Raw genomic sequence first — 55217 nt, 5'->3', positions numbered from 1 at the left:
ACGTGGTGCCGTCAGGCGTTACCACGGATGTCAGCCGGTCCTCCGCATCCCAGCTGTGACGCCAACTGTCTGGTGTGTGAGACAGTTGCTTTTTCTGCCGCAGGACGACACGCCCCGCGATGTCGTGCTCGTATCGGACAGATCCGGCACGGGTGAGGCGGGTCCCCTCATAGACGCGGCGGCCACCGGCATCTGCGCCGGGGTGCGAACCAGGCCACGTGGCCTCAGTTTGGTTGCCGATGCTGTCGTAGGCATACCGCTCAACCCATCCGGGCGAGTCCACGGCGACGACCCGGGAGGCGTCGTCGGTAGTGAAGGAACGGGTCCCTGCGATCGCGTCCGTGATCGAGGTGAGGATCCCATCGGCTCGGTAGGCGTAACCGCGCCGCTGCAGAGTATCCCCGCCGTGGCCCGTCACCTGCTGCACCCTACGGCGGCCGTGCTCGTCGAATGCATGGTCGATACCGACACCCGTGCTGAACATGTACGAGCAGGCCTGCCCGGTGGCATCCCGTCCGATGACGACGGTGTGACCGGAGGTATGTACCTCCGCGGTTCTGCCAGCCGCGTCGTAGAACCAGCGGGTGACCTCACCGCTCGGGGTGGTCCTGCTCGTGCGCCTGCCGGTTATGTCGTACTCGTACTTGATCGTGCGGCCGTCGGTCGTTTCGGCCACCAGACGCCCCAGCCGATCGCGCAGCCTGATCATCTCGCTATCGGCGTCCGCGACACGGGCCAGTCTGCCAAAGACGTCGTACTCGTATGTCCTGGTGTTGCCGGCTACCCCTTCACGGATGATCCTGCCCAAGCTGTCGTAGCAGTAGGTGATCCGGTCGCCGCAAGCCGTCGTACGGGCCGTCAGACGGCCCGCCCCGTCGTACTCATAAGCGGTCGTACGCGCGTCGAAGTCCGTCTCGGCGATCAGGCGGCCAGCTGGATCATATGTGTATGACCAGGTCATTCCGTCGGGGTTGATGACCTGTGTCAGCCTCAGTTCTGAGTCGTGAGTGAAGTTGTATCGAGCTCCTCCCGGGAATGTCCGGGCAGTGAGGAGGTCGAAGTCGCCGAATTCTGAGGTTGTAGTGGTGCCTGCAGAGTCCGTGTGAGTAAGGCAGTTTCCCTCGCCGTCATATGTCCACGATTCGGTACTTCCGTCGGGAGCCGTTCGATGGCGGAGCCGACCTTCGACTGTCCAGGCAAGCTTGGTGGAACGGCCCAAAGGGTCCGTCACCGCCCTGGGGCGGCCAAACGCATCGCGCTCCCAGCGGGTGACCGCGCCAACGGCGTCGATCACCTCCACGGGGAGACCGGCCTCGTCGTAGCGAATTCTAGTGGCATGCCCCAAGGCGTCCGCAGTTTTGGTGAGATTCCCGCGCTCGTCGTACTCGAAGGTCATGCGGGCACCCGATGCCCCGGTGACGGAGATTCGGTTGCCGCGTGCGTCATACGCTTGGCGAATCACGGATCCGTTCGCTTCGACGATACGGACAGGTAGGCCGAGGTCGTTGTACTCGGCTGTCGACGCGCGACCGTCCGGACCTACCACAGACGTCACTCGGCCGGCTTCGTCGTACGAGAACCGGGTCACCTGGCCGAGCGGATCGGTGTACGAAAGAACGCGGTTGAAGCGGTCGCGCTCGGTGAGGGACGTCACCCCTGTCTCGTCTGTAGTGGCAACCACCTGTACCCGTTCGTTGAAAAGGTACTGGCGGACGTGCCCCATCTCGTTCGTCGCGCGAGTTACGCCCGCTTCGTACGAGTACCGCATATTGAGGTGCCCGTTCGTCCCTGACTGCGCGACACATCGGTCGCGATCGTCGTAGGTGTAGTCGAAGTGGCGGCCGTTGGTGTCAGTCCAGGAGACGATGCGCCCCCGATCGTCATAGCCGAAGCGGAGCGGCTTGCCGCACGAGTTGGTGACCTCGGTCAGGTGGCCGTCTGTGTACCCGAAGTCCAGGATCTCGGTACCGTCCGGGAGAGAGAACGACGTGATCCGGCTGTCGGCGGTCTCGATTCGCACCCGATACCCGCCACTGTGACTGATGCCCTTCGGGTGGCCTTCCGCGTCGTACTCGTAGGCGATCCAGTTGCCATTGCGGTCACCGAGCTGGAGCAGTAGACCGTCGCAACTGTAGTGCCAGACCCGCCCCGACTGCGGGTCGGTGACGCTGTAATCCCCTTCAGGAGTGCAGGCCAATGGCCAACGCCGACCATGGGAGGGCATGACGGGAACGCCCGGGGCAGGGTGTGGGTAGGTGAGCAGGTCGGTGTCCTCGGCCACCAGCACAACGCCCTCGGCATCGATCTCCAACCGCTGGTCGAGTGTGCTGGACCAGGAGGGGCCGAACCAGCGGCCGGCCCTGTAGGAGGACTCGAAGGTCCGAGTGAGAACCAGTGGCAGAGCACCAGGCAGAACAAGGTCGGTTTGTGGAAGCACCGTTCGGCCGGTCGCCACGTCGACGGGGTCATCCACGCATTCCTTGTCGCTGGGCTTGCGCGAAGTGCTATGCGGTCCATCCGTCTCAGCCTGGACGCGACCAGGTCCCTTGACATCGTCGGCGTGCTTCGTGACCGATGCTGTCTTCTTCGCGGCGCCAAAGCCCTTGGTGCCGACGAGTTCCGGGATGAGTTTGCCGATGCCCTCGCTGGGGTCCTTCATGAACTCGTCGAGCATCTGCTTGCCCGCGCCCATGGGGTCGTTGACCGCCACGGCCAGGCCGGCGACCGTCGAGTTGAGGTTGGTCCGGTACTCGGCGGGGTGGGTCAGGTTGTACGGGTCGATCGGGTTGACCGCGCGGACGAAGTTGGCGAGGCCCGCCGTGCCCTTGATGACACCCCCCGCCAGGTGGGTCTCGGCGAGCTCCAGGTAGTCCATGCCGTCTTCGAGCTGCTCGGTGTACGAGGGCTTGGGCGGGGCGGCGTCACGGGCCGCGCGGACCGCCGTACGGGCCGTCTCCGCAGTCTCGTTGCGCTGCGTGCGCGCGGTCTGAAGCTTGTCGTCGGCCGCCTTGAACAGCGGATCGGCAGGGTCGGTGAAGTCGTCGGCCGGCCGCGGCGGCAGCGTGTCCTTCTCCGCCTTCACCGCCGCCTTGTAGTCGATGATCGACTTGTTGTAGGCGGTGCGCGCGTCCAGCGAGGCCTTCTTGGCCTTGTTGTATTCCTCCAGGGCCTCCTTGGCCTGGCCCTGCGCCCACTCCACGGTCTCCGCGAAGCGGCCCATCGCGTCCGCGGCCTTTCCGAAGGCCTCGGCCGCCTTGAACCAGCGCGGCGGCTCCTTGGCTATCGCCTCCCGGAACGCGTCCGCCGACGCGCCCTTCAGCCCATCGCCCTCCAGCCCCTTCAGACCGTTGCCGACCATGGTGAAGGAGGACTTGAAGTCGTTCAGGTGCGAGACCTGCGCGCGGATCTTCGACACACTGCCGTAGACCAGCTTGTTCGGGTCCTCGGTCTGCCCGAGCTCCAGCTCCGAGACGTCCGCGCCGAGCTGATTGGCAGCGGAGCGGCTCTTGTCGCGGACCCAGTCGCCCGCCTCGTCCAGGCCCACCTTCTCGGCAGCGCCGGCGACCTTGTTACCGCCCCACTCGATCAGGTCACCGGCGTCCTCGGCCCGGTCCTCGGCCCAGTCCTCCACCGAGTCCGGTACGAAGTCCTTCCAGCCCATCAGTTACCGCCCCCGCCGGCCTGGTCCAGCAGATCCTTGATCGAGCCGAGATACCCGCTGGAGGTCAGCTTGTCGCCCGTCTCCGACCAGGTCTTCTTGATGTCCTCGTCGCTCTTCTCGAAGGACTCATCGCTGTAGTCCGGCTTGTAGACGTCCGCCCGCCAGATGTCGTCCCAGCTCTTCTGCTCGATCTCGTCCTCGCTCGCATGCGGATTCCCGTACGCGGCGTTCGCGACGACCTTGAACGCGCCCTGGAGGTACTGCTCTTCCTCCCACACCGTTCCCGCCGCGATCCCGAGGTTGCCGGCGAGGGCGCTGGCGTTCTGCACGAGACTGCGCACGCCCCACTCCCAGCGCTCGCAGAAGTCCTCGAAGTCGGTGGCCAGACCCATATGTCCGGCTTCCATCCCCGTCATCGACAGATCACTGAAACCGGCCCCCTGGGAGGCCCCGGCCGCATCCCCCGACTCCCGCAACTCGGCAATCGCCTTGCGCAGACCGTCCTGGATGTTCTTGACCGCTGTCGGCGAGACCTCGAGGTCCCCGTCGCCCGCCATCAGACGGCTTCCACACGGTCGGCATCGGCATCCACGGCGTATGCGTCCGGGACGATGCCCACGACGGGCGGGAACAGCATCGAGGCGTCCTCGTCCGCGACATCGACCGCCACACCGGTCGGGCCGTCGACCGTGGGAATCACCGCGTCGACGAGACGGGCACCCAGGATCGACAGGTACTCCCACTCGCGGGCCCCGGCACCGACACCGCGCGTCTCCGCGAAACGCGCCAGCGCCTCCTCGTCCGTGAACGCGTAAATCCAGCGGACCCCGCCCTGCCACCCCGACATCAGACCACCGTCATCACCCTCCGACAGTGGCACCAGCAGCGCCGTGCGGCGCAATTCGCCGAGCAAACGACCGGAGTGCCCCGAACCGCTCCGCTGGCGGTTATTTGCTCGGTGAGTCCCATCGCTTGCCCCTATTCCCGAGGGCAGTCGGCACCCCCGATTCACATACGCTACCTAGGCGGACAGTAGTCGCCGAGCACCGCCCCCTCCGTACAGTGCGCGGTTGTTCGTGCCGGGCGCGCGTGGTGTCGACGGCCGCCGTGGCCGCGGTGGTGGAGACGGTCGGGCACACGGTCGCGGCGCGGGGGATGGGCTTGCTGGTTCGAGGATCCGGGGGTGGGCCGGGCCGCGGCGGCGAACTGGCGCCGCCGGGCACGTCGACTTCCCGGCGCCGGTGGGCGGTACGGCGACGAGCCCGGAGTTCGACCGGGCGGCGGTCGTCGCCTGGCTCCTCGCCCACGACAAGATCGCCGTGCCCACGGAGGCACCGTCCGCCGCCCTGGTCGTCGCCGGAGCAGAGGCTGGTACGCGTCGGTTCCGGCTGGAGGAGCCGCACCTGCTCCTGGCCGACGATGCCGAGGACGAGGACCGCCTGTCTGGCTGGTCCACCGACGAGGACGCCGACACCCTCGCGGCCCCGCCTGCGCCTCACGCAGGCCTGACCGGCAGGCCTGCGCGGCACCGCCGCGTCAGGGCCGGCGGGCGGGCTGGTGCGCCACGGCGTCGCCCATGCCGGGCCGGGCGAGGGGTGCGTGTGCGATATGGCTGCGGTGGCGTGGTTCCGGTCTCCTGGTGCGCCGAGCACGGCGACGCCGTCGGCCCGATGTTGGAGTGGCACACCGGCGGCGGGATCCGCTGCACCGACTTCTCCCGCCGCGCAGCCACACAGCCGTCCGCGGTCGGGCAGACTGCCACCACGACGGACGACGAGAAGACCGCCCCGCACACGACGGCGGCCAATCCAGAGGCCGGGTCCTAAGCGGTCCAGCGGGGGCCGGAACACCGTACGGAGAGCAGCCGCAGGCTCCCGCCGCCCGGATATGTATAGAAACCTTGACACCATGTTGCGCTTGCTTGACACTGCAGGTGTCGGGTTTTCTTTACATGGGGAGTGGTCGTGGCAGTCGAGGAAAAACGTGCGTGGATCATGATCGTGGTGACGGTCGTGTCCTACGGGGCGTACCTGGCCGTGGTTTTGGGGCGGTCCGGGGAGACCCCGCTCGCCCAGGTGCCGTACGCGGCCGCGCTGCTGTGGACGGTCGGGGCGGCGATCGTCGCGTCGATCGCCCTGCACATCACCGTGGCGCTGCTCGCGCCCGAGGAGGACAACACCAAGGACCAGCGCGACCGGGAGATCCACCGCTTCGGTGAGTACACCGGACAGTCCTTCGTCGTGATCGGCGGCGTGGCCGGGCTCGTCCTGGCCATGGCCGAGGCGGACCAGTTCTGGATCGCCAACGCCATCTACCTGGCGTTCGTCCTGTCGGCGCTCCTCGGATCCACGGCGAAGATCGCCGCCTACCGGCTGGGCTTCCAGCCGTGGTGAGGCCCACGAAGGTCACCAACACCATCCGTGCCCTGCGCTTCGCCAACAACGAGATGACGCAGGCCGAGCTCGCCCGCCGCATCGGCGTGACCCGGCAGACCGTCATCGCCATCGAGCAGGGCCGCTACTCGCCCTCCCTGGAGAAGGCCTTCCAGATCGCCCGCGTGTTCGGCGTACCGCTCGACGCGGTGTTCCAGTACTCCCAGACCGAGGCAGAGGAAGACGACTCGTGAAGGCCATCGTCCAGGACACTTACGGACCGCCCGCGGTCCTGCGGCTCGAAGAGACGGACCGGCCGGTGCCGGGCCGAGGCGAAGTGCTCGTACGGGTCCACGCGGCCGGCGTCGACCAGGGCGTCTGGCACCTGATGGCGGGCATGCCGTACGCACTGCGCGCCATGGGCTTCGGCCTGCGGGCACCCAAGGTGCGCGTCCGCGGCATGGACCTCGCGGGGCGGGTGGAGGCGGTCGGCGCGGACGTGACCCGCTTCCGGCCGGGCGACGAGGTGTACGGCAGCTGCGACGGTTCGTTCGCCGAGTACGCCTGCGCCAAGGAGGACGCGCTCGCGCCGAAACCGCGCAACGTCGGCTTCGAACAGGCCGCCGCCGTGCCCGTCTCCGCGTGCACCGCGCTCAAGGCCCTGCGCGACGTCGGACGGGTCGAAGCCGGGCAGTCCGTCCTCGTCCTCGGCGCGTCGGGCGGAGTGGGCACGTACGCCGTGCAGTTGGCCAAGGCCTTCGGCGCCCGCGTCACCGGAGTCTGCAGTGCCGCCAAGGCGGACCTGGTCCGCTCCATCGGCGCCGACGAGGTCGTCGACTACACGGAGCACGACCCCGTCGACGGCAGCCACCGCTACGACCTCGTCCTCGACATCGCCGGCAACCGCCCCGTCTCGCGGCTCCGCCGCGCCCTCACCCCGCGCGGGACCCTCGTCATCGTCGGCGGAGAAGGAGGCGGCCGGTGGATCGGAGGCAACGAGCGGCAGCTGGGAGCGCTCCTGCTGTCCCCGTTCGTCGGGCACCGCCTGCGCACCGTCGCCGCCATGGAGCACCACCACAGTGACCTGCAGGTCCTCACGGAGCTCATCGAGGCCGGCTCGGTGACCCCCGTCGTCGACCGGACCTACCCGCTGGCCGAAGTGCCCGATGCCATCCGCTACCTGAGGGAGGGCCACGTCCGGGGAAAGATCGTGATCCGGCTATGAGGCGCCGAGCGTGATGCGGGCGGCGACCGGCAGGTGGTCGCTGCCGGTCGCGGGCAGGGTCCGGACGTCGACAGCCGTCGCCGAACGGGTCAGGATCTGGTCGATCCGGGACACCGGCAGGGCCGCGGGCCAGCTGAAGGCGAGCCCCCGCCTGGGCGCTCGCAGCCGCGAGGTGAGCGGGGCGAGACCGCGGTCGTCCACCGTGCCGTTGAGGTCGCCCAGCAGGATCACCGTGTCCAGCCGCTCGGCGGCGACGGCCGCGCCCAGCAGACCCGCGCTCTCGTCCCGCAGGCCGGAGCTGAAACCGCTCGGCCGGATGCGCACCGAGGGCAGGTGGGCGACGTACACGGCGATCTCGCCGCGAGGCGTGCGCACACCGGCCCGCAGGCCACGGCTCCAGCCCTCCCCGATCCCGGCCGGCTTGACGTCCAGGCGCCGGACGTCCGTCAGCGGATACCTCGACCAGAGGCCGACCGTCCCCTCGGCCGCGTGGTGGGGGAACTCCTCGGCCAGGGCCGCCTCGTAGGCCGGCAGGGCGGCGGGCGTCAGCTCCTCCAGGGCGACGAGGTCCGGCGCGGCCCGGACCAGGGCGGCCGCGGTGCCCGAGGGATCGGGGTTCTCGTCGCTGACGTTGTGCTGGACCGCCGTGATGTGGTGGGGGCCTCCATCGGAGGGGAGCAGCAGCCCGCCGAAGAGGACCGCCCACGCGGCGGCGGGCAGCAGCAGGGCCAGCAGCGCGGTGGCCGAGCGGCGCACCAGGGCCGCTACCAGCAGGACCACAACCGCCAGGCCGAGCCAGGGCAGGAAGGCCTCCAGCAGACTGCCGAGGCGGCCGACCCCGTTGGGCACCGCCCGGTGGAAGGTCAGGAGGCAGGCGGTCAGTACGGCGAGTGACGCCGGTACCCGCCCGCGCGTCCAGGCGGAGCGGCCCCGCGCGTCCCTGATCCGGCGCCACCGGTCGCCGCGACGCCACCGGCCACCGCGGCGCGGCCGGTCGCCTTCGCGCACACCGCTGTCGGCCCGCTCCACCAATGCCGCCCCGCCCATCCGCCCCGGACCCGTTTCCCGTCCCGCAGCCATGAGCACGACGTTGCCCGGTACGACGCACGATCCACCGGACGGGTTCCCTCCCGCCGGCGGATCGCGCGTGGAAGAGTGATCGCGGCACGTGACGAGGGGAGAGCCGCATGAGGACTGCAAGGATCGCGATCGTGACGAGCGGCGCCGGTGCCGACGAGGACCCGGACCTCCCGCTGGTCCTGGCGGCCCTGCGCGTCGCAGGCATGTCCGCGCAAGCCGTGGCCTGGGACGCGGACTCGAAGGAGTGGGACGGCTTCGACCTGGCGGTCATCCGGTCGACCTGGGACTACGTGGGACGGCTCGAGGAGTTCCTGGCGTGGGCCGATGCGACGGCCCGGGTCACCCGGCTGTGGAACCCGGCGCCGCTGGTGCGCTGGAACAGCGACAAGCGCTATCTGTGGGAACTCGCCGAGCGCGGGGTCCCGGTGGTGCCGACCCGCTTCATCGAACCGGGCGGGCACTGCGGCGAGCAGGACTTCGACGGGCCTCACGGAGTGGTGGTCAAGCCCACGGTCTCCTCGGGCGCGCGCGACACCGCACGGTACGAGCCCGGCCGGCGGGCGGACGCCGTGCGCCACGCCCGGATGCTGTTGGACCAGGGCCGTACCGCGATGGTCCAGCCGTACCTGCGCCTCGTGGAGGAGGGGGAACGCGCCCTGGTCTTCTTCTCCGGCACCTTCAGCCACGCGATCCGCAAGCAGCCGGTGCTGACCGAGGCCGGGGTGACGGACAACTTCCGGGTGCCGCACCCCGGGGCGGCCCCGTACCGGCCCTCGGAGGCGGAGATCAGGACGGCGCGGGCGGCCCTGGCCGCGGTTCCCGCGCCGGGCGGCCTGCTGTTCGCCCGAGTGGACCTGGCGTTGGACGAGGCCAGGGAACCGGTGGTCATGGAGCTGGAACTCATCGAGCCGAATCTGTTCCTACGGATCAACCCACAGGGGCTGGAACGTTTCGTCGAAGCCGTGGCGGCCGAGCTCCGGCACACCACGGCCTAGGTTCGACGGCTCTGCTATCCGAGCCGCCCGCGGCGCACCCGGCGGCGGCGCAGGAAGAGACCGACGGCCGCCCCCGCCAGGGCGGTCGCCGCCACACCCGCCGTCGTCCACCAGACGGCGTACCCCTCGGTGTCGGCGGCCGGCACCTGCGCCGTGGACGCGGCCGGGGCGGCGGCCGAGGGCGAACCGGCCGACGGGGCGGCGGCCGAGGGCTGTGCGGCGGTCGGCGTGCCCGGAGCCGGGGCGGAGGCGGTCGGCGCGCCGGTGCCCGGAGCCGGGTCCACCACGGGTACGGCGACTTCGAGGTCGCCGTGTCCGAGGGCCGGGAACCCCACGTCGACGCTGACCTTCCACGAACCCGGCGGCAGTGTCTCGGCCGTGGTCCAGCCGGCAGGCGCCGCGGCGGGATCGCGGACCAGGCGCCAGGGCCCCACGGTGCGGGACCCGTCGACGCTGACCGCGTTCACGGTGGCGGCGACCGCCTCGTCGACGGCGTCCCCGTCGTTCTCCCAGGTGATGTCGGCGGTGACGTGGCCCGTCCGCTGCCCGGTCACCACCACCTTCACGGTGTCTCCGTGGGCGTGGGCCGCAACAGGGGTCAGCATCATGAGGCCGAGTGCGGTCAGGACGGCCGAGAAAGCGATTCGTATGCGCATCGTCGGGGTGCTCCGGTCGAGATGAGGGGGACCGGCGGACGGCCGCGCGGGGCGGCCGTCCGCCGGGGCGGGTTCACGACGTCACGACGCCGGGGCCGCGGGGGCCCGGGGCGCCGTGGCATCGAGTCGCGGCAGTGCTCAGCCGGCCTTCTGGACGGTCCAGGCCTGCGCCGCGCGGCCGTCCGCACGCTGGAGGTCGAGCAGCCAGTTCCCGTAGTAGGGGCGGTTGCTGACGGTGAGGGCGAAGCCGCCGCTCGGGTCGGTGACGGTGACCGCGCCACCGCGGGAGGTCAGCTTCCAGGCCTGCGCGCCGTTACCCTTGTCGCAGGGCTGCTGCGCGACCCACATGCCCGCGGCGGGCGATCCGCCCGGCTGCAGGCACTTGCCGGAGACCGCGGACCGCATGCGGACCTGGCCGTTGCCGGCGTCGTCGAAGAACCACTGCTGCTGGGCGTACCCGTTGGCGCGGCCGCCGACGAGCACCGTGCCGTCGGCGGTGCGGCCGCCCCACACCTCGGCGGCCATGCCGGTGCTGCCGTTGCCGAGCGTGTACTTGCTGCCCGGGGTGGTCGCCCCGCCGCCCGCTCCCGGTGTCTTGAAGGACGCGGCCTTGCCGGGTCCGCTGTCACGTCCGGAGCTGTCGCGGACGGAGACGGTGACCGTGTACGACGTGTTGGGCTGGAGGTTGTAGATGCGCAGCGCCTGCGACTGGACCCAGGTCAGGTGCTTGCCGTTCAGCATCACCTGGTACCAGGAGGCACCCTCGACCTTGGGCCAGCTCACCACGACGGAGTCGGACTGGACCTGGGCCGCCGTCACGGCCGGGCCGCCGCCGGGCTTCTTCGTCGGCGTGGGCGTCGGCTTCTTCGTCGGCGTCGGCGTCGGGTTCGGACCCGGGTCGGTACCGTTACCGCCCTTCGTGCGCATCAGGAACTGGTTGTCGGCGATGTTCCAGTGCGTGGCCAGGTAGCTTCCGGCCTTGGGGCTGGTGTGGAAGTAGTCGTCGTGGTTGCAGTCCAGGATGTTCTCGGCTGCCTGGTTGGTGCAGATGTTGCGCATCTGCGGGTAGTACGGGGTGTCCGAGTAGCACATGACGTCGTACTCGTCGGTGCAGTGGGCGCCGCGGCTGGTGTTCGGGGCGCTGTTGTTGACCGCGCCCAGGTTGTGCCCGAGTTCGTGGGCGGCGGTGTGGCCGCCCCAGCAGCCGGAGTCCGTACGCCCGTAGGACGGGCCGAAGTTGCTCTGGTTGGCCTGGCCGGGCCGCTCGTCGCCCGCGAAGGTGCCGATGCCGCAGTAGACCTGCGTGTCCGCGAAGATCATGTACTTGCGGTCGCGGCGGTCGAGGCCCTTGCCGGCGAGCGCGTTGTTGGTCGCGCTGAACTCGGCCAGGGCCGAGGCCGGGAGCTCGATGTTGAGCACCGTGGGGGTGCAGTCCGCGGCCGTGACGTAGCGGATGTGGCGTACGCCGCCGGTCTCCTGGGCGCTCGCCGAGTAGATGAGGTCGGCGTCGGCCGCCCACTTGCGGAACGAGGCGACGTACTCGGAGTAGCGGTCCTTGCCGGGGGCGTGGACGTACACGACCTGTACGCGGTTGCCGGTGCTGCCGTCGCCCTCGCACTGGACCGTCTGGCCCGCGGGGCCCGCGGCGACGGCCTGGCTGCTGCCGGCGGCAGCCGGTTCGGGCGCGGTCGCCTTGGTCGCCGCGGCGTCGGCGGCGGGCGCGTCCTGAGGACGCCCGCCACCTTCCTTGGTGGCCGGGTCTTCGGCGGCGGGGCGGGACGGGTCTGCCGCCGGGGCCGACTCCTTGACCGCCGGCGGGATCTCCTTCGTGATGTCGACGCCCTTGGGCGGGGCGTCGGGGCCGTGGGTGCACAGGCCGGTGTCGGTGCGGTAGACGCCGACGCACCGGTCGCCCTTCGGCGCGGCCTGGAGGCCGTCGTAGACCATGCCGCGCGCGTTCTCGTTGGAGGGCGCGGCGGCGATCGGCTCGGGCTCCTGGTCCCGGGCAGGGGCGGCGGCCGGTGCGGCGGCCTCCGCGGCCTGTACGGGCGCCGCCGCCTGGGCACCGTCGCCGATTCCGGAGTACGCGATGCCTGCGGCGATCACCGCCGCCGTTGCCGTGGCGGCGGTGATGAGTATCAACCTCCGCGGTTTGCGGCGGTGGTCGGCGGCGGCGCGACGTCTGCGTCGTCCTGTCATGGGCACCTCAAATCGTTGTCGGATGACTGGGTTCGCGGAAGCCTGTCAGACGAATGCCGCGGAGAATTCGGACAAACTGGAGTCCGCTTCGAGAAATCATTCCGTTACCTGTCGGCTTGATTTGACGAACAGTCAATTCGCAGTAAAGCAAGGGGAGTTACGCGCGTTGCGCGATAATGGTCCAGGCCATTCGGGGCGGGTTGTTATCAAATCGAGATAGCATGTGGAGGCTTGTTGACTGGAATTCAGTCAGGAATTCACCTAATTACTACCTGCCGAATTCCCTTCGTCACGACCCGTGAGGAGCCGTCAGCCTGCGCGCCCCGCCCCGCCGTCGGGCCCGGCGCGGAGGGCGGCCCGAGGAACCGGGGGAGCGGAGGAGGCCGGTTCCGGCCGATCGCCGGGAGGTTCAGGCGCCGGTGAGCGCGGAGGTCAGGCGGCGGGCTTCGGTGACCAGCCGGGACGACCCGGTACGGGCCGCCGCTGCCGCCACCTCTGCCGGCACGAGGCCCGTGGCCGCGCAGCGCTCCACGCACTCGGCGGCGACGGCCAGCATCTCGCCCGCACCCCGTACCGAAGGCAGGAGGGCCGGAAGTACCTCGGCGAGGACGGCCCACACCGTGGCGTACGCGCCTGCTGCCGCCGCCGAACGGGCCGCATCCGCAAGCCGGTTGGGCTTGACCGTGCCCAGGGTCACCATCGAGGCCAGCTCGCGCCCCAGCAGCGGGGCGTCCAGCTCGCCCCGCCCCGCCAGTACCAGCAGGGCCTCCACCGCCGGGCGGCGGCTCTCCGGGTACCGTCCGCCCATCCCCGCCGCCATGGCGGCGTGCAGCCCGGGCCCCGCCGGCCCGCCCAGCAGGGCGAGGTGCGGCAGCATCCAGGCGCCGCCGTGATCGCCGGCCGTCGCGGCCAGCGTCACGCCCGGCAGCAGCCACGCGGCCTGGGTGTCCCGGTCCTCGGGCAGGACCGACGCCCGCACGGCATGGCCGGCGTCCCAGTGGTAGCACTGGGTGAAGCCCTCGTGGGGGCGGCGCAGCCACTGAAACGCATCCGGGAACTCCCACCGCAGGGCCGGCCGTTCGCCGCTCACGAAGGCGACTTGCGGCACGGCCGCGCCGGTCCGCGCCCAGGCCCGGTGCGCCCCCGGATCGGGCATGGCGATCCGGCGGCGCGCCGTGCCCGGTTCACCGTCCGGGCCGAGCCAGGCGGCGAGCCGATCGCCCTCCGCGGTCCCGAGCCGGGCCGCGGCCGCGGCGGCCGCAGGGACCGCCGGATCGTCCCGCCGCACGCGCAGCAGGGCCTGCCCGAAGTCGGCGGCTCCGGGACGGATGCCCAACCGCCGGTACTCCACGAGTCGTTCCACGAGCTCGGCCGCCTCCAGCGCGCCCGTGTCCCAGGTGGGGGTGGCCAGCAGGAAGGGCTGGGGTTCGCCGGACCGCAGTGCGTACCCGATCTCGCGCACCCGCGCCGCGATCACCATCTCCAGCCCGCCCTGCGCGCACTCCTCGTGCCCGCGCTGCCGGCGTACGCACTCGGGCTTGAGGCTGTACCCCGCCACCCGCCACAGCAGCGCGGCCACCACCACGTCCACCGCGGTGAGCCGGTGCGCCTCGGTCTCCTCTTCGGGGTAGCGGTGCCCCAGTGCCGTGGACAGGGCGTTCGCGAGCGCGTGGCGGTCATGGTGCGCCTGCCGTACCAGACCGTCGAGGACGCGTTCGAACACCGCCACGGTATGGGCGGGGGAGTCGAGATGGGCAGCCGTCAGCTCGACGGTCTCGGCGAGCCCCGAGGGCGCGGCATCGAGCCGCTGCGCAGGCGGAACGGGCGGGAGGGTGTCCTGAGTGGCGGTCCAGATCATGCCCCGACGCTAGGGGCGGCCACTGACATCGCCTCCGCGGGACGAAGCGGTTCCTGGGACGAGACGGTCTCCTCCCAGCACGATCGCACCTGTTCCTGCACGTCCGGAACGGATGCCGGGTCGCAGGACATGACGACCACGAGCCTGCTCAGGTCGATGCCCTCGGGCCGCTGCACGGAGGACCAGCGCCGTCCTGCCCGCAGAAGGGTCCGCAAGAGCTGCCGCCGTCCGGCGGGGTCGCCCGACAGGGCCTCGTCCGCGGCTTCGACGATCAGTACGTACTGGTCCGCGGGCAGCCAGGTCAGATCGCGCAGACAGTCGAAGAGGGCGTTCCAGTTCCACCCGAAGCAGTCGGGCAGCCTCAGCCCGTCGTAGAACTGCATGAAGACGGCGTCCGTGTCGCGCATCTGCCGACCGTCGAGGCGCGCCACGTACGTCCTGCCGGTCAGCAACAGATCCACGGGCAGGGCGCCTTGCTCGGGAACCACGTGTACCCAGGGCACGGTGTGCACCGCCATCCTCCCTCCAGTGAGCCGGCGCGTCCCCCACCGTCAGAGCCGCTGAACAGAGCCTCGGTCTCCCAACGGTCCGGGCCGGGGCCGGGTCCGAGAATCCTTGGGTCAGTTGTCTTTGCCGATGGTGTTGCGGGCCGCGAGGCGGAAGTCCTTGACTGCTCGGTAGAGAGTTCGCTCTCGTTCGGCGGCAAGGGCGATGTCTTCGGTCTTGCGGGTCGTGTCTCCCGCGTGGGCGTCCTCGGCCATGCGTCGCATGACGCGCGAGAGATCGCTGGAGGCGAGGGTGACGCGTTCCGCGACCTCCGCGAGGGGTGCCGGCCCTTCGAGGACGACGACCTCGACGGCGCGATGGACCTCGCGTGCCAGGGTGATGAAGCGGCCTGTCTTCTCGTCGGTGTCGGGGAGGTCGGGTTGGTCCGAACGCAGTGCGTCGAGGACGGCGTCCATGGCGACGTCGCGGTCATGGAGGGCGCTGAGGTAACGGGCGTATGCGTCGCGGCGATGCTGGCGGCTCCATTGCGCGTGCTGGGACCGCGCCTGAGCACGGCCGTTGACGATCGCGGCCCCGAGGGTGGTGGCGGAACCGACGGCGGCGCCCAGCAGTGCGGCGAGTCCTGAGTCCATGCGCCCCAGTCTGCCGCTCTTGTCGTTCACCCGGTTCGCCGGGGCCGAACTGCGAGGACGCTGGTCACAGCGACCCGCGTTCGATCCGCCGGCAGACGACAGGCCGACCGCGACGGTGATCGTCAGTGGCTCCGCGCCAGCACGTCCTTCTCGCTCACCTGCTGCATCCCCCTGTGCCGATCGGTCGGTTGGGAGACGGACGATAACCGACCCGGGCAACGAGCCGCGGCCGTCCACTGGTGGGAGCGGCCGCCGCGAACGCCGGATTCCCCGGCCGGGAGGGACGGGGAATCGGGGCCGGGGAATCCGGCTGGGGAATCGGGGCCGGAGCGTTCAGAGGCCGAAGTCGGTGAAGAACCGGTATCCGGTGGGGTCGCCGGGCATCTGCCAGTGGAAGCCCTGGAGGAGGAAGCAGGCGATCAGGTTGCTGGCGGCGAAGACGACGAGCACGGCGGGGGTGACGGCGCCGGCCCGGCGCAGGGCGGGGGAGGTGAGTCCGGCGTCCAGGGGTTCGCCGGAGGGGGTCAGGAAGAGAGCGGCCGCGGCGGCCACGGCGGCCAGGAAGGTGATCAGGGCCCAGGTGTAGAGGTGCAGGCCGAACAGGGCGCCGGCGTAGCCGGGGTCCGGGGGCACGATGTGCATCAGGACCTGGGCGGCGGAGACGGTACTGCCGGTCACGGCGGCCAGGATGGCCCAGCCCCAGCCGGAGGTCCACTCGCCGGTGGTCACGGCCCCCTTGCGCGAGCGGGCGATGATCCAGGCCGGGCCGAGTGCGCTGAGCAGCCCCGAAGACGCACCCAACGGACGAGGGCCCCTCCACCGTTCGGGGGAGGGGGATGCCCCCCGGGCATGACGTGCGCGGCGGACGGTGCCGGTCACCCTGAAGGCATGATCCTCGACGGGTACACCGACAGAGCGCGCCGGATGCTGTTCACGCCCGCGCGGCCCGCGCCCGCGGGCCGCTTCGTACGGCTGGCCGCGGGCCTCGCCGTCGCGTACATGCTGATGTACACGGGGCTGAAGCTGTACATGGCGGCGCGCGGGGAGATCGGGATGCCCGGCAGCCCCGCGCCCGAGGCCGTGCAAGCACGCTTCGCGCACCCCGCGTCGGCGCAGGCGGGCAACGCGCTGCTCGGCGTCGTGGCAGCGGCGGTGGTCGCGGCGACCGTCACCCGCTGGGGACGGTGGATCCCGCGATGGGCGGTGCTCGGCGCCCTTGCCCTCGGCCTGCTGCTGCAGTCGCTCGGGATGGCGCTCACCCTGCGGCGCCAGGGACTCGACGTGCTGTCCGGCGGATGGGCCGCGGCGGCCGACGGTCTCGGGGGAGCGGCGCAACTGACCGCCTGGTGCGTGGTGATCGTGTCCTACCACCGGCGCACGCGTGCGGAGTCCGTACGGTGACGGCCGCCGACCGGACCGGCGCGCGGGCGGCCCGAACGGCCTTCTGGTGCTCCTTCGCGTACGGGGCGATGAAGCTCGACTGGGCCCTCGGGGGCGCGGTCCTCGCACGCCAGACCCCGCTACCGCCCGCGGCCCGGGCCCAGTTGCTCGAGCGCGCCGGGAACACGGTGACCGAACACAGGCTGTCGGTGGCGCTGGCCGTGGTGGGCATGGCCGCGGCCCTCCACCTGCGCGGCCGCTTCGGACCGCACGGCGGAGTCCGGCGCGCGGTGCTGCTCGCCGGGGCCTGGGCCGGATGCGCGTTCATGGTGGCGCGCGCCGTCGGACTCCTGGGCTACGGGTTCACCGGTGACCTGTGGCTGCTGGCCGGCCGGGGCTCCGTACCCCCTGCGCACCTGGACCTCGCGCGCACCCTGGCCTGCTGGGACCTGCTGCTGTGGTCGCCGTACTGGCTGCTCTTCGGGCTGTCCTGGGGGCTCGCGGCCCGGCAGTACGCGCGCCGCCCCGCTCCTACGCCGCGGACGCCTTCCTGAGGTGCCGGTAGAGACGGTTGCGGTCGGTGTAGAGCGCACGGCTGCCGTCCTGCACCAGGGCCCCGTTGATCTCCATGGCCGGGGTGCTCTCGGCGGGTGAGTCGCCGAGAGTCTCGTCGGAGGCCTCGACGAACTCACGGTACTTCGTCTCCTGCACGGCCGCGTCGAACTCCGGGCCGCGCAGTCCCTCGACCAGGACGGCCAGCGCCAGCAGCCGGTCCCTCGTGAAACCCCCGGACTTCCGTGCGGGGGTCTGGTGGCTGTAGAGCACGTGGTGGTACTCGGCGAACTTGTTCTGGTCCACGGCGGCGCGCAGCGCGTTCGCGGCGAACTTCGACCCGGGGCCGAGGAAGGACCCCAGGGTGAACTGCAGTTGCAGCGCGTCATTGCGGGCCGCCCGCTTCAGGTACGGGCCGGTGCCCTCCGTCTCGAACTCGGCGCAGGCCGGGCAGCTCAGGTCCTCGTACACCCGGACCGCCAGGGGAGCGCCCGGGTCGCCGAGGACGATCGTGGTGCCGTCGGCGGCCACCGACTCCCTGGCCGCGGGCAGGTTCGCGCTCGCCGGCACGTCGAGCGGATCGTCGTTCGCGCCCCGCTTGCGGCAGGCGCCGACGGACGCCGACGCCGTGATGGCGGCGGCCGCGACCAGGAAGCCGCGTCTCGTTCCGACCTGCATGAATGTCCCCTCCCCGGGTTCGAACAGGGAGACAGTACGCGGGCCCGCGGGCTCGGACCGCACCGGGCTCACGTCGACTCCGGCACGGCGGGGGCGATTCAATGGGTCCGCGCCGAACCGACCCGCCTCGCACCCCCGTCGAGGGCGTCGGACGGACAGTTCTTCCCCGCACCGACGTGCAACCGAGCAGGACGACGTCCACCCCGCGGAACGAGTGGAAGTGATCCGGAATGACAGCGATCGACACCATCCGGCTGCTGGGCGCCCTCGCCGTGATCTGCGCAGCCGCACACGGATGCGGCCTTCTCTTCGGCGCCCTGCGCCAGCCGCCGGTCATCGGGGAGGTCGTCGGAGGCATCCTGCTCGGCCCCTCCCTCCTCGGGCTCGTCGCCCCCGCGGCCAGAGCCGCGCTGTCCCCGCCTCCGGGACGGTGACCAGCGCCCCGGACGCCATCTACCAGCTCGGCCAGCTGCTCCGTCCTGGTCCTCGTCTCCCTCGTGACCTGCCAGATCGCGGGCTTCCGGCTGGCGAGGGCGGTGGAATGCTCCGGGAGCCGGCCGGCCCGACCCCTACCGGGCCCCCGCGGCAGCGGGAGAAGCCGGCGCGCTCAGGAACTCGCGCAGGTCGATGACCTCGTAGCCGTCGGCCCGGGCCGCGTCGATGATCAGCGGGAGGGCGTCGGCGTCGAGGACGACGCCGTCGCCGGTGCTGCCGACGTGCATCTGGATGATCGCTCCGGGAGAGAGGGCGTCGACGGCCCGCTCGACCGCCTCGTCCACGGTCATGCCGCCCTTCGGGCCGAGGTAGCCGTTGGTGTCGGCGGTGAACTCGATCGCCGCGTAGCCCAGGTCGTTGACGTCGGCGACGGACTGGCGGGTGGTGGAGCTGTAGGGGAAACGGAAGAACGGCAGCGGCTCGGTCCCCGACGCCGTCCGGATCGCCGCGTCCGCGCGCCGCACCTCCTCGGCGCGTTCCGCCGTACTGATCTCGCCGAAGTAGGGGTGACTGTACGAGTGGTTGCCGAGGCCGTGCGCGGCGCCCATGGCGCGGACCGCGGCGGGGTGGGCGTCGGCGAACTCCCCCGTCGGAAAGAAGGTGGCGGGCAGCTTCCGCCGCCGCAGTTCGGCCAGCACGGTGTCGAGCCCGGCCTCGTCCCAGGCGGCGTTGAAGGTGAGCGCGATGACCTTGCGCGAGGTGGGCAGCCGGCGGATCTCACTGCCGAGGAGCGAGGCCGGCGGGCGCGGACCGGCGGGCGGAGCACCGGCGGCCGGACGGTCCGCGGCCGGTGCGCCCGCCGGCGGTCCGCCCGTGGCCCGCGCGGTGGGCTGCGCCGCCGCGGCGGCGCAGCAGGGTACGAGCCCTGCGGCCAGCAGCGCTGACAGCGCGGCGCGTCGTCCGACGTCCACCACCATCACTCCCTCCGGCACGGGGCCGCCGTCACGGGGCCTCCCACGACTATGCGACGGCGCCGACGCGAGCACCCGCAGCCCGTGCCGGGCACCCGGGTGATCTCCACCGCGGCTACGGCACGGCGCGGCGGGGTCTAGGCCGGGCGTCGGCGCAGGTGCGTCGTGAGGTGGTGCTGCAGGGGCTGACCCACCGCCGCCATGTCGTGAACGACCGTCATCTCCCCGGCGTCGACGGTGTAGCGGCGCCGCGTGCCGGTGACCTCCTTGGCCAGGGGGGTCAGCGACACGTCCTTGGTCTCGATCTCGATCTCCGTACCGGACACCCGTCCGACGTACGTCTCGACGATGCCGGTCGGGTGCGCGAGCACGACCTCCAGGGAGGCGTCGGGCGTCACGCGCCACCAGCCCGCCTCGCGTCCCGCCGGCCGGACCGGGGCCCCGGTGTCGTCGATCAGCCACGCGCGTGCCTCGTAGCGCAGGAAAGGGCGGCCGTCGTGGCTGAAGGTGATCTCCTGCCCGTAGCGGAAGTCCTTCTCCAGTGTCGGGTATTCGCCCTGGCCCCGGCCGTGCCAGCGTCCCAGGAGGGGCAGCACGGGCCGCAGCAGCGGGTGCGGCTCGGGGCCCTCGCCCAGGACGTGGCTGTCGGGATAGGGATTTTCCTGCACCGGCTCGAACATGTTCACCTTGTCTGTCTGCGTGGACCCGAGGAGTCCACGCAGACTAGCGCGACCGCACCGGCCCGCCCCGTCCCCGCAGAACGGGAGCGGGCCGGGACGGCGCGGCTCGCAACGGCGCGGCGCGCGCCGCGCCGTCAGCGGGCCGGCAGGGCCGCCGCGACCGAGGCCGGTACCGGCGCGAGACCGGCCGGCCGGGTGGTGAAGGTGCCCCGGCCCTGGGTGCGGCCGCGCAACCGCGACGCGTAGCCGAAGAGCTCGGCCAGCGGCACGGACGCCGTGATCACCGCGGTCCCGGACTGCGCCGTGGACCCCGAGACCCGGCCGCGGCGGGCCGCCAGGTCACCCAGCACACCTCCCACCCCGTCCTCGGGCACGGTCACCGTCACCTCGACGACCGGCTCCAGCAGTTCCACCGTGCTCAGGCGCAGCGCCTCGCGCAGCGCGAACCGGCCCGCCGCCCGGAACGCCATCTCCGAGGAGTCCTTGGAGTGGGTCGCCCCGTCGGTGAGCGTGACCCGCAGCCCCGTCACCGGATGGCCGCCGAGCGGGCCCTCGGCGAGGGCGTCCCGGCAGCCGGCCTCGACGGCGCGCGCGTACTCCTGCGGCACGCGACCGCCGACGACCGCCGACCGGAACGCGAAGACCGCCTCCTCCAAAGGCTCGACATCGAGGACGACGTGCGCGAACTGGCCCGCGCCACCGTCCTGTTTGACGTGCCGGTAGACCAGGCCCGTCACCCCGCGCACGACGGTCTCCCGGTAGGAGACCTGCGGCCGGCCGACGACGACCTCCACCCCGTGGCCGCTGCGGATCTTCTCCACCGCGACCTCCAGGTGCAGTTCACCCATTCCCGACAGCACGGTCTGCCCGGTCTCCGCGTCGGACCGCACCACCAGCGAAGGGTCCTCCTCGGCGAGCCGCGCCAGGGCCGCCGAGAGCCGCCCGGTGTCGATGCTGCGACGGGCCTCGACCGCGACCGACACCACCGGCGCGGCCACCGAGGGCGGTTCGAGGACCAGCGGAGCCCCCGGCGCGCACAGCGTCGTGCCCGCCCGGGCGGCCTTCAGCCCGATCACGGCGACGATGTCACCGGCGACCGCCTCCTCCCGTTCCTCGTGCCGGTCCGCCTGGACCCGCAGGATCCGACCGACCCGCTCCGTACGGCCCGTGGCCGCGTCCAGTACGGTCGCGCCCTTGCGCAGGGTGCCCGCGTACACCCGCAGATAGGTGAGCCGACCGGTCGCGGTCGCCGTCACCTTGAAGGCGAGGGCCGTGAAGGGCCCCGCCGGATCGGGCGCGCGCTCCTGCTCCGCGCCGTCCGCCATTCCCCGTACGGGCGGCATGTCGGCGGGCGAGGGCAGGTACGCCAGGACCGCGTCCAGCAGCGGTTCGACACCGCGGTTGCGGTACGCCGAGCCGCACAGAACGACCACGCCGTCCCCGCGCAGGGTCAGCTCCCGCAGGGCGCGGGCCAGCGTCCGCCCGGTCAGCGCCGAGGTGGCACAGAACTCCTCCAGCGCGTCGGCGTGCAGCTCCGCCACCGTTTCCTCCAGGAGCCGGCGCCGCCGGTCCGCCTCCTCGCGAAGCGGCTCGGGGACCGGTCCCGTCTCGTACGTGTCGGAGCCGGCGTGCCAGTGCAGCGCGCGCATCCCGAGCAGGTCGACGACGCCGGTGAACGCGTCCTCCCGGCCGATGGGCAGCTGCACCACGAGGGCTACGGCGCCCAGCCGTTGGCGGATCGACGCGACCGCCGTGTCGAGGTCGGCACCGGCCCGGTCGAGCTTGTTGACGAACGCGATCCGCGGCACACCGTGCCGGTCGGCCTGCCGCCACACCGACTCGCTCTGCGGCTCGACTCCGGCGACGGCGTCGAACACCGCGACCGCCCCGTCCAGCACCCGCAGGGAACGCTCGACCTCGTCGGAGAAGTCGACGTGCCCCGGGGTGTCGATCAGGTTGATCCGATGTCCGTCCCAGGTGCAGCTCACGGCCGCGGCGAAGATGGTGATGCCGCGGTCGCGCTCCTGGGGGTCGTAGTCGGTGACGGTCGTTCCGGCATGGACCTCGCCCCGCTTGTGGGTGGCACCGGTCGCGAACAGGATGCGCTCGGTGATCGTGGTCTTGCCGGCGTCGACGTGGGCGAGGATGCCCAGATTGCGGACGGCGGAGGGGGAAGTGGTGCTGAGGGGTCGCCCGTTGGCGCGCATGGCCCGAGGCCTTTCGAGTGAAGAGGTGAAGAGGGCGGCGCGAATCCCCTGACGACAACCCCGTCACCCGCGCCCGGCGGCCGCGGACGGCCGTCCCGCCCGTGGCCCGGAGCGGGTCCGGTCAGGCGGTGGCGTACGGAAGGCGGGAGAGAGGACCTAAAGGTGCGTCACGGGCATACGGTGACGGCCGCGCAGCCGGCACCGAGCGTCACGAGACACCGGGATCACGTCGTACCGGGACGGGGGAGCGAAGACGGCGGTGCGGTAGGTGCACATGGCGCTGCTCCCCTTCTCTTCGGACTCGGCATGGGCGCGCAGTGCCGTTTCGGCAGCGCGTACGGCGAGTCTAGGGAGCGGACCGGGGCAGGGCACCGCATTTTTCCGACAAGAATGTGTACTGTGAGTGACGAGTCACCACGGAAAGTGACGATCTGTCTCATCCTCGGGAGTCATCATGTCCATGTTGCTGATCAAAGGGTCGTTCCGGGTGGACGGCGGTGCCGAGCCGGACGGCGACACCCTCCCGTTCGTCCCGGACGACGTGGCGGACTGGAAGCTCGTGGGCGGCCGAGCCAGGGTCGTGCCCAAGGCGGACGGCCGCGCCGCGGTGCGCCTGGAGGGCGTGGACGCGTTGGAGACGCACTACAAGAAGCCGGGCTACGGTCCGGAACGGCACCAGCCGAGGAAGTTCGGGCACCAGGCGGCCGACGCACTGCTGAAGCACCTCGGATTCACCGGCATCGACCGTCACGCGAACGAAACCGTGACCACCGTTCCCGTCCAGGTGCCCGGTTTCATCCTCACCAGTGGCGCCGACGTCTACGGCCGCTGCATCGCGCTGGCCTTCGACGGCAGCGTCCGCCCGCCCGTGTACAGCGGCTACGAGGTCTCGGTCGACGAAGGCCTGCTGAAGAGGAGCGCCAACTACCGCCTGGTCGAGGACGGTCTGGCCTATCCGATGTTCTATCCGGGCCTGCCCGGATACCTGCGCGACGTCCTCAAGGCCGCCGCCCGCGAGGCACGTGATGCCGCGCCGCCCAGAGGGCTGTGGGCCGAGGACAAGACCACCGACGGGGCGTTGATCTCCGGCATCGAATCGATCACGGATGACATCACGGGGACGGTGATCATGCCCAAGCTGTTCCGCCGGCTCAAGGACTACCTGGACTCCGACTCGGGCATCACCTCGCTCGCGGGATTCTCCGCCTACCTCGCCGGAGCCGGCGACGAGTACCGCATCCTGCCGGACGGCAAGACCAAGACCGGACTGCACAGGCTGATCGAGATCAGCGACGACGGCAAGACCCTGCGGATGACCCGCGGCTCCGACGAGCTCCTCTTCCTGGACAAGTGAGGACGCGCCGCACCCAGGGCACGGGCGGACCGCCGTCAGCCCGGCTGTGTCAGCGGCAGCCTGAGCACCAGTCGGGCGCCGCCCGCGCAGTCCTCGGCCGTCAGCGTTCCGCCGTGGTGCGTACTCAGGTCACGCGCGATGGCGAGGCCCAGCCCCGCTCCGCCGTGGTCACGGCTGCGCGAGTCGTCGAGCCGGGTGAAGCGCTCGAAGATCCGCTCGCGGTCGGCGGCGGGGATGCCGGGACCGTCGTCGACGACCTCCAGCACCGCGCCGCGTGCGGTGGTGCGCAGGGTGACGCCGACGCTCCGGTCGGCGTAGCGCTGCGCGTTGTCGACGAGGTTGGTGACGACCCGGCCGAGCCACAGGGCGCTCGCGGTGACCTCGACGTCCGCTTCGAGGTCCACCCCTACGGGGACCCGGTCGCCGAGACGGCCCTCCACCGCCTCGCGCACGAGGGCGGTCAGGTCCAGCGGGACGGCCGCCACGGGCTGGGCCGCGTCGATGCGCGCGAGCAGCAGCAGATCGGCCGCGAGGTGCTGGAGCCGTTCGATGTCCTCCAGGGCCCCGCCGATCAGCTCGGGCCACAGCTCCGGATCCCGGACGGCCAGGGCCACCTCCAGCTGCGTGCGCAGGACGGTGATGGGACTGCGCAGTTCGTGCGAGGCGTCGGCGATGAACTGCCGCTGGCGGATGCCGGAGGCCTCCAGCCGGTCCAGGGTGGCGTTCATGGTCTCCGCCAGACGGGCCACCTCGTCGCGGGTGGCCGGAACCGGCACCCTGCGGTGCAGGTCGCGGTCGGAGATCGCGGCGACCTCGGCGCGGATCTCCTCCACCGGCCTCAGCGCATGACCGGTGACCCTCCAGGTCACCAGGGCGACGGTGGCGAGCAGCAGGGGCATGCCGATGACGAGGGCGGCGGTCGTGGTGTCGTCGGCCGCGTCCGCGTCCCTCAGCGAGGCGCCGGCGTAGACGGTGGCCGGACCGTCGGGGGTGTCCGTGATGACCTGGACGACCCGCTGACGGTGTTCGCCGCCGAACGGGCGGACCTTCCACGTGTGGACGCGGGGCCCCGGCAGGCCGGGGGTGGCCGGCGGCAACGGAGGCACGTCCAGCAGGTTCGGGCTGGCGAAGAGCACCCGCCCGTCGGCGCTCACCACCTGGACGAACTCGACGCCGCGGGCGGGCGCGCGCAGGCGCCCCAGCTTCCCGGTGGCGGCGAGCTGGGCCACCGTCTCGGCCTGCCGCCGGGCGTCGTTCTCCGCGTTGCGCATCAGGTTGCCTTCGAGCAGCCCGAGCAGGGCGAACGAGGCGAGTGACAGCGCCGCAGCCACCACCACGCTGGCTCCCACGGTGGCCCGGGCCCGTACGGTGGTGGGCCACAGCCTCCGCAGCACGGGCCACCGGCGCAGGGCCGCACCCGCGAGTGCGCGCAGGGCGGAGCCCGCCCGGCGGCGGAGGCGGGGAAGCGGACGGGGGTGCGCGCCGGGTCGCTCAGCCACCGTCGACCGCCAGCCGGTACCCGGCACCCCGCACGGTCTCCAGCGCGGCGCGGCCGAAGGGAGCGTCGATCTTGCGGCGTACGGCGCTGACGTGGACCTCGACGACGTTGGGATCGCCGTCGAAGGCACTGTCCCACACCTGTTCCAGTATGTCCCGCTTGGGCACCACCTCGCCGGAGCGCCGGGCCAGGTACTCCAGCACCGCGAACTCCCGTGCGGTCAGCCGGATCTCCGTGCCGCCACGGGAACAGGAGTGGCGGGCCGGGTCGAGCACCAGGTCGCCGAACCTCATCACCTGCGGGCGCCTGCGGCCCGTACGCCGCCCGAGCGCGCGGAGCCGGGCGACCAGGACGAGGTAGGAGAACGGCTTGGACAGGAAGTCGTCGGCGCCGGTGTCCAGGGCCTCCGCCTCGTCGTACTCCCCGTCCTTGGCCGTGAGCATCAGGATCCCCGACTCGTTGCCGGCGGCGCGCAGCTTCGAGCAGACCCGGTAGCCGTTCAGTCCGGGCAGCATGATGTCGAGCACGATCAGGTCGTAGTCGTGCTCGGTGGCCAGCCACAGGCCCTGGGGCCCGTCGTGGGCCACGTCCACCGAGAACCCCTCCGACTGGAGCCCCCGCTGCAGGGCCACGGCCAGCCGTCGTTCGTCCTCTACCACCAGTACGCGCATGCCGGACAGGATCTCAGGCCCCGCCCGCTCCTGGCTGAAGAGGTCTTCAGGTGGCTTCAGCGGGGCTTCAGCATCCGCTCAGCATGCTCGGGAACGAGCCGGGCGCGGTGCCCGGTTGTCCTGAGGAGCGCCTGTATGTCTGATTCTGTCCCGCCGTCCGAGCAGCCCGAGAACGCGCCGGAGGCCGGAGTCCGCAAGCGAGCGGCTCTGGGACGCCTGGTGCCGCGTACCAAGACCGCCCGCTGGATGGCGGCGGGCGCGGCCGTGGTGGTCGTCGGCGGGGGAGTGGCCGTGGCCGCCGTGGCCGACCATCACCACCACGGGGACCGGGGCCCGCGCATCGTCCGGGCCGAGCCCGGCGAGAAGGGCGGGTTCAAGCGCGGCCCGGAGGGTGCGCCGCCGCACGTGTTCAAGGGCGGCCGCGGCGGTCCGGAGGTTTCCGAGCGGCGCGCGGAGCTCGTCGGCCCCGACGCGCCGGACGCCCCCGGAGTTCCCGGTGGTCCCGGTGGAAAGGGGGGACTGCACAAGGCCGCCCCGGCTCCCCTGCCCTCCCTGGCCATCGGCGAGGCGGCCGACAAGGCTGCCGCGGCCGTGACGGGCGGGAAGGTCGAGAGCCTGCGCGTGATCGCGCAGGACGGCGGCGGCAGCGCCTGGCTGGCCGTGGTCCTCGGACCGGACGGCGTCCGCCACGCGGTCACCGTCTCCGGCACGGACGGCACGATCACCGGCAACACCGTCGTCGGTAGCCGGTAGCCGGTAGCCGGTAGCCGGTAGCCGGTAGCCGGTAGCCGGTAGCCGGTAGCCGGTGGCCGGTGGCCGGTGGCCGGTGGCCGGTGGCCGGTGGCCGGTGGCCGACGGCCGACGGCGGCCGGGGGGCGGCCAGCCATCGTCGGTGGTCGGCTGCAGGGCCGGCCTACGGGGCCATCGCCCGGCCCCCGATGCCGGGGGCCCCGGCGAGCTGGCCCTGCCACCACGCCGCCATCCCGCCGCCGTTCATGGCCGCCCAGGACGGGGTCTCCTCGACCTGGGCCCGGCCCAGCCGGCGGGCCAGCGCGACCAGCTCCCGTCCGCCCGCCCCGCGGGAGTCCTCGTAGCCGCGCAGCAGCTCCTCGAACGACCCGGCGCGGCGCCACCCGTCGGCGAAGGCGGTGGCGTCCTGCAGGGCCTTGGCGGCCCCGCTCGTGTTGTGGGGGCGTACGACGGTGGCCGCGTCGCCCGCGAGCAGCAGCCGGCCCGCGGCGGTGCGGTCGGTCTCCAGGTCGTAGATGGGCTGGACGAAGGTGTCCGCCGGAGCCGTCAGCGCGAGCGCCCGTCCCCAGTACGGCGGAAACTCCCGTTCGAGCAACGCGCCGAGATGTCCCGCCAGTCCGGGGGTCAGACCGCCCGGCGGGAAGCTCGTCGGGTCGTCGAAGCGCAGCCCGCCGTCCCGCGGCGGAGGGGCGTAGAGCACCCAGTTCACCCGCGGCCCGTCCGGCCCGGGGATGCGGTAGACCACACAGGTGCCGCCCGCGTAGCAGACCGTGGTCACCGCCTCCGGCACCGATTCCGCGTCACCGCCGGGCCCCGCCAGCAGGGCCGCGTCGAAGTTCCCGCGCCAGCACACGTACCCGGCGTAGTGCGGCCGGGACCGCGGGCAGAGCGCCTCGCGCACCACCGACCGGTACCCGTCGGCGCCGACGACCAGGTCGAACCGCTCGACGGAGCCGCCCGCGAGCCGCACCTCGGCTCCCGCGCTCCCGTCCGCCCCGACGCCCGTCACCGTCTCCCCCTGCCGGTAGACCACCGAGGCCGGGACCGACTCCCGGAGCCCGCGCCACAGCAGTCCCCAGTGGTAGGAGTGGAAGGGGAACGGCTGCTCCCACACCACCCGCCCGCCCGGCCCGGAGGCGTCGTCCCGCACCACCCAGCGGCGCCGCTCCAGCCGGTGCGCCGCGATCCCCGCGGGCAGTGCCCCGCTCGCGCCGAGCTCCACGGCCCGTTCGTCGTGGATGCAGAGGCCCACGCCCCGGTCCTCGAGCCGTCCGCGCGTGCGCTCCAGCACCACGACCTCGCCGGCACCCGCCCGCGCCGCCGCCGTCGCGACGGCGCAGCCCGCGATGCTTCCGCCGACCACCGCAACCGTTCCGCCCCGCATGACCGCCTCCCGACGAAGCACCGTGCACGTGAACCGCGTTCAGAGGCGGATCACGTTACTGAATCCGCGGCGGCCCCGCCGGGTCCGGGCGTCGGATTCCCGCCAAGCCCGCGGGCGCCCGTGACCGCGCGCGCTGGCGGGGTCGGCTGCGGGGAGCCCTGCAGGGCCAGCGCGGTCAGCACGAGCAGCGAGTCCGTCCAGCCCAAGGGCGCGACCGAGGAGGGCAGCCCGGCCCCGTTCACCGTTTCGGGGAGCTCGCCCAGCCCGTTGCGCTTGGACAGCACCCAGTCGAGCACCCGGCCGGCCCTCGCCTGCTCGCCCGTACCGGACCAGGCGAGGGCGAAGAAGGAGGTGCTGGCCGTCCACGCGTACGAACCCCAGCTGAAGGAGGGGTCGTTGCCGGGCGAGACGCCGCCGTTGGGCAGCAGCAGCGCCCGGTAGGTGGAGTCCAGCGCCCCGCCGAGGCCGGGCGGGGCGGCGTTGAACGGAGGCGCCATGAAGGCCACCGCGCTGTCCCGGCCGTGCTTGCCGTCGACGGTCCGCTGGTACCCCAGCGGGGCGAAGTGCGTGGCGATCGCGGCGGACAGCCGCCGGGCCGCGTCCGCCCAGCGCTCCGCGTCCCCGCTCAAGCCCTGCCGGTCGGCCAGGTCGGCGGCGGCGTTGAGTCCGGCCAGCAGCGGAGCGGCCGTACCGATGTTGGCGGTCGTCGTGTCCAGCTCCCAGTAGTCCGGGGACGCCGGAGGCAGCCCGTCCGGCCCCAGTGACCGCGCCGCGTAGTCGGCGGCCTTCCGCACCATCGGGTAGAGCCGGCGCAGCCGTTCGTCCCGGCCGCCGGGCGGCGCCGCCTGGTACCACTGCCAAGTCGCCCAGGGCACCCAGCCGTTGCCGTCCAGCTGCCACTTCCGGGCGTCCGGCGGCCCGCTGCCGTCCAGTGTGGTACGGGCCTCCCAGGTCCCGTCGGCCCGCTGGGTCAGCGCGTCGTAGTCCAGGATCCGGTACGCCTCCTCGTCGTGCCCGGTGGCGGCGAACGCGGCCGCGGCGAAGGCGCCGTCCCGCGGCCAGGAGTACTCCCAGGGCGGCGACCACGCCGCCGCGAACGCTCCGTTGGGCTTCAGCAGCGCCCGCATCGACAGCAGGGCGCGCTGCGCCGCGGCCCGCTGCGCGGCGGTGGTACCCGGCACCCTGCCCTCGGCCAGCCACGCGCGGCTCTCGGCGACCTGCGCCAGGGCGCGCGGGTCGTCCGCCTCGACGACGGCCGACGCCGAGGCCCCGTCGGGCAGGTACCGCCACCGGCCGGAGGGCAGGCGCAGCACGTTGCTCCCGTCGACGTAGGAGGCGCCCACGGCGAAGGGGGGCAGGACGGCCTCGGTGGCCACCCGGTTGGTCAGCAGGCCCGAGGTACGGGCCGCGAGCGCGGAGGCCGGTACGTAGCAGGGCTCGGTCTCCCCGCAGCGCTCGCTGCCGGTGGGATTGACGTGGAAGGCCAGCCGGGAGGCGTAGGCGTGCCAGCCGCCCCAGTACGCCCGGTCGTAGTTCCAGCTGGTCAGCGAGCCGGGCACGGACCGTGTGGTGCCGTACCAGGCGATCGGCTTGTTCTCCGCGGTGGTCGCCTGGAGGAACAGGTAGTACGTGGTGCCCGGGGTGACGGCGGCGTCTACCGGGAATTCGACCCAGCCGGCCCCGGCGCCGCCGAGGGCGGCCAGGTTCAGTGTCTTCGAGGCGATCGTCGACCCCGCGTCCGCGCGCACCCGGCGGATCTGGGCGGTCACGGTGCCCGTCGCGGCCCCGCTCGCCAGCCAGACGCTCACCCGGGAGAGCCGGGTGCCGGTCACCGCGAACTCCTGGGCCGCCGCGTTGTTGGTGGACTTCACGCTGAACAGCGCGGTCTCGTGGCGGACCTGACCGTCGTAGATCACGGCGGCCGCGGCGGCTGAGGCGGCCGCGGCGTCCGGGAGCGCGGCGGGCACACCGGTCAGCGCCAGGGAGAGCACGGCGGGCAGCAGACTCCTCGCGAACGCCATCGGATACGGGCCCTTCCTCTTCGACGGGCGCGCGCGGAGTGCCGGGGCGCCGAAAGCTGGACCCACCATGCAGGTATCCGCTCCCGGGAGCGGGGGAGTCGGGACGTGTCCCACCGGATGGGGCCGTAGCGACATCCGATCGTGTGAAAGAAACAGCGGCGGCGCCCCTGGGTACGCCCGTGCGGGCGCACGGCGGCGAAGGCCGGGCGGGCGGATGTGCCGGGGGCGTGCGCGGGCGGACCGGGGCGCGCGGGGAGGCGGATGCGCTTCCTTCTGAAGATTTTCCCGGACCGGTTTGCACGATCCGGCTCGTTTTCCGATGGGGTGGTGAGTGGGAGCGTGCCGGGCGCTCCGCGGCTGCTGGTCCGGGGGCAGGCACGCCGATTACGCATGGTCCATTTGGAAGGTTCCGCGCCGAAGTGAATGTTGCCGAGACGGTCGCCCTCGCGCTGTTAACCGCCACCGCGGTCCGTTGTCTCGTACCTCTCGTATGTCTCGTAGTCGATTTTTTTCTTGTGGTCGAAGTGGTCGAAGTGGTCGAAGTGGTCGATGCCGTCGACGTGGCCGATGGGTTCAGGGCGCGCGTGCGCCTGTCGGGCGTGGGGGTACGGACGGGAGCGGGCGGGCCAACCACCCTGCACCGCCTCGTCGTTCCCCCGGCCCGCCACCGTGAGCTCCCCGCCGCCCCGGCGGGGAGCGCTGAACAGCTGTGGGGGAGCGTATGAGCGAAGGCGAATTCGATCCATCGGGGGACCAGGCGGTCTCCAGCGAGCTGGCCGGAGTCCTTCCGGTGGAGTTCACCGCGTTCCACTCCCAGCAGCACCGTGCCTATCTGCGCTACGCCCACCTGCAGCTCGGGAACCCCAAGGACGCCGAGGAAGTCGTCGACGACGTGTTCACCTTCCTGCTGAAGGTGTGGCGCCAGGCGCTCAAGGAGGCGAGCCTCCACGGCTTCGCCTGGGCGGTGCTGCGCGAGCACGTCGAGAGACGGCTGGCGGTCCTGGGCCGGCAGGTGGCCATGGTGGAGACGGCGTGGTTCGCCGCGCTGCGCCGGTCCTCGAGGGAACGGCTGGAACTGCTGGAGTCGAAGCTCGGACTGTACGCGGCGATCGCGGGCCTGTCCGAACGACAGTACGACGTGGTGCTGCTGGCCTTCCTCCTCGGCAACGACTCCGACACCGTCGCGCGGATGATGGGGATCACCCCCGCGACGGTCCGCTCGCACATCCGCGGCGCACGCCGAACCCTGTCCCGCAAGCTCGGGGTCGACTGGATCCCCGGAGAGGAGAAGGACCAGTGAGCGACATGCCTTGCAACCGTGACATGCCGCTGTGCGAACTGGACGCGGCCCTGGAGGACGCGACGGTACTCGCGGAGGAGTACGCCGGATACGACGAGGGGGCCGCCCGGCGCCGGATCGCCCGCCGGATCGTCGCCGACCGCGCCCGCTCCGTGATGGGAACCACCACCGGTGGAGCCCTGCCCGCCCGGGGGCAGCCGGCATCGGCCGCCCCCGACGACCTCGTCCTGGACGCCGCCTGTCACGTACGGGCCGCCCGCGGCCTGGACGACCTCACGTGGTCCCTCGTGGAGAGCCGGGACTTCGCCGAACGCGCCCTGGACGCCGACTCCTGGCCCCACGGCGCGGACTCGGCGCTGCTCTTCGGCTGCCTGCTGCACCTGGCCGACCGCACGGACGGCGCGCAGTTCTGGTTCCAGTACGCGGCCGGGGCGGGCTCGCAGACCGCTGCCCGCTGCCTCTACCTCCACCACCTCGCCCGCGCCGAGGTCGCGACCGCCCGCTACTGGAAGCGCCAGGCCCAGACCCTGTCCCCCGACGAGCACCTGCCGACCCTGCCGCCGACCCCGGAACACCTCGAAGAGGCCCTCGGAGCCTCGGTCATCTGGACCTCGCCGCCCATCACCACCCAGGACCTCACCGCCCTCGCCGCCGGCCCCGGCCGGGCCGGACGACCTCCGCTGCGGCTCCCCGCGCGACTGCGCCAGGCCCTCACGGCCCGCCCGCACGAGGAGCACCCCGACCTGGGGGAGGTCTTCACCCCCGGCCCGCAGGTCGCGGTCGCCGTCGCGCAGAACGCCCGGCTCAACCCCCTGCACCTGACGGAGGAGGCGAACGCATGGGCGCTCGAAGCGCTGAAACAGCCACACCTCACCCACGCGGCCCGTAAGACCCCCGAAGGACGCCCGGCGCCCGCCGCGCTGGAATCCGTCCACCAGGCGCTGCGCGTCCTGGAAGTCGTCAACCGCTACTCGGGCGGGGTGAACCTGACCCAGATCGCCCTCGAGACGAAGCTGCCGCAGCTGGTCCTCGCGCGGGCCGTGGAACAGCTGATCCGCGCCGGCCTGGCCACCCCGATCGGACCGGACGCCTACCTCGCCGGCCACGCGCTCCTCCTGGCCGACTCGGTCAACGGAGAGGGCCGCGGGCATCTGCGCGAGACCCTCGCCTGGGTGCGGGACGCGGTCGGCGCCGCCGTCTACGTCGCCCGCTACACCGACGGAGAAGTCTCCATCACCCAGTACGCCGACGGCCCCGCCACCCCCGTGGTCGAGGAGTGGGTCGACTTCCGCGCCGCCGCCCACGCCTCCGCGGTGGGCAAGGCGCTGCTCACCCAGCTCGACTACGACGACAGGAAGGACCACCTGGCCCGCCACCGGCTCACCCGTTTCACCGCCCACACCCTCACCAGCCAGCAGGCCCTCTTCCACCAGCTCGACACCCGCCCGCCCAACGCCCCCCTCCTCGACCTGCAGGAGTACGCGATCGGCACGGTGTGCGCGGCGGTGCCGATCACCGCGGGCCCGAACGCGGAGTGCGTGGCCCTGTCCATCCCGGTCCCCGATCCCGGCCGGCTGAAGCAGGCCGCCCGGATCCTGCAGAGCGAGGCGGCCGCGGTCTTACTGGCCCTGATCGTCGCCGGGAGCACCCAGCCCACGGCACGCGCACCGGAGGACACCGTCCTCTCCCCGACCGCCTAGCCGTACGGGTACGGGCCCGCCGTCCTCACGAGCGGCGGGCCCGTTCATCCCGCCGGTCCTCCGGCGGGCGGGAGCGGGGTCGGCGGCGGGGGTGGCTGCGGCAGGGGTCCCGACGGGACCGGTCCCGACGGCGGCACCGGTCCCGACGGCACGGGTCCCGGCTGTCCTGGCCACCCGCCACGGCGCACCGGAACCGGCTCCGCGGTGTTCTCCGCGTCGGGCGAGGCGACGGCGGCCTTCCGGTACCACCGCGCCACGGCAGGGTGGGTGAAGGACCAGCCGTCCCGCCCGGCCCGCAGGACGTCCGGGTCCGTCGCATCGGCGAGCAGACCGAGCAGAACCCCCGGGTACAGACCCCACAGGGCGAAGCGCGAGGTCAGCACCGCTCGCAGCCAGTGCCCGGTCACCGTGACGCCCAGCAGGACGGGCAGCAGCACCGGCAGGGCCGTGATGGTGTCCCCCGGCAGCACCGCGAACAACAGCACGGGTACGACGGCCAGCTCGGTCAGGAACCAGTGCGGCGCCGGCCGGCGCGAGGCCTGCTCGGCCAGCCAGACCGCGCCCGCCAGCAGTGCCGCGGCCACGACCAGGGACAACCGTTCGGCATCCGCCCCGGGACCGACCGCCGTCGCGAGGATCAGGGCCACCCCGGCCGGGATGCTCCGCAACAGCCACGACCGCACCCGGCAGAGGGGGTCCGTCCGCCCTGCCCTGCAGTCCAGCCGGTGCCGCAAGTACACGTACCAGCCTGCCCCGATGACCGCTCCCGGGATGAGCATGGCCGACTCGACCGGGGAGGAGGAGCCGGCCGCGGTGTACGTGCTCGCGCTGTCGCCCACCTGCACGAAACTGAGGAACACCCACGACAGCAGACACAGCAGGGCCGCCTGGACGCCGGCCCGGCGGCGGGAAGGACGGCGCCCCCGGTACAGCACCCGCAGGTCGCCCACGGGTCCTTCCTCCTCCTGCTCCCGCCGGGCCAGCAGGTGCAGCGCCTGGTGGCGGTGCTGTTCCTGGAGCTGGTGTCCGCCGATGCCGCCGTGCTGGCGGTACGGCGGGAAGGAGCCGAAGAGGTGCTGGACCAGCCGCATTTCGAGGGCCTCGGCGGTGGCGCCCTCTTCCACCAGCTCGGCGGGCACCGCCCGGCCGTCCGTGTAGAGCAGTCTGGCCGCGCCGGCCAGCGTCGGGTCGGCGAGGACGGTGGCGGCCGGCAGGTCCGGCCGGTCGGCGAGCGCCGCCAGGACCGGCGCCCAGTCCTGCTCCTTCGTACGGGAGCGGGAGCTGCGCTGGATCCAGCCGTCGAGGTCGCCGACGCCCACGGGGAGCAGCCGGACACCGGCGCTCCCGGCGATGACGGTGTCGGTCTGCTCCACGGTCCGGGTGAACTCGGCCCACCCGCTGACGAGGACGAACGGGGCCTGCTGCGGCAGCTGGTTGAAGGTGTACAGCGCCCGGCCGCGTTGACGCAGGGTCAGGCTGTCGAAGTCGTCGAGGATGGGCAGCAGCCGGTGCCGCCCGAGGAGGGTCCGGACGTCCTCGGTGGTGCAGCCGGTGAGTGCGTCGGCGATCCAGGCGAGCAGGCTGTCCGGGCCGCGCTCGGGGCGCCATCCGCGCAGCGACACCAGTACGGGCACCACGGGCACGGAGCCGCCGCCACCGTCCGCCGTCAGCAGCCGGGTGCCCAGATGGCGGGCCAGTTGGGTCTTGCCGCTGCCGCGGTCGCCGAGGACCAGCAGGCGCCGCGATCCGGTGAGGGCGAAGATCTCCCCGATCTGGTCGTAGTGGCCGGTGAGGTCGGCGGCGTCGGATCCGGTGTCGGTGAAGTCGGGCCCGACGGTGGTGAAGCGCAACGGGATCGGGGCCGGATGGGCGGCGACCCCCCACGGCCGCCGGTCGGGGGCGAGGGTCCGCCAGGCGTCCCGTTCCAGCGAGCTGGGCCGGGGCCCGGCCGGGCTGTCCGGCACGCGCGGCCCGGGGGCCGTACGGCCGGCCGGCGGGCGGCCCGCGGGCAGGACGAGGCGGGTCCGCTCGTACTGCGCGCGGGCACGACGGTGCCGGGCCTGCCAGAGGTCGAGGTTGGCCTCCGGATCGCAGGCGGTCACCCACGCCTCGACGAGTTCCCAGCGCGGCAGGTCCCGCCCGGTGGTGGCCGCGCTGAGCGCGCCCTTGCTCCAGTGGGTGACGGCATAGAGGTTGTCCAGGGTCAGCCCGGCCGCGGCACGGAGCTCGCGCAGTTCCCGCGCGAGCTCCGCCAGGGCCGGGACGGTGGTGTCGAGCGGCCGCTGCGGCCGCCCCCGCCGCCCCGTGCCCACGGCGCTACCGGCCGATCCGGTCGGGCTGGACGCCGCCGTCGGCGGTGATCCGGCGACCCAGTTCCAGAGCGGTGGTCGTCACCATGACGATCACGCCGAGCGCCGTGCCGGGGGAGTACCCGAGCCCGCCCATGACGGCCGTCACCACGGCCACCACCACAACCACGACGATCTTCACACTGAATACGGAGGGGAGCCCGCAGAGGCGCGGAAAGGAAGCCGGTGAAATGACCACGAGGACAACTCCTTCGAAAGCAACGGTCCGGAGGGAGTGCATCGCGCCTGCGCGGGCCCGCAGTTGGCGCTACGGACTGTCCGCTCCCGGCCCAGGAGGCCGAGGGCGCTCCTCAACCATGCCCGAGCGCGGCTGCAGGCGACACCACTTGTTGATAAGCGGACATGCCCGCCATTTCGGGGATGCCCGCCCTGCTGAACTTTTCCCGGGCCTGGCCCCACGGACGTGAACAATTCCCGCGCCCACCTATCCCCCCAGCTCACGGCCACCCCGTGCGGCCGGGGTCGTTCACGAAGAACCAGCCGCCCTGAACAACCACTGCGCGGCGCATACTGCTCCTGCGGCGGATCCCTGAAGATTCGCCACCGCTCGCGCGGGCGCCACGGTCCGGAACACGCGCAGGCGGGGGCCGTTGGCGCGACCCCCGCCCCCTCCACCGCCCTCCACCGCTCTCCAGGGAGTGCCTGTCGGATGCAGCCCCTCCCTTTCGGACGGACCAGGAGCGAGCCGCATCATGGTCCCGTGACGAAAACGAGCAGTAACGTGCCAGCAGGGCTGTCCCCGTACCAGCAGGAGCTGCGGGACCGGATGCTCGCCGTCCCCGTGGTCCCGGCCCCCGTCCCCTGGCGGTCGGTCTTCGAGCCCCTCGTCCCGGTGGGCGGGCTGCTCGGCATCGGCTTCGCGGTCCATCCCGACAGCGGACACGACCTGGTGATGGTCGTGTCGAACGACGGCCACGGCCTCTTCGATTCGGTCACCGGGGAGAAGATCGCGCGCGATCGGGACCCCGACCCCGACGACAGCACGCCGGACGCGGTACCCGACCTCTCCTGCCCGGGCCTGGGTCCGGTCGCCGGAAGCCGGGTACGCATCGCCGGGCTATTCGGCGGCGGCCTGCACACCACCACTGCCGACGGCTGGACGCTGGAGGTCGTGAGCCCCGCCTGGCCGCATGACCGCGTACTGCTCTCCGTCGACGGCGGGGCCCCGCACTCCGGCCCGCACGGCGAGAGGTGGTGGCACGTCTTCCACTCGAACTACTCGGAGCTGCGGGCGGTCGGGTTCTCCCCGTCGGGTCGGACCCTCGCCGTCGCGACGAGCAGCGACCTCACCCTGTGGACACGCACGCTCGCCTGACCCGGTGCGGTGGATGAAGCGCCGGTCACTCGGCCGCCGCCAGGCGACGGCGGAGTTCCTCGTCCGAGACGTCTTCGATGTGGGTGAGGAAGACCCATATGTGACCGGATGGGTCCTTGAGGATGACGGTGCGGTCGCCGTGGAACATGTTCGTCGGCGGCTGGAGGATCTCCGCGCCGGCTGCCTCCGCACGCTCCGCCAGGCTGTCGACGTCCGACACGAAGAGGTGCAGGGTGACGGAGGTGCCACCGCCGAGCGCGGCCGGCGCGGCGAAGGAGCCGGCCTCCGCCTCCTCCACGCTCGCGTCGCCGAGCATCAGGACCGACCACCCTATGGTGATCTCGGCGTGCAGGACGCCGCCGCCCGGAGCGTCGATCCTGAAGTCCTCGCGGGCGCCGAAGGCGCGCTGGTAGAAGTCGATCGCCGCGGCGGCGTCGTCGACCATGATGTGCGGGATCACCGCGTGGTGGTAGCGGACGGGGATCTCGACGGTGCCGGCGACTCCGCTCCTGCGGACGTGCCGTTCAGCGCCCCGGCGCCCCGGCGCCCCGGCGGACGGCCGGCGAGAGGCCATGGGGCCGCTCGCCGGCCGTCGAACCGGGGGCGCGAGGTGCGGTGCCGGTCTGTGCCGGGTCAGCCGAGGGGCAGTACCAGGTGAGCGGCGGTGTCGTCGGTGGAAGTGATCGTGGTGATGCTGCTGCCGGTGTGCGCGTCGGAGTAGAGCTTGTCCTTGCTGTTCACGACCAGCATGAGCCGGTGGTTCGGGGCGAGGTCGTAGCCGGCGGCCTGGAGCTGCCAGGTGGCGCTGCGGTCCTCGCCCGTGGACAACTCCGCCAGGGTGAGGGGTTCGTGCGTGATGATGCGGGCCGTGCCGTCAGGGCTGACGTCGAACAGGTAGGCCACCAGGGTCGTGGCGGCGGCGGAGCTTCGGACGGTCAGCGTGAGCTCGGGGACGCCGCGGATGCGGCGGGCCGCCTGGAGCGGGCCGCTGGTCCACACGGCGAGCTGCTGGCGGTCGAACGTGTCGGTGGGGTAGGTCTTCGGGTTGCCCTTCCACTCCGCCTGGCCCGTCGTGATGACGGCGTCCACCGCGGTGGCTTCGGTGAGCTCTCCGGCGGTGAACTCGCGCTTCCAGCCCGTTTCCGGTGTGGTGGCGAGGCCGCCGTCACGCCGGTCCGCCGAGGAGGCGGTGAGGTGCCAGCGTTCGGTGGAGGTGGTGACGTCCGCCCAGGACGGCCTGGTCTCGCGGACGGCCGGTTCGGTGATGACGTTCTGCCCGGTCTCCGGGTCGGTCCGGGTCTGGTACGTGAACATGATCTGGCTGTTGACCGCAGGCCATTGGGCAACGCCGTTGTCGGCCCCGAGCACGTGGTGGTCGAGCCAGGCGAGCGCTTCCTCGACGGGCACGTTCGGCCCGCTGAAGGGGATGGTGAGGCCGGCGCCCTCGGGTGCGGCGTGGTCGCCGATCCAGAGGTTGAGCCGCTTGGGCACGGTCAGCCGGTCGAAGTGCGCGATGGCCTGGTTGACCGGGAACAGCGTCTCGTGCCAGGTGTTCGAGAAGAACGTGGGAATGTCGCGGGCGTTGGTCCGGCTGACGTACGACGAGGGCGACCGCTCCTTGCCCCACGCCACCACGGCATCGAGGTTCCGGCCGGCCTGGAAGTCCTCCAGAAGCTGCCGGGTGGCCTCGTCGAACTTCCGCTCGACCGGGCCGCCGGTGAAGGCGATCAGGGCCTGCACCGCCGCCAGATGCCGGGTCTCGTTGTGGTAGAGGCTGTCGGCCAGGTCGCCCCACGTGCTCAGGGCCACGACCGCGTCCACGCGGTCCGCCGGGTCGTTCGCCGCGACCAGCTGGCTGATGCCCGACCCGTAGGACTCGCCGAGGAACGCGATCTTGCTCGGGTTGAAGTGCTCCTGGGCGTAGTCGATGACGGTGGAGCCGTCGCACCGGTCCTTGAGACCTGCCACGTCGATCGTGCCCCCGGAGGTGAACGGGGCGTCGACGTACCCACCGCCGGCGACGGGCACCGTGAGACCGATGCCGCGAGGGGTGTAGGCCAGCACGTGGTAGCCGCGCAGCGCCAGCTGAAGATACGTGTACTCGAACAAGACCCAGCCGAAGGGAGTCCAGCCGGCCGGCACGATCACCACGGGTCGGGGCTCCGAGGTGTTGAGCTTGATCGTGTGCGCCGAGAGCTTCACCCCGTCGTCGGCGGTGATGCGGGGGAAGCCGATGGTCGCCCTCTGCCGCACCTGCTCCGTCAGCTTCTGGAGGTCAGGGGTGAGCACCGCCTTCTCTGCCGAGCCGTTCAGCGTGGCGACCAGCGCCTCGGCGACGTTGACGGCGGCCGGGTCGATGGCAGTGGCCGAGCTGTAGATGCCCTGCTCGGCGATCCGGCTCAACTGTGCCGGCGTGACCGCGCTGATCGTGTTGTCGTCCTGCGGGTGGCTCACGAAGCCGTCCTCTCGAAATCGCCGACCGGGCATGCGCCGGGCGGCACGTGCTGTCTGCCGGGGCACGTCCCCGGCACGTCCCGGCCCCTTCGGTGTGCAGGACCGCGCTCAGGGCGTGCCAGAACGGCGTCACCTTGGACACGGAAGGATCAGGCATCGACTCGGACGGTCGATCTGCGCCGTGGGGGGCATGCGCACAGTTCTAGTCCCACCGGTTCGCCCCACAGTGCATATCAGGACATCTCCCCCCTTGGTTGCCGTGCATCGGCTTCACCCGCACAGATGGTTTGAACGCTCCTGGCCGTCCTGGGCCGCGAGTGTCGATCAACATCCGCCGTCGAGCGAGCGGGCACGGACAGAAGGGATCATGGGCTGATCGACCTGATTCAGCCGTAGGTGCCCCGCGAGAGGAAGCGGCGGCGCACCCGGCGCTCCGCGACCGCCATCCCCATCGGTTGACGACCATGGTCTACCTATCGGTAACTTCATGTTGTCCCAGGAGAGTCGACCGAAGGAGCAGGCGCGTGCCGGACCACGACCTGAACGGCTTCACGCAGACCACGTTCACCCATGACGGCGCCACCCGCTCTGTGCTGTGCAAGGGCACGGGCCCTGCTGTGATCATCATGGCGGAGATCCCGGGCATCACCCCCAAGGTCATCGAGTTCGCCGAACACGTGGCGGCGATCGGCTGCACCGCCGTACTCCCCGTGCTCTTCGGAGCGCCCGGCCGCGAGGCGAATCCCGGTGCCGTCGGATGGGCGAGTACCGGCCGTGCCATGGCGTCGTCCCTGTGGCAGGTGTGCGTGAGCCGTGAGTTCACCCTGCTGGCCACGGGGCGCAGTTCGCGCGTCGTACGGTGGCTGCGCGCCCTGGCCGCCGCCGAGCACGAGCGCTGCGGCGGCCCGGGGGTCGGCGCCGTCGGCATGTGCCTGACCGGCGGGTTCGCCCTGGCCATGGCCACCGACGAACGACTCGTCGCACCGGTGCTGTCCCAGCCGTCGCTCCCGCTGGCGTGTACCTCGAGCCGTGCCGGCGCCATCGACATCAGCCCCGAGGAGCTCGCGGTCGTCCGCGGACGCTGCGAGCGCGACGGGCTCCAGGTGCTGGGTCTGCGGTTCCGGGGCGATCGGCTGGTCCCCGGCGACCGGTTCGCGTACCTGCGGCGCGAGCTCGGTGACGCTTTCCTCGCCGTCGAGCTCGAAGACAGCGCGGCGAGCACGGCGAGCGCCCTCCCGCCGCACTCCGTCCTGACGGAACATCTCGTCGACGAGCCCGGACAGCCCACGCGGCAGGCGCTCGACACCGTCCTCGATCTGTTCCGCACCCGGCTGCTCGACGGGCAGCCGGCCCCGACGGCATGACGCACACGGCTCGGCCCTACGGCCGGGCCAGGCGGTCGAGGAACATCTCGTCATGGTGCCAGACCGGCAACTGACGGCGAGTCATGCCCCTGGGCGGGTGGGTGGCGGGCGCGGGCCGGTCGGTGGGCGCGTTGCGTAGGCCGGCAGGGCACCGGGTGGCAATCTGGTCGATATCATAATAAATCCCATGCTTTCGGAGTCCCGCAGGCGCGGGCCCGACGGCCCGGCCCGTGGGCGCGGTGACGGGTCGACAGCCGGCCGGCCGCCCCGTACCCGGTCCTGCACGAGAGCAAGGAAGCTCATGCCGCACAGGGATCTCTCCGCAGTCGAAGCGGACGTCAGAAGCTGGTTCGACCAGTACGTGAGCACCTTCATCGGCCTGGCCGCCGCCGGCCGCACCGACCCGGCGCCCCTGCTCGACTACTTCGCCGTACCGATCACCATGACCACCGACGCCGCCCACATGGTGCTCACCTCCACGGACGCGCTCACGGCCGGACTCGCCAACGAGCTGCAGGCTCTGCGGGACGCCGGCTACGGAGGCAGTACGGCGCTCGACCACCAGGTCCGCGCACTGAACGAGCGGTCGGCCCTCGTCGAGGTGACCTGGGCGCGCAACGACACCGGCGGACGCGAGTTCCAGCGCGTACGCGTGCTGTACCTCGCGGCCAGGACGGTCGCCGGGTGGCGGACCACGGCCTCGGCGATCCTGTCGCCCTGACCGCGCCACGCAGGTCAGTCAAGTGGTTTGTATATGCCGGTGACCGACGTATGGTGGGGGTCTGAACCTGAAGATCCTTCCGGCGGCGGGCTGCTCCTGCCCGCCGCCGGGAGTTCGCCTTGCGACGGAGACGGAGTGCTCATGGCCACCAGGAAGAACCTCACCGCCAACCGGGAATCCCTCGTCCACAAGGTTCGCTACGCCGCGAGCCGCCCGAACCGCATCGCGCCGTACCTGAAGCGGGCCGCCCGTGATCGGTGGCTGGCCTTCAAGCACCCCGACCACGTGAGCTACTACCGGGCCGTCATGGCCTCGGACACGCGCCGCAACCCGGAGGCGGCCGTCGGCAGTCAGACCCACGAACGCTGGCTCGCACTGGGGCGGATGCAGTTCGACTACCTGCTCGGGCACGGCCTGAAGCCCGGATCGCGCATGCTGGACATCGGCTGCGGAAACCTCCGCGCCGGCTGGCGCTTCATCGACTACCTCGACGAGGGCCACTACTACGGCATCGACATCTCGCCGGACATCCTCATCGCGGCGAAGGGCACCCTGACGGAGCGCGGGCTGCAGGCCAAGCTCCCGCACCTGACGATCACCAAGAACCTGACCCTGGACTTCCTCCCCGAGGGGCACTTCGACGTCGTCCACGCCCACAGCGTGTTCTCGCACTCACCCATCGACGTCATCGACGAGTGCCTCGCCCATGTGGGCCGCGTCCTGGCGCCCGGGGGTCACTTCGACTTCACCTTCGACCGCACCACCGGCGCCGAACACCAGGTGCTGCGCGAGGACTTCTACTACCGGACCCAGACCCTCGTCGACCTCGCCGCCCGGCACGGGCTGGCGGCACGCTTCATGGAGGACTGGGAGGAACTCGGCCACGGTCAGTCCAAGATCCGCGTCAGCGTGAGCGGCTGCGACGCCTGACGGTCGCGGGCTGCGGGCCGCCGGCTCGGCCCGGTTCGGCTCAGGCGCGGCCGGCCATGCCCGGGCTCCTACGGCGCCACAGGCGCACGGTCAGGCCCGTGACAGCGAGCAGCGCGAGCCAGAGGAGCGCGGTGTCCTCGCCCACCACCCCGGCGAAGTAGCCCGTGACGAGGAGGGGCGCGGCGGCCAGGGCGAACTGGCCGCCGGTACGCACCCCCGACAGGGCCGGGCGCCCCGCCAGGACCAGCGCGGCGGACACGAGCACGGCGAACCGCCAGAGCAGGATCATGCCGAGGCCGCTCGCATCCAGCAGGGCGAGGATCACCACGGTCAGCGGGGCCCAGGTCATCAGGGCCGTGAGGCCGGCGGCGCTCCCGATCCGGCGGGGCGGTCGCAGGTCCGGAGGGCAGACGAGCGGGAGGGCGGCGACCAGCAACGGCGGCGCCAGGTACGCCGCGTGCTCCAGCGGCATGTCCAGGGCACCCGGCAGCACCGCGACCAGCAGGCAGACCGCGGTTCCGGCCGCTCCGGCGAACATCCACCGCGCCCCGGCTGCGAACCGGCCGCTCAGCGCGACGACCGCGCTGACGAGGGTCAGCAGGTAGCAGCCGTTGATCGCGTACCCGATCGGGTCCTCGAAGTCGGGGCGCCCGGTGACGTAGGCGCTGTTGAGGGTGGAGGCGAGCCGGAACGCGGCGTGCGCGCCCGTCGCGGCCAGCGCGAAGGGCGCCGCGGCCGCGAAGAGGCGCCCGCCGCGCTGCGCGGAACCCACCCGCAGGCGAAGCCGCAGCGCGTGGGCCACGATGTCGCAGGCCTCCCGCAGACGGGCGAGCGGGCCCGCGCCCTCGGTCGCCTCCCGGTAGGCCTCGGCCATCTCGTCGCCGAAGGCGCGGCGGAAACCGGCGGGATACAGGCGCAGCAGGCGACGGCTCACGCCGTGGCCGTCCCGCCGGAGACCCTCAGGCGGCGGGTGGCCTCGCGCGCGGTGGCGGCGATCCGCTGCGCCTCCGCGGCCAGGCTCTCCCGTCCGGCGGCGGTGAGGCCGTAGGTGCGCCGGAGCCGGCTGTCGACGATCTGCTCCTCGTGGACCTCGATCAGTCCTTGGCCGAGGAGCCGCTCCAGGGCCCCGTACAGAGTGCCCGTCCGCATCTTGACGCGGCCGCCCGAGACCAACTCCACCTCGCGCGCGATCGCGTACCCGTGGCGGGGCTCGTCGGCGAGCGCGGTCAGGAGGAGGAGGGTCGGTTCCTGCATCGCACGATCACTCATGCCAGCATGGTAAGTCACCCACCGGCATATATCGCCGACGGAAGGACGTGGTCTTGCGTCGCGATGTCGAGAACGCCGAGGAACGCGGTCGCGGCCGGCGTCCGGCCGGAGCGGCCCCAGACGGCGTACTCCACGCGGGCCGGCGCGTCGGCGACCTCGATGGTGATGACGCCGGCGAGCTGGGGCGCGTAGGCGGCGGGGAGCATGGCCACGCAGAGGCCCTGGGCGACGAGCCGGGCGATGAAGTCCGCGGTGGTCACTTCGAAGGCGACGTCACGGCCGAGACCGGCGGCCGAGAAGGCCAGGTCGGACTGGACCCGTCCGGCCGTCCCGGCCGGAAGGTCCACGAACACCTCGGACGAGAGCCTGCGAAGGTCGACCACTGGTTCGTCGGCGAGCGGATGGTCCGGCGCGACCACGGCGACGAGCCGGTCACGGGCGAGTTCCCGGGCGGCGACCCCCTGGGGCCGCGCCGTGGTCGGCAGCCCGAGGAACGCCACGTCCAGGGCTCCTTCCTTGACCTGCTCGACGAGGTCCTCGCTCGCGCCCACGCGCAGGCTGATCCGTACGTGCGGGTACTGGCGCCGGAACTCACGCAGTGCACCGGGGATGTCGACCGCGGCGACCGTGGGGATCAGGCCCACGGCGAGCCGTCCGCGTACCTCACCGACGGCCGCGGCGACCTCGGCGGCCGCCCGCTCGGCGGCGTCCAGACACTGACGGGCGGCCGGGAGGAACGCTTCGCCGGCGGGCGTCAGTCGCACCCGCCGGCTGGTGCGCTCGAAGAGCCTCGCGCCGAGCTCCCCTTCCAGGCGGGCGATTTGGTGACTGAGGGCGGACTGGACGACCAGACATCGTTCGGCGGCCCGGGTGAAGCTGTTCGTCTCGGCGACGGCGACGACGTAGCGCATCTGTTGGAGCTCCATGCATCCATCTTGAATCGAGATCGATGAGCTGACAAACATGTATTGGACTCATCGATCGTGCCGACCGAGACTGCGTGCATGACAGGCTCACGTCCCAGCCCGAGTCCCAGTCCAAGTCCCACTTCAGGAGCTTCGAGCGGCATGCGCGGAACCGGCAGAGCCGGTGCCCACGGGAATCTGCCCCGCACCGCCCTGACCGCGCTCGCACCCCTGGCATGGGGCACGACGTACGTCGTCACCACCGAGCTTCTCCCGCAGGGGCACCCGCTGTTCGCGGGCCTGCTGCGTGCGTTGCCCGCCGGCCTGATCGCGCTCGCGATCACCCGGACACTGCCGCGCGGTGCGTGGTGGGGGAAGGCCGCCGTGCTCGGCGTGCTGAACATCGGGCTGCTCTTCCCCCTGCTGTTCGTGGCGGCCGAACGCCTGCCGGGCGGTGTCGCCGCCACCGTGGCCGCGGCCCAGCCGCTCATGGTCGCCGTCCTGGCCGTGGCGGTCCTCCACGAGAGCCCGTCCGCCTGGCGCCTCACCTGGGGGGTGATCGGAGTCGGGGGCGTCGGCCTGGTGGTGATCGGGCCGAACGCGGCACTCGACGTCATCGGGATCGCCGCGGGCCTCGCCGGCGCGGCCTCGATGGCGCTCGGCCTGACCCTGACCAAACGCTGGGGACGGCCCGCCGGGGCCGGTCCCACCGCCTTCGCAGGCTGGCAACTCACCGCGGGTGGCGTATTCCTGGTGCCCGTCACCTTCCTCGTCGAGGGGACGCCTCCCGCGATCGACGCGCCCGCGGCCCTCGGCTACCTCTGGCTGGGCCTGGTCGGCGGTCTGATCGCCTACGTCCTCTGGTTCCGCGGCATCGCCACCTTGCCCGTCGCCTCGGTCGCGGTCCTCGTCCTGCTCTCGCCGCTGGTCGCGGCCGTGCTCGGTGCCGTCCTGCTCGGCCAGACACTCGGCCCGATCCAGCTCGCGGGGTTCGGCCTCGCGCTCGCCGCGATCGCCGCGACCCAGATCCCTCCCCCCACCCGCTCACGCGACTCCGTCCCCACGCCCACTCCGGAAAGGACGACGCCTCGATGAGGACCGCTGAGGCAGCAGCACGGCACGGTTCAGCAGTGGGGGGACCGGCTGTCAGGCTTGCTGCCAGGGCTCAGGAGATCGCGTACCACTGGCTGGCCCATCCGGTGTTGATGGTGCTCGTGGACTGCTCGGCGAGGTTCACGGCGGCCGGCAGCGAGGTCTGGCCGGTCAGGATTGTGCTGTACCGGAGATGGGGCGGCGTCAGACCGGCGTTGACCGAAATCCCGGCGCCCGTGGACTTCAGGGTGAGGGCGTTGGTGGCCCAGTTCCCGTTGAGGAGGAGAGCGATGAAGTAGGTTCCCGGGGCAGCGGTGAACGGCTTGCCGAGGGCCAGCGGCTTGGCGATCGCATCGGTCATCAGCTGGGGCGAGATGTCCGCAGTGGCCGCGACCAGCTTGCCGGTGGCGTCGTACACGCCGAGGTAGCAGTTGGCGAGCTGGGCGTTCGGGTCGATGCCGGCCAGGCCCAGCCAGATGTTCGACCAGGTGATCTGCTCGCGCAGGACGATCCGTACCAGGGTGACCCGCCCGCCGACCCCGGCGGCCGACTGGGCGGTGACGTGACCTGCGTCGTTGGGGTCGCCGGTCCACGCCAAGAGGTTCTGATCCTGCGGCCGAGGCCCCTCGAACCCGGCCCCGGCCCCGGGCCCGCCGCTCTGCGGGGGCACGGTGGCCACGGAACCCACCGCAGCGCTCGGGCTCGCGGTCGGGCTCCCTTTCGACGCGGTGCAGCCGGCCAGGACGAGCAGCGCCGCGAGCGCGGCAACGAAGCCGGTCGTGGCCGTGGTGGTGCGGGTGCGCATGGTCCCCCCATGAGGTGCGGATGTGCCGACGGTCATGATCACACGGGCCACCGCTGCGCAACGGACTGGACCCGACCGCTCATGGCCCGACGCTCTCGATGGATCGCCGGCCTGTGTCGGTACTCTGCGGCAGGATGACAGCCATGAACACCGAGATGCTCATAGACGTCTGGCGGCGGATCCTCATCGACCCCCGCAACTCGTGGGTGCTGTTCGAGCAGGGCACGTGCGTCGTCCTGACGGCTCCGGAGGGAGTGCTCGCCGAGCAGGCCACCGAGATCCTGAAGGAATTCGGCCCCGTAGACGTCGGATCCCCGGCCGCGGACTTCGCGGTGATCGACCTCAAGCAGGCCGAGGGCTGGGTCGTCACCGGCCACCACCACGACGTCCTCACCTACGTCGGCCCGGACGAACCGGATGACGGCTCCGACATCGCGGTCGGTCTCCACGGACGGTCCAAGCGCCACCGGGACGGAACCGAACTCCACGTCGTCCACGTCGAGGACAATCGCGGCAGCACGGCGGAACCAGCCCACGGGGACCGGACCTCGGCTTGAGGGACGCAGGAGCAATGATCACGGTCGTGTCGTTCGAGGCCTTCGCCGAGCGGGCGCCGTTCGACCCCGGCACCGCGGTACTCGGGCCGGTGAGTCACCGCAGCGGCCCGCTCGATCACAGCGGGATCGCCGGCACCTTCGGGCGGCTCGGCGACACCCTGGCGGTCCTCTACCGGGCCGGGGGAACACTGCGGCTGCTCCTGGGCGCCGAGGACATCGCCGTCACCGAAGGCCTCGGGGCGCGCCACGAACGCGGCGAGACCCTCAACAGGCTCACCGTGGGCACCCGCCACATCGACTACCCGCGTCCCGCGGACGAGCTGGACGAGGACGACCTGACGGCCCTCGCGGAGCCGGAGGATTTCGATCTGGGCCTGTTCCTCGCCAACGTCCTGAGCGACCCCGCACGCTGCGACCGGGTGTACCGGTCGTCGGCCGAGGCGCCCGGGACCGCCGGCTGACGCACGCCGACACGTACCCGGTGGGAAGCGAAGGCCCTGGTCGGCGACGCCGGCTCCTCAGCGCCGGCTCCGGCGCGCGCAACGGCCGCAGGCCCTGGAGGCGCTTGCAGACCGTCGCCGAAGAGATCCCGAACAGCGGGGTGGCCCTATTCACGGGTCGTGGGTTCTGGCGCAGATCTTGGGGAGTCGTCGCGGAGCGTTGCTGAAACAGGATCACCGCGCGGAGAAGTACGAATCCGGCTCGACTGTGGAGCAGGCTCTCGATCCTCTTGAGATGATGCAGTGCCCTGGTCCAGAGCGCGACAAGGCCGGTGGGGCTGGCTGTCGTACTCCGGTTCTAGAGTTCGGCACATGCCCCGTCACACACCTGCCCGCCCGGTCGACGTGGAGAGCCTCTTCCCCGAGCTGCTTCCCTTCCGCCGTGAGTCCGTCCGCCTCCACCCGCGCCCCGGTTCTCCGACATTCCGTGACAGCTCTGTCGGGGGTCCTCTGATGTGGCCGGCCGACGAACCATGGCCGGTGTGCACTGCGGAGCACTACGACCCGGACACCACGAGCCGCCTTGAACCGGCCGCACCCATGGCCCCCATCGTGCAGGTCCGCCGCGTCGATGTACCCGGCCTGTCCTTTCCCGAGGGCGCAGATCTGCTCCAGGTCCTGTGGTGTCCCTACGCGCACGGCACTTACTGCTACCCGCTGCCCCTGGTGTACTGGAGGGACTCCCGTGCCATCCGGGAGGCAGGGCCGACGCCCGCACCGGCGGCGGCCGGGCTTCCCGACGGCTGGTACCCGGCACCCTGTGTCGTTCACCCCGAGCGGGTGACCGAATACCCGAGGAACGACCTGTCCCGGGATCTCGAGGAAGCGCTTGAGGACCGTTTCGAGGCGCTGCTGGCCGAGACCGGGCTGCGCTACTCGTCGCATCTCGCCGACGCGCCGGGGATCAAGCTGGGCGGCTATCCGGGCTGGCGCCAGGAGCCCTGCTGGCCGGACTGCGAAACGTGCGGCGGCCGGATGGAGCACCTTCTGACCGTGACCGAGGGGGAATTCGACAATGAGTCCTGGCGCACGTGGCTTCCCGAGGAAGACCGGGCCGCCGAGGAGACCGAGACCCGCTGGCTATGGGAATCCGAGGCGTTCAACCCGACCCTTCTGGACACTTGCGGCGTCAACGTCTACGTCTTCGAGTGCCGCACCTGTCCCCACCGTCCCATCGGACACTGGTCGGACCGATGACCGGCAGACACAAACCGCCTGACACCCGCATCTCACCCCGCCGGCCACGCTTCGAAGCAGAGCAACACACTGCTCTCGACGCTCGGTTCTGGGGAGTGGTCGCGGAGCGGCGTAGGTCGAATCCGGCTCGTCCGTAGAGCTGACTCTTGATCTCCTTGGCCGGCTTCCCCCGGGACAGGTCCCTGCGGACCTTCGACTTCGACGCGAACCCCGACATCGACGCGGCCGCCATCCATACCCTCGCCCGTCACACGAGCCCGCGCCGAAGAATCGGCCAAGGCCGGCTGACCTCGGCAGACCAGTCTCACGGCCCGCCGCCCTCACGGCCCGCCGCCCTCACGGCCCGCCGCCCTCACGGCCCGCCGCCCTCACGGCCCGCCGCCCTCACGGGCCGCCTCACCGTGCACCCCGGCAGGGGCTAGCTTGGCCGTTTCCTTCGGACCACCGTTGCGGTTCTCCTCGGCCAGGGCGAGCGCGGCCTCGCGCATGACGGCGACGGTTCCGGTGAGCCAGCGGCCGACGGCGGCCAGTTCGGACTCGTCGAGGCCTTGCACCACTTCGGCCATCCCTGCCGTCATCGGGGCCATGGCCGCACCCAGGACGCGGCGGTGCGCGGCTGTGGCGGTCAGGGTGAACCGGCGGCGGTCGCCGGGATCCCTGGCGCGTTCGACGTATCCGAGAGCGGCAAGCCGGTCGATGATCTTGGTGATGGCGGCGTTGCTGAGGCCGGTTTCGCCGACGAGCCGACCGGGAGTGGTGCCGGGGGTGCGGGCGATGATGCCGAGCACCTTGTGCTCGGTGGCGTTGACGTGCAGGCGGGCCGCGAGCTGCTCGTGGTAGAGCACCACCCAGAGGCTGAGCTCGTGGCCCAGCGCGGCGCCGTCGCGTTCGGTACTCATGCCGGTCAGCGTACAAGTCTTTCACTTTGGTGAAGAAAACTACTTCACCAAAGTGAAAGGATGTGATGGGATCAGCCGCATGACCGCACCCCAGACACCGACGCGTTCGCGCCCGCGTCGCCCCGGTCCGCCCTCGGCCGCGCAGCTCGGCCGCGTGTACCTCGCCGCTCTGATCACCCACCTGCCGATCCTGGCGGTGCTCCTCGCGCCCCAGGGCCGCAGCCGGGTCGGCTCGGAAAGCACGGCGGGACTGCTGAACGCGTTACTGGTCGGGCTCGTGATCGCGGCCGTGGTCCTGGTGCCTGCGGTCTGCGCCCGGGTCGCCCCGGCGGGCCCGCGGTGGCAGCCCGGGAACGCGCTCGCCGGAGTCCGCGCCCTGATCCGCACCGACCGACGGGCCTGGCTGTGGCGCCTCGGGGAGTTGACCGCCCTCTACATCGCCGCCCAGTTCCTTCCGTACATCTGGGAGAACCCCCGGTACGGCACCGAACCGGGGGCGGCGCAGTGGGAGTTCCACCACGTCAACTTCGCTCTCCAGGGCGTCGTCATCTACGTGGCGGTGTGCGCGGCGACCACGTGGTACGCCTGCCGGTTGCGGCAGCTGCTGGAGGACTGATCCGCAGGAAGCGACCTGGCTCCGCGGGAGAGCCCGGACGGGGCCCCGGCCCCTCACCGCAGACGCCGACCACGCCCGATGACCCGCATGAGCAGGACGAGCCGCGAAGGTCGGAGTGACGTCATGTGCCGTGAACATCAGCGGGCACGCGGATGGCCGACGGCCCTCAGACTGCTGGACAGACGCTGCCCCTCGAAGCGAACGAAGCCAGCGGGGCGGGCTGCCGCTCATGAGGTCCGTGCGGCAGTACATCGCCACCCGCAGAACTCGGTCCGCCCGCGGCAGGCACCACGGAGGGCCACCACCGGGCCCATTGCCGCCCCGCTCCCGCACCGCCCTCACCAGCCTCGCGAACCGGGGCTTCGGGGGAGGGAGTGTCATGAATCAGGTGGGCACTTGCTCAGAAGGGACCCCTGATGGACGCGGAGAACGGTCACCTGATCGAGGACGCTGACGGCGTGTCGGTTGCGGTGTTCGACAGGGACGTTGACGGTGCCGGTGTGACATCGAAGATGACGGCGGCGAGCCGGGAAGCGGCGGCCGCGCACGGGCTGAGCCCCGGGCTGATGGACGAGCTGGCCGAGCTCGCCGCCGGCAAGGTCCGCGACGGCGGGCTCAGGCTGATGGGCGAGGGCGGCCTGCTGGTCGAGCTCACCCGGCACCTGATGCAGGCCGCCGTCGAGGCGGAGATGGACCTGCACCTGGCCGAGGAGGCCGGCCGCACCGGCGGCCGGGGCTCGCGCTCGGGCGGCAACGCCCGCAACGGCCACCGGTCCCGGAAGGTGATGACGGAGGTCGGCAGTGTGACGGTGCAGGTCCCCCGGGACCGGCTGGGCACCTTCACCTCCGGCCTGCTGCCGAAGTACGCGCGCCGCACCGGCGGCCTGGAGGAGATGGTCCTCTCGCTGACCGCGAAGGGGCTCACCTCCGGGGAGATCGTCGCGCATCTCGCCGAGACGTACGGCATGGAGACCTCCAAGGAGACGGTCTCCACCATCACCGACAGTCATAGTGGTACACGGGTCCCCGGTGGTCGTGACCCAATCACTGACTGACGTCCTGCTGGACTGTCCTTGCCTTGATCTGTCCGACCGCCGGGGCCCGGTTCCCCAGGGCTCCGGCCGGGCGGAGCATGACCTGATAGGAGTCAGCCGTTCACCTGCGGTTGACGCCTCGCGAGCGTGAAAATCGGTACGGGGGCTGTCCGCCGACGCCGCTTGATGTTTGGGCTGTGAGCCCGCATAGGAGTCTGGTGAGGGAGCCGTCCGAGGGGCCGCACACTGTCGTCTCGAGCACGCCGTTCAGCTTCTCTGTCTCCCCTCAGGCTTCCCGGGCAGCCCCCGCCCGCACCTTGCGCAAGGGGAGGAAGACGATGGAGGAGTCCAGGGAGGACCACGACGACGGAAGTGTTGCCCGGGTCGCGGCGATCGACATCGCCAAGGCGTCCGGGATGGTGTGTCTGCGCGTCCCGCACGACACCATTGAAGGCCGGCGCGTCCAGCAGGTCTGGACGGTCGCGTCCACCACGAACGCGATCCTCGAGCTCGGCGACCGGCTGGTCTGCCAGGGTGTCCAGCGGGTGGTGATGGAGGCGACGGGCTCGTACTGGCGGCCCTTCTTCTACCTCTTGGAGGCCCGTGGCCTGGAATGTTGGCTGGTCAACGCCCGCGATGTGAAGAACGTCCCGGGCCGGCCGAAGACCGACAAGCTGGACGCGGTCTGGCTGGCCAAGCTCGCCGAACGCGGCATGGTCCGCGCTTCGTTCGTACCGCCCAAGCCGGTCCGGCAGCTACGGGACCTCACCCGCACCCGCACGGTCTTCATCCAGGAACGCACCCGGCACAAGCACCGGGTGGACAAGGCCCTGCAGGACGCGCAGATCAAGCTGTCCGACGTTGTCTCGGACCTCTTCGGCCTCTCCGGCCGGGCCATGCTCGACGCCCTGGCCGCCGGTGAACGCAACCCCCGAGCTCTGGCGGATCTCGCCAAGGGGAGCCTGGTGAAGAAGAAGCCGGCCCTGGCCGAGGCACTCACCGGGCAGTTCGAAGAACATCACGGCCGCCTGCTGGGAGTGTTGCTGGGCACCATCGACCACCTCACCGCGCAGGTCCGGGAACTCGACCGGCTGATCGCCGACCTCATGGAACAGACCAGGGCCCCGCACGACGGCACCGGAACCGGACCGCCCCGCACAGACGACACCAGCACGTCGTCAGCCCGTGACGCTGTGACCGCGCGGGAACTGGCCGAGCGTCTGGACGCGGTCCCCGGCATCGGACCGGCCACCGCCCAGATCATCCTCGCCGAGATCGGCTTGGACATGAGCCGCTTCCCCACCCCCGAGCACCTGGTCTCCTGGGCGAAGCTGTGCCCCCGCACGATCCAGTCCGGAGCGAAGAACACCACCGGCCCAGCCGGCAAAGGCAACCCCTGGCTCAAGGGCGCCCTCGGCGAGGCCGCCAACGCCGCCGCCCGCACCGACACCTTCCTCGGCGCCCGCTACCGCAGGATCGTCAAACGCCGCGGCCACGCCAAAGCCCTCGTCGCCGTCGCCCGCTCGATACTCGTCATCACCTGGCACCTGATCAACGACCCCGACGCCCGCTACCAGGAACTCGGCGCCGACTGGCACCAGCGACATCTCAACCCCGCCCGCAAGACCCGCGACCTCGTCCGCCAGCTCCAGGCCCTCGGCCACCAGGTCACCCTCGCCGCCCCCACTACTGCGGCCTGACCGCACTCCTCGTTCCCGACGTCCGTCCCGCTCCGCGGAACGGACGCTGCCGCCTGCCCGGCTGAGGTTCGATTTTCCGTTCAGCATCAAGGTGTCGGCGTACGGGCTGTAGTGCAGAGGTGTGTACGGGCTGATGTGCAGAGCTTGATCCTGTGTCAGCTGGCCGCAGTGATGCCGCCTTCGATGGCTGTGAGGCGGTTCTTCAGGCGGTAGCTGGCGCCGTTGATGGCGAGGATCTCGCAGTGGTGGAGTAGGCGGTCGATGATGGCAGTGGCCAGGACGTCGTCGCCGAAGACCTGACCCCACTCACTGAAACTCTTGTTCGAGGTCAGCAGGGTGGAGCCCTTCTCGTAGCGCTTGGAGAGCATCTGGAAGACGAGGTTTGCCTCGTCACGCTCCAGCGGGAGGTAGCCGACCTCGTCCACCACGAGAACGTGAGGCCGCAGGTAGGTGCGGAGTTTGCTGGCCAGGCGGCCGATGGAGTCGGCGGCCTTGAGCTGGCGGACCATGTCGTCGAGGGTGGTGAAGTAGATCGAGTAGCCGGCCCGGCAGGCGGCGACAGCCAGCGCGACGGCGATATGTGTCTTGCCGACCCCGGGCGGGCCCAGCAGCGCGACGTTGGACTTGGCCTCGACGAACGCGAGGGTGGCCAGGTCCTTGACCTTCCTGGGGTCGAGTTCGGGCTGGTAGGAGAAGTCGTACTCCTCAATCGTCTTGTGGTGTGGCAGGCGGGAGACCCGTAGCGCGTGGCGGAAGCGGCGTTCTTCACGGACGGCAAGTTCTTCTTCCAAGACCAGGTCGAGGAAGTCGAGGTAGGCCATCGACGCGGCGTCGGCCCGGCCGACGTGCTCGGCCAGGGCCTCGGTGAGGTGGGGCAGGCCGAGTTTGGTGGCGGTGGTGCGGATCCGGGCGGTGACCAGCTCGCTCAACGCATGTCCTTGGGGTCGATGGGGGCGGGGTTGAACGGGCGGGTGCCGGCGATCTGGTCGTAGAGGGCCAGCGGACGGGTGCCGACGTGGACTTGCGCGGCTCTGGCCCGGGTCAGCAGCGAGATCAGACCGCCCGGTTCCTCGGCGCCGGAGCGGGCCGGCCTGCTCACGGGTGGCGGAAGGTCGGTGGTGGTGGCGCGGGTGTGTCCGTCGGGCAGGGCCTTCCAGTGGGCCTCATCCACGATCCTCGCGCTGCGTCCGACCGCGCGGGAGTGCACGGCCAGCAGCGTGATGCCCTGCGCGTCGGGCACGGTGGAATGCAGGGCCACGGTGCCTGCGGAGGCTCTGACCTCGACGAGCTGGCGGTGGCGGACCTTGGTGGCGGGCACCGAGTAGAGGTTGGCGTCGAAGGCGACCAGGCAGTCCTTGGCCACGTGTCGCAGGTGCCGATCGGCCACGATGTAGGGCTTGGCGGGCAGCGCCCGCAGCGCGGCGTGATCCCGCTTGGCCCGCACGCCGATCACCTCGCCGTGGGTGCGGTGCGTACGCGCCCGGCGCTGGGGCACCCAGGCCATGAACGCCCCGTCCATGTCATCCAGGCTGGAGAAGGACCGCCCCGCGAGCACATGATCGCGGACGATGAGGACCTGGCGCTCGACGCGGCCCTTCCCCGTCGGCCGGTAGGCGGCCAAGACGTCGATGTCGAAGTCGTAGTGCCCGGCGAACGCCACGGCCTCCGGATGCAACGGGACCGCCTCGCCCGGGGCGACGTGACGGCGCACGACAGTCTTGGTCCGGTCGTAGACGATCACCCCGGGCGCCCCGCCGAAGTGCGCGAACGCCCGCCGGTGGCACTCGAAGAACGATGCCAGATTCTGGCTGGTGGTGAAGCAGCAGAACGGATCTCGGGAGTAGGACAAGGTCATGTGGAAGGAGTAGACCTTCGGGATGCCGACATGGGCCAGGATGTTGCCCTCGTCGCCCCAGTCGACCTGGGCCTGGGCGCCGGGCACCACCTCGAAGCGGCGGTGCAACTTCGCCAGCTCGCGCGGGGTATATCCCAACTCCTCGGCGATGCGGGGTCGGGCCTGCTGCACGTACATCTTGACGCGCTGGTAGTGGTGCGGGAAGGCATACTGCTCGACCAGACGCTCATGGATGACCGCGGCCTTCAGCAGCACCTCAGCCCGTAGCCACGCATCAATCACATGCGCCCACGGCTTGATCACCTGGTTGCCGAGATCCGAGCGCGGCGCCGGAGCCGGCGGAACCGGAGGACCGTCGCTCTCCAGATACTTCTTGACCGTACGCCAGTTCAGACCGGTCTCCCGAGCGATCTCCGAGATGCTCGCGCCCGCCTCATGCAGAGCCCGGAAACGCCGCAGCTCCAGCCACCGCCCCGGTTCCAGCAACATCCGACAGGCCCTCCTCGACGCTTCACAAGATCAGCGTCAGGCTCCTCTCATCGAGCCGGGCCCCACCCCGACACGCCGAGTCACCTCTGTAGATCAACCCGTACGCACCTCTGCATCAGAGCCCGTACGCCGACACAAGGCCCTGGACGCCATGGCCGACTGGCGCACGCGCCCGCTCGATCCGGTCTATCCGGTCCTGTTCGTGGACTGCGTGAACGTGAAGATCAGAGACGGTGCGGTGGCGAACCGCCCCATCTACGTGGTCCTCGCGGTCACCTGCGACGGCCACCGCGAGATCCTCGGACTGTGGGCCGGGGACGGCGGCGAGGGCGCCAAATACTGGCAGAACGTCCTTGCCGAGCTGCAGAACCGCGGCGTGA

General features: G+C 71.7%; 52 protein-coding genes and 3 pseudogenes (2 of these 55 running past the window's edge). 25 read left to right on the top strand and 30 right to left on the bottom strand.

The window, feature by feature from the left end; genetic code table 11:
* The 3 genes in view from OG332_RS03980 to OG332_RS03970 are tightly spaced (each overlapping or abutting the next) and all read right to left on the bottom strand, a layout consistent with a single transcriptional unit that may run on beyond the window.
* Positions 1–3661, bottom strand: partial view of a putative T7SS-secreted protein gene (locus tag OG332_RS03980; RefSeq protein ID WP_327412108.1) — the 5' portion only. 941 nt of this gene lie to the left of the window's left edge; only the first 3661 of its 4602 coding nucleotides appear in the window; the start codon lies at positions 3659–3661; its stop codon lies beyond the left edge, outside the window.
* Positions 3661–4218, bottom strand: coding sequence for a hypothetical protein (locus OG332_RS03975; protein WP_327412107.1), 558 nt, complete (start codon positions 4216–4218; stop codon positions 3661–3663). The genes OG332_RS03980 and OG332_RS03975 overlap by 1 nt, the downstream gene beginning before the upstream one ends.
* Positions 4218–4508, bottom strand: a complete 291-nt coding sequence (locus OG332_RS03970; protein WP_327412106.1) for an SseB family protein — start codon at positions 4506–4508, stop codon at positions 4218–4220. The genes OG332_RS03975 and OG332_RS03970 overlap by 1 nt, the downstream gene beginning before the upstream one ends.
* A gap of 394 nt (positions 4509–4902) precedes the next feature.
* Between OG332_RS03970 and OG332_RS03965 the strand changes: the two genes are divergently transcribed.
* From OG332_RS03965 to OG332_RS03950, 4 genes are all read left to right on the top strand, one after another.
* Positions 4903–5487, top strand: coding sequence for a hypothetical protein (locus tag OG332_RS03965; protein WP_327419575.1), 585 nt, complete (start codon positions 4903–4905; stop codon positions 5485–5487).
* A gap of 138 nt (positions 5488–5625) precedes the next feature.
* Positions 5626–6054 (top strand): hypothetical protein, encoded by a 429-nt coding sequence (locus tag OG332_RS03960; protein WP_327412105.1) that lies wholly within the window; start codon positions 5626–5628, stop codon positions 6052–6054.
* A complete protein-coding gene (locus OG332_RS03955) occupies positions 6048–6287 on the top strand; it encodes a helix-turn-helix transcriptional regulator (protein WP_442816103.1) in 240 nt (79 codons plus the stop codon). Before OG332_RS03960 ends, OG332_RS03955 begins: the two co-directional genes overlap by 7 nt.
* Complete coding sequence (locus OG332_RS03950; protein ID WP_327412104.1) at positions 6284–7258, top strand: NAD(P)-dependent alcohol dehydrogenase; 975 nt, start codon at positions 6284–6286, stop codon at positions 7256–7258. Before OG332_RS03955 ends, OG332_RS03950 begins: the two co-directional genes overlap by 4 nt.
* On the opposite strand, the gene OG332_RS03945 is transcribed toward OG332_RS03950, so the two are convergent.
* Positions 7253–8338 (bottom strand): endonuclease/exonuclease/phosphatase family protein, encoded by a 1086-nt coding sequence (locus tag OG332_RS03945; RefSeq protein ID WP_327412103.1) that lies wholly within the window; start codon positions 8336–8338, stop codon positions 7253–7255. The genes OG332_RS03950 and OG332_RS03945 overlap by 6 nt on opposite strands.
* A gap of 107 nt (positions 8339–8445) precedes the next feature.
* Between OG332_RS03945 and OG332_RS03940 the strand changes: the two genes are divergently transcribed.
* Positions 8446–9333 (top strand): ATP-grasp domain-containing protein, encoded by an 888-nt coding sequence (locus OG332_RS03940; protein ID WP_327412102.1) that lies wholly within the window; start codon positions 8446–8448, stop codon positions 9331–9333.
* Between the two features lie 14 nt (positions 9334–9347).
* Here OG332_RS03940 and OG332_RS03935 read toward each other — a convergent pair whose 3' ends face one another.
* The 6 genes from OG332_RS03935 to OG332_RS03910 form a co-directional block, all read right to left on the bottom strand.
* The gene (locus OG332_RS03935) at positions 9348–9989 is read right to left on the bottom strand and encodes a hypothetical protein (RefSeq protein WP_327412101.1); all 642 of its coding nucleotides are present in this window, start codon (positions 9987–9989) and stop codon (positions 9348–9350) included.
* Positions 9990–10127: 138 nt separating this feature from the next.
* Positions 10128–12188 (bottom strand): RICIN domain-containing protein, encoded by a 2061-nt coding sequence (locus OG332_RS03930; protein ID WP_327412100.1) that lies wholly within the window; start codon positions 12186–12188, stop codon positions 10128–10130.
* A 409-nt stretch (positions 12189–12597) separates the two neighbouring features.
* Complete coding sequence (locus OG332_RS03925) at positions 12598–14046, bottom strand: DUF7824 domain-containing protein (RefSeq protein ID WP_327412099.1); 1449 nt, start codon at positions 14044–14046, stop codon at positions 12598–12600.
* Positions 14043–14564 carry a barstar family protein gene (locus OG332_RS03920; protein WP_327412098.1) on the bottom strand — a complete coding sequence of 174 codons (522 nt, stop codon included), beginning with the start codon at positions 14562–14564 and terminating at the stop codon, positions 14043–14045. The genes OG332_RS03925 and OG332_RS03920 overlap by 4 nt, the downstream gene beginning before the upstream one ends.
* A gap of 102 nt (positions 14565–14666) precedes the next feature.
* The gene (locus OG332_RS03915; protein WP_327412097.1) at positions 14667–15185 is read right to left on the bottom strand and encodes a proline dehydrogenase; all 519 of its coding nucleotides are present in this window, start codon (positions 15183–15185) and stop codon (positions 14667–14669) included.
* 333 nt (positions 15186–15518) lie between these two features.
* A complete protein-coding gene (locus OG332_RS03910) occupies positions 15519–15986 on the bottom strand; it encodes a hypothetical protein (protein ID WP_327412096.1) in 468 nt (155 codons plus the stop codon).
* 87 nt (positions 15987–16073) lie between these two features.
* Here OG332_RS03910 and OG332_RS03905 point away from each other — a divergent pair, with 87 nt between their 5' ends.
* The gene (locus tag OG332_RS03905; RefSeq protein WP_327412095.1) at positions 16074–16586 is read left to right on the top strand and encodes a hypothetical protein; all 513 of its coding nucleotides are present in this window, start codon (positions 16074–16076) and stop codon (positions 16584–16586) included.
* Positions 16583–17119 carry a hypothetical protein gene (locus OG332_RS03900; protein WP_327412094.1) on the top strand — a complete coding sequence of 179 codons (537 nt, stop codon included), beginning with the start codon at positions 16583–16585 and terminating at the stop codon, positions 17117–17119. Before OG332_RS03905 ends, OG332_RS03900 begins: the two co-directional genes overlap by 4 nt.
* Here OG332_RS03900 and OG332_RS03895 read toward each other — a convergent pair.
* Positions 17097–17795, bottom strand: coding sequence for a thioredoxin domain-containing protein (locus tag OG332_RS03895; RefSeq protein ID WP_327412093.1), 699 nt, complete (start codon positions 17793–17795; stop codon positions 17097–17099). The two genes, OG332_RS03900 and OG332_RS03895, sit on opposite strands and share 23 nt — an antisense overlap.
* 230 nt (positions 17796–18025) lie before the next feature.
* On the opposite strand from OG332_RS03895, the gene OG332_RS03890 reads away from it, so the two are divergent.
* Positions 18026–18229: a hypothetical protein gene (locus tag OG332_RS03890; RefSeq protein WP_327412092.1), complete on the top strand. Its 204-nt coding sequence runs from the start codon at positions 18026–18028 to the stop codon at positions 18227–18229.
* 135 nt (positions 18230–18364) lie between these two features.
* Here the strand turns inward: OG332_RS03890 and OG332_RS03885 are convergent, their stop codons facing one another.
* The 3 genes from OG332_RS03885 to fusA form a co-directional block, all read right to left on the bottom strand.
* On the bottom strand, positions 18365–19207 hold the full coding sequence (locus OG332_RS03885) for a polysaccharide deacetylase family protein (protein ID WP_327419101.1): 843 nt from the start codon (positions 19205–19207) through the stop codon (positions 18365–18367).
* A 131-nt stretch (positions 19208–19338) separates the two neighbouring features.
* The gene (locus OG332_RS03880; protein WP_327412091.1) at positions 19339–19881 is read right to left on the bottom strand and encodes an FABP family protein; all 543 of its coding nucleotides are present in this window, start codon (positions 19879–19881) and stop codon (positions 19339–19341) included.
* A gap of 134 nt (positions 19882–20015) precedes the next feature.
* Positions 20016–22088, bottom strand: coding sequence for an elongation factor G (gene fusA / locus OG332_RS03875; RefSeq protein ID WP_327412090.1), 2073 nt, complete (start codon positions 22086–22088; stop codon positions 20016–20018).
* Positions 22089–22542: 454 nt separating this feature from the next.
* Between fusA and OG332_RS03870 the strand changes: the two genes are divergently transcribed.
* The gene (locus OG332_RS03870) at positions 22543–23442 is read left to right on the top strand and encodes a nuclease (protein WP_327412089.1); all 900 of its coding nucleotides are present in this window, start codon (positions 22543–22545) and stop codon (positions 23440–23442) included.
* Between the two features lie 35 nt (positions 23443–23477).
* Here OG332_RS03870 and OG332_RS03865 read toward each other — a convergent pair whose 3' ends face one another.
* Both OG332_RS03865 and OG332_RS03860 read right to left on the bottom strand, forming a co-directional pair.
* Positions 23478–24833 (bottom strand): sensor histidine kinase, encoded by a 1356-nt coding sequence (locus OG332_RS03865; protein WP_442816327.1) that lies wholly within the window; start codon positions 24831–24833, stop codon positions 23478–23480.
* Positions 24834–24933: 100 nt separating this feature from the next.
* Positions 24934–25611, bottom strand: coding sequence for a response regulator transcription factor (locus OG332_RS03860; RefSeq protein WP_327412087.1), 678 nt, complete (start codon positions 25609–25611; stop codon positions 24934–24936).
* A gap of 135 nt (positions 25612–25746) precedes the next feature.
* On the opposite strand from OG332_RS03860, the gene OG332_RS03855 reads away from it, so the two are divergent.
* Positions 25747–26364 (top strand): hypothetical protein, encoded by a 618-nt coding sequence (locus tag OG332_RS03855; RefSeq protein WP_327412086.1) that lies wholly within the window; start codon positions 25747–25749, stop codon positions 26362–26364.
* A gap of 160 nt (positions 26365–26524) precedes the next feature.
* Here OG332_RS03855 and OG332_RS03850 read toward each other — a convergent pair whose 3' ends face one another.
* The 3 genes from OG332_RS03850 to OG332_RS03840 all read right to left on the bottom strand — a co-directional run bounded on the left by OG332_RS03850 (position 26525) and on the right by OG332_RS03840 (position 30434).
* Positions 26525–27745, bottom strand: a complete 1221-nt coding sequence (locus OG332_RS03850; RefSeq protein WP_327412085.1) for a monooxygenase — start codon at positions 27743–27745, stop codon at positions 26525–26527.
* Between the two features lie 50 nt (positions 27746–27795).
* Positions 27796–29766, bottom strand: coding sequence for a hypothetical protein (locus OG332_RS03845; RefSeq protein ID WP_327412084.1), 1971 nt, complete (start codon positions 29764–29766; stop codon positions 27796–27798).
* A gap of 452 nt (positions 29767–30218) precedes the next feature.
* Positions 30219–30434 carry a hypothetical protein gene (locus OG332_RS03840; protein ID WP_327412083.1) on the bottom strand — a complete coding sequence of 72 codons (216 nt, stop codon included), beginning with the start codon at positions 30432–30434 and terminating at the stop codon, positions 30219–30221.
* A gap of 53 nt (positions 30435–30487) precedes the next feature.
* On the opposite strand from OG332_RS03840, the gene OG332_RS03835 reads away from it, so the two are divergent.
* Positions 30488–31066, top strand: a complete 579-nt coding sequence (locus OG332_RS03835; protein WP_319732568.1) for an RNA polymerase sigma factor — start codon at positions 30488–30490, stop codon at positions 31064–31066.
* Positions 31067–31920: 854 nt separating this feature from the next.
* Positions 31921–32766, top strand: coding sequence for an IclR family transcriptional regulator domain-containing protein (locus tag OG332_RS03830; RefSeq protein ID WP_442816326.1), 846 nt, complete (start codon positions 31921–31923; stop codon positions 32764–32766).
* 44 nt (positions 32767–32810) lie between these two features.
* Here OG332_RS03830 and OG332_RS03825 read toward each other — a convergent pair whose 3' ends face one another.
* Together OG332_RS03825 and OG332_RS03820 are read right to left on the bottom strand one after the other, a co-directional pair.
* Positions 32811–35078 carry a helix-turn-helix transcriptional regulator gene (locus tag OG332_RS03825; RefSeq protein WP_327412082.1) on the bottom strand — a complete coding sequence of 756 codons (2268 nt, stop codon included), beginning with the start codon at positions 35076–35078 and terminating at the stop codon, positions 32811–32813.
* A gap of 4 nt (positions 35079–35082) precedes the next feature.
* A complete protein-coding gene (locus OG332_RS03820; RefSeq protein ID WP_327412081.1) occupies positions 35083–35313 on the bottom strand; it encodes a hypothetical protein in 231 nt (76 codons plus the stop codon).
* A gap of 588 nt (positions 35314–35901) precedes the next feature.
* Here OG332_RS03820 and OG332_RS03815 point away from each other — a divergent pair.
* Positions 35902–36450: a hypothetical protein gene (locus OG332_RS03815; protein WP_327419099.1), complete on the top strand. Its 549-nt coding sequence runs from the start codon at positions 35902–35904 to the stop codon at positions 36448–36450.
* A 25-nt stretch (positions 36451–36475) separates the two neighbouring features.
* Here the strand turns inward: OG332_RS03815 and OG332_RS03810 are convergent, their stop codons facing one another.
* Together OG332_RS03810 and OG332_RS03805 are read right to left on the bottom strand one after the other, a co-directional pair.
* Positions 36476–37024, bottom strand: coding sequence for a VOC family protein (locus tag OG332_RS03810; RefSeq protein ID WP_327412080.1), 549 nt, complete (start codon positions 37022–37024; stop codon positions 36476–36478).
* Positions 37025–37083: 59 nt separating this feature from the next.
* Positions 37084–38904, bottom strand: coding sequence for a CocE/NonD family hydrolase (locus tag OG332_RS03805; RefSeq protein WP_327412079.1), 1821 nt, complete (start codon positions 38902–38904; stop codon positions 37084–37086).
* Between the two features lie 524 nt (positions 38905–39428).
* Between OG332_RS03805 and OG332_RS03800 the strand changes: the two genes are divergently transcribed.
* The 3 genes from OG332_RS03800 to OG332_RS03790 all read left to right on the top strand — a co-directional run bounded on the left by OG332_RS03800 (position 39429) and on the right by OG332_RS03790 (position 41919).
* Positions 39429–40268: a dienelactone hydrolase family protein gene (locus OG332_RS03800; protein WP_327412078.1), complete on the top strand. Its 840-nt coding sequence runs from the start codon at positions 39429–39431 to the stop codon at positions 40266–40268.
* A 301-nt stretch (positions 40269–40569) separates the two neighbouring features.
* Positions 40570–40989 (top strand): DUF6841 family protein, encoded by a 420-nt coding sequence (locus OG332_RS03795; RefSeq protein ID WP_327412077.1) that lies wholly within the window; start codon positions 40570–40572, stop codon positions 40987–40989.
* Between the two features lie 141 nt (positions 40990–41130).
* On the top strand, positions 41131–41919 hold the full coding sequence (locus OG332_RS03790; protein ID WP_327412076.1) for a class I SAM-dependent methyltransferase: 789 nt from the start codon (positions 41131–41133) through the stop codon (positions 41917–41919).
* Positions 41920–41959: 40 nt separating this feature from the next.
* Here OG332_RS03790 and OG332_RS03785 read toward each other — a convergent pair whose 3' ends face one another.
* Genes OG332_RS03785 through OG332_RS03775 form a run of 3 tightly spaced genes read right to left on the bottom strand, consistent with a single transcriptional unit; the run spans position 41960 to position 44114 of the window.
* The gene (locus tag OG332_RS03785; protein ID WP_327412075.1) at positions 41960–42853 is read right to left on the bottom strand and encodes a hypothetical protein; all 894 of its coding nucleotides are present in this window, start codon (positions 42851–42853) and stop codon (positions 41960–41962) included.
* On the bottom strand, positions 42850–43188 hold the full coding sequence (locus tag OG332_RS03780; protein ID WP_327412074.1) for a PadR family transcriptional regulator: 339 nt from the start codon (positions 43186–43188) through the stop codon (positions 42850–42852). Before OG332_RS03780 ends, OG332_RS03785 begins: the two co-directional genes overlap by 4 nt.
* Positions 43189–43202: 14 nt before the next feature.
* On the bottom strand, positions 43203–44114 hold the full coding sequence (locus OG332_RS03775; protein ID WP_327412073.1) for a LysR family transcriptional regulator: 912 nt from the start codon (positions 44112–44114) through the stop codon (positions 43203–43205).
* Between the two features lie 141 nt (positions 44115–44255).
* On the opposite strand from OG332_RS03775, the gene OG332_RS03770 reads away from it, so the two are divergent.
* Complete coding sequence (locus OG332_RS03770; protein ID WP_327412072.1) at positions 44256–45188, top strand: EamA family transporter; 933 nt, start codon at positions 44256–44258, stop codon at positions 45186–45188.
* 70 nt (positions 45189–45258) lie between these two features.
* On the opposite strand, the gene OG332_RS03765 is transcribed toward OG332_RS03770, so the two are convergent.
* Positions 45259–45990: a hypothetical protein gene (locus OG332_RS03765; RefSeq protein WP_327412071.1), complete on the bottom strand. Its 732-nt coding sequence runs from the start codon at positions 45988–45990 to the stop codon at positions 45259–45261.
* A gap of 143 nt (positions 45991–46133) precedes the next feature.
* Here OG332_RS03765 and OG332_RS03760 point away from each other — a divergent pair, with 143 nt between their 5' ends.
* The 4 genes and pseudogenes from OG332_RS03760 to OG332_RS03745 all read left to right on the top strand — a co-directional run.
* Positions 46134–46547 carry a hypothetical protein gene (locus tag OG332_RS03760; protein WP_327412070.1) on the top strand — a complete coding sequence of 138 codons (414 nt, stop codon included), beginning with the start codon at positions 46134–46136 and terminating at the stop codon, positions 46545–46547.
* Between the two features lie 14 nt (positions 46548–46561).
* Positions 46562–47008, top strand: coding sequence for a hypothetical protein (locus OG332_RS03755; protein ID WP_327412069.1), 447 nt, complete (start codon positions 46562–46564; stop codon positions 47006–47008).
* Positions 47009–47359: 351 nt separating this feature from the next.
* A complete protein-coding gene (locus OG332_RS03750) occupies positions 47360–48244 on the top strand; it encodes a DUF1963 domain-containing protein (protein ID WP_327412068.1) in 885 nt (294 codons plus the stop codon).
* A gap of 149 nt (positions 48245–48393) precedes the next feature.
* Positions 48394–48489 (top strand): annotated as a pseudogene (locus tag OG332_RS03745) (IS21-like element helper ATPase IstB); the annotation flags it as partial.
* 123 nt (positions 48490–48612) lie between these two features.
* On the opposite strand, the gene OG332_RS03740 reads toward OG332_RS03745, so the two are convergent.
* Positions 48613–49143, bottom strand: a complete 531-nt coding sequence (locus tag OG332_RS03740; RefSeq protein WP_327412067.1) for a MarR family winged helix-turn-helix transcriptional regulator — start codon at positions 49141–49143, stop codon at positions 48613–48615.
* 79 nt (positions 49144–49222) lie between these two features.
* Here OG332_RS03740 and OG332_RS03735 point away from each other — a divergent pair, with 79 nt between their 5' ends.
* The 3 genes and pseudogenes from OG332_RS03735 to OG332_RS03725 all read left to right on the top strand — a co-directional run bounded on the left by OG332_RS03735 (position 49223) and on the right by OG332_RS03725 (position 52493).
* Positions 49223–49759 carry a hypothetical protein gene (locus OG332_RS03735; RefSeq protein ID WP_327412066.1) on the top strand — a complete coding sequence of 179 codons (537 nt, stop codon included), beginning with the start codon at positions 49223–49225 and terminating at the stop codon, positions 49757–49759.
* Between the two features lie 566 nt (positions 49760–50325).
* Positions 50326–50763: pseudogene (locus OG332_RS03730) on the top strand (transposase); the annotation flags it as partial.
* 368 nt (positions 50764–51131) lie between these two features.
* On the top strand, positions 51132–52493 hold the full coding sequence (locus OG332_RS03725; RefSeq protein WP_327411792.1) for an IS110 family transposase: 1362 nt from the start codon (positions 51132–51134) through the stop codon (positions 52491–52493).
* A 155-nt stretch (positions 52494–52648) separates the two neighbouring features.
* Here OG332_RS03725 and istB read toward each other — a convergent pair whose 3' ends face one another.
* Entirely contained in the window at positions 52649–53422 is a 774-nt protein-coding gene (gene istB, locus OG332_RS03720; RefSeq protein WP_327411911.1) for an IS21-like element helper ATPase IstB, read from the bottom strand.
* Positions 53419–54837, bottom strand: a complete 1419-nt coding sequence (istA, locus tag OG332_RS03715) for an IS21 family transposase (protein WP_327411910.1) — start codon at positions 54835–54837, stop codon at positions 53419–53421. The genes istB and istA overlap by 4 nt, the downstream gene beginning before the upstream one ends.
* 136 nt (positions 54838–54973) lie before the next feature.
* Here istA and OG332_RS03710 point away from each other — a divergent pair.
* Positions 54974–55217, top strand: a pseudogene (locus OG332_RS03710) (IS256 family transposase); its annotated part runs 551 nt beyond the window's last position; the annotation flags it as partial.

Origin of the sequence: Streptomyces sp. NBC_01233 (assembly GCF_035989305.1) — a bacterium.
Classification (GTDB): Bacteria; Actinomycetota; Actinomycetes; order Streptomycetales; family Streptomycetaceae; genus Streptomyces.
The sequence above is the reverse complement of the archived record's forward strand: the minus strand, read 5'-3'. Positions and strand labels throughout refer to the sequence as shown.

What these genes read in the sequence shown, in the direction of transcription:
- OG332_RS03855 (WP_327412086.1), top strand. Translation starts at nt 25,747, where the DNA reads ATGTCTGATTCTGTCCCGCCGTCCGAGCAGCCCGAGAACGCGCCGGAG.
- OG332_RS03775 (WP_327412073.1), bottom strand. Translation starts at nt 44,114, where the DNA reads ATGGAGCTCCAACAGATGCGCTACGTCGTCGCCGTCGCCGAGACGAAC.
- OG332_RS03795 (WP_327412077.1), top strand. Translation starts at nt 40,570, where the DNA reads ATGCCGCACAGGGATCTCTCCGCAGTCGAAGCGGACGTCAGAAGCTGG.
- OG332_RS03815 (WP_327419099.1), top strand. Translation starts at nt 35,902, where the DNA reads ATGCTCGCCGTCCCCGTGGTCCCGGCCCCCGTCCCCTGGCGGTCGGTC.
- istA (WP_327411910.1), bottom strand. Translation starts at nt 54,837, where the DNA reads ATGTTGCTGGAACCGGGGCGGTGGCTGGAGCTGCGGCGTTTCCGGGCT.
- OG332_RS03750 (WP_327412068.1), top strand. Translation starts at nt 47,360, where the DNA reads ATGCCCCGTCACACACCTGCCCGCCCGGTCGACGTGGAGAGCCTCTTC.
- OG332_RS03850 (WP_327412085.1), bottom strand. Translation starts at nt 27,745, where the DNA reads ATGCGGGGCGGAACGGTTGCGGTGGTCGGCGGAAGCATCGCGGGCTGC.
- OG332_RS03860 (WP_327412087.1), bottom strand. Translation starts at nt 25,611, where the DNA reads ATGCGCGTACTGGTGGTAGAGGACGAACGACGGCTGGCCGTGGCCCTG.
- OG332_RS03760 (WP_327412070.1), top strand. Translation starts at nt 46,134, where the DNA reads ATGAACACCGAGATGCTCATAGACGTCTGGCGGCGGATCCTCATCGAC.
- OG332_RS03975 (WP_327412107.1), bottom strand. Translation starts at nt 4,218, where the DNA reads ATGGCGGGCGACGGGGACCTCGAGGTCTCGCCGACAGCGGTCAAGAAC.
- OG332_RS03945 (WP_327412103.1), bottom strand. Translation starts at nt 8,338, where the DNA reads ATGGCTGCGGGACGGGAAACGGGTCCGGGGCGGATGGGCGGGGCGGCA.
- OG332_RS03755 (WP_327412069.1), top strand. Translation starts at nt 46,562, where the DNA reads ATGATCACGGTCGTGTCGTTCGAGGCCTTCGCCGAGCGGGCGCCGTTC.
- OG332_RS03770 (WP_327412072.1), top strand. Translation starts at nt 44,256, where the DNA reads ATGCGCGGAACCGGCAGAGCCGGTGCCCACGGGAATCTGCCCCGCACC.
- OG332_RS03880 (WP_327412091.1), bottom strand. Translation starts at nt 19,881, where the DNA reads ATGTTCGAGCCGGTGCAGGAAAATCCCTATCCCGACAGCCACGTCCTG.
- OG332_RS03835 (WP_319732568.1), top strand. Translation starts at nt 30,488, where the DNA reads ATGAGCGAAGGCGAATTCGATCCATCGGGGGACCAGGCGGTCTCCAGC.
- OG332_RS03780 (WP_327412074.1), bottom strand. Translation starts at nt 43,188, where the DNA reads ATGAGTGATCGTGCGATGCAGGAACCGACCCTCCTCCTCCTGACCGCG.
- OG332_RS03915 (WP_327412097.1), bottom strand. Translation starts at nt 15,185, where the DNA reads ATGGACTCAGGACTCGCCGCACTGCTGGGCGCCGCCGTCGGTTCCGCC.
- OG332_RS03810 (WP_327412080.1), bottom strand. Translation starts at nt 37,024, where the DNA reads ATGGCCTCTCGCCGGCCGTCCGCCGGGGCGCCGGGGCGCCGGGGCGCT.
- OG332_RS03905 (WP_327412095.1), top strand. Translation starts at nt 16,074, where the DNA reads ATGATCCTCGACGGGTACACCGACAGAGCGCGCCGGATGCTGTTCACG.
- OG332_RS03870 (WP_327412089.1), top strand. Translation starts at nt 22,543, where the DNA reads ATGTCCATGTTGCTGATCAAAGGGTCGTTCCGGGTGGACGGCGGTGCC.
- OG332_RS03890 (WP_327412092.1), top strand. Translation starts at nt 18,026, where the DNA reads ATGACAGCGATCGACACCATCCGGCTGCTGGGCGCCCTCGCCGTGATC.
- OG332_RS03740 (WP_327412067.1), bottom strand. Translation starts at nt 49,143, where the DNA reads ATGAGTACCGAACGCGACGGCGCCGCGCTGGGCCACGAGCTCAGCCTC.
- OG332_RS03920 (WP_327412098.1), bottom strand. Translation starts at nt 14,564, where the DNA reads ATGGCGGTGCACACCGTGCCCTGGGTACACGTGGTTCCCGAGCAAGGC.
- OG332_RS03930 (WP_327412100.1), bottom strand. Translation starts at nt 12,188, where the DNA reads ATGACAGGACGACGCAGACGTCGCGCCGCCGCCGACCACCGCCGCAAA.
- OG332_RS03935 (WP_327412101.1), bottom strand. Translation starts at nt 9,989, where the DNA reads ATGCGCATACGAATCGCTTTCTCGGCCGTCCTGACCGCACTCGGCCTC.
- OG332_RS03940 (WP_327412102.1), top strand. Translation starts at nt 8,446, where the DNA reads ATGAGGACTGCAAGGATCGCGATCGTGACGAGCGGCGCCGGTGCCGAC.
- OG332_RS03790 (WP_327412076.1), top strand. Translation starts at nt 41,131, where the DNA reads ATGGCCACCAGGAAGAACCTCACCGCCAACCGGGAATCCCTCGTCCAC.
- fusA (WP_327412090.1), bottom strand. Translation starts at nt 22,088, where the DNA reads ATGCGCGCCAACGGGCGACCCCTCAGCACCACTTCCCCCTCCGCCGTC.
- OG332_RS03735 (WP_327412066.1), top strand. Translation starts at nt 49,223, where the DNA reads ATGACCGCACCCCAGACACCGACGCGTTCGCGCCCGCGTCGCCCCGGT.
- OG332_RS03925 (WP_327412099.1), bottom strand. Translation starts at nt 14,046, where the DNA reads ATGATCTGGACCGCCACTCAGGACACCCTCCCGCCCGTTCCGCCTGCG.
- OG332_RS03845 (WP_327412084.1), bottom strand. Translation starts at nt 29,766, where the DNA reads ATGGCGTTCGCGAGGAGTCTGCTGCCCGCCGTGCTCTCCCTGGCGCTG.
- OG332_RS03725 (WP_327411792.1), top strand. Translation starts at nt 51,132, where the DNA reads ATGGAGGAGTCCAGGGAGGACCACGACGACGGAAGTGTTGCCCGGGTC.
- OG332_RS03970 (WP_327412106.1), bottom strand. Translation starts at nt 4,508, where the DNA reads ATGTCGGGGTGGCAGGGCGGGGTCCGCTGGATTTACGCGTTCACGGAC.
- OG332_RS03885 (WP_327419101.1), bottom strand. Translation starts at nt 19,207, where the DNA reads ATGGTGGTGGACGTCGGACGACGCGCCGCGCTGTCAGCGCTGCTGGCC.
- OG332_RS03765 (WP_327412071.1), bottom strand. Translation starts at nt 45,990, where the DNA reads ATGCGCACCCGCACCACCACGGCCACGACCGGCTTCGTTGCCGCGCTC.
- OG332_RS03895 (WP_327412093.1), bottom strand. Translation starts at nt 17,795, where the DNA reads ATGCAGGTCGGAACGAGACGCGGCTTCCTGGTCGCGGCCGCCGCCATC.